Origin of the sequence: Cyanobium sp. ATX 6E8 (assembly GCF_024346335.1) — a bacterium.
In the GTDB taxonomy this organism is placed as follows: Bacteria; Cyanobacteriota; Cyanobacteriia; order PCC-6307; family Cyanobiaceae; genus Cyanobium_A.
The window spans coordinates 1-51012 of the sequence record NZ_JAGQCT010000017.1; the positions used below are offsets into that span (position 1 = coordinate 1).

A 51012-nucleotide genomic window follows, 5' to 3' on the forward strand; every position below is an offset into this window, starting at 1 on the left:
AGGCCGGCGTAGTCGAGCTGTTGGAAGGCTGCGGTGTAGTCGAACGCCTCCCCAAGCGGATTGGCGGCCGGGCTGTGCTGGTGCAGGATCCCGAGGTTGAGCTGCTGGGGCCACCAGTCGCGCGGCGCGGGGCCGCGGCCCGCCACCGCTGCTGCGCCGTGGTTGAAGGGGCACTTGCCGAGTTCGGTCATGGTGGCGCTGCTGGGATTTCATCCACTGTTCTGACCGTAGGCAGCACGATCTAGGCCGGATTGCGGTGGTCACAGTCCGTGACGGCTACCGTTGGGCTGCTGGGCCCTGAGCCCGCAACGGGCCCGGCCAGAACCCGAGCATGGCTATCTGCATCCAGGGGCCTGATCAAGCTGAGCGGGGTTTAGAGGCCGTCCATAGCCTTGGCTGATAAGCGCTCCCGGCTTGTTCGTTTCGGCGTCTGCCTAGTCGGCAATTGGAGAGAGCGGCGGAAACGAAAGCTCAGTGCTCAGCGGTCAGCTCTCCTGCCACCGCAGGTCTGCCAGCTGTCCAATAGGCGCGACAGCTCGTCTTTCATGGCGGCGAGCTCAGAGATCCGCAAGTTGATCGACTCCACCTTGGTCGCAATGCTGTCCTTTAAGACAGAGCAGTTGCACAGACCCGAGCGACGCACCTCCAGGATTCTCGACACCTCAGGGATCGCGACATCCATCGAGCGCAGGGCACGAATGATCGTGAGCTCAGCAAGATTCTCGTCATCAAACAAGCGGTAACCAGCGTCTGATCGTCCCTTGGGCTGGAGCAGTCCCTCGTCGCAGTAGAAGCGAATCGTCTTCACGGAAAGGCCTGTGCGCCTGGCCACCTCGCCGATGCGCAGGCCGGGAGTGGATGCCACTGACAGCGATCCTCGGCGGGCCATCGATCCCTCCACTGCATGGAAGCTTCCCAACGGTAGGCATCGGCAGGCTGCGAGAACCCTGAGCGCCAACCCTCCACCAGAGGCGCACTACTGGAGATGCCTGTTAGGGTTCTGTCCGGCAGGTTTTCTGCTCTCACCACCCTCCCGATGCCGCACCGTTTCAGTCCCTGGGGCGCCCCAGCGGTAGCCGCGCTGGGCGCCAACCTGTTGCTCTCGGCCGCCGGCCTTGCCGCGCCGGCCATCGGCACAGGCGGTGTGCCGGCCCTCTACCCAACCCAGGCAGAAGCGGAGAAGGCCGCCAAGCTGCACTTCAACTGCAAAGGGGCCCACAAGATGGGCAGCCAGTGGATGCCCTGTGCCAAGCACGGTGACGCTCCTGGCTCTGTGCACGCCCACTGAGGCCGTTCACTCCCATGGCCCAATGCGGTGACAAGCCCAAGCGGATTGCCTTCGGGGTGGCGCCCCTGGGCATCATCTCGATTGGCATCGTGCCGATGGGTGTGGTGAGCATCGGCGTGGTGCCAATGGGGGTCATCAGCCTCGGCGTGGTGGGGATGGGTGTCCTCAATGCCTGCGTGGTGGGGATGGGCGTGTTGGTGGTTGGCGTGAACGTGATGGGGGTCTGGTGGGCAGGTCTTGAGGGCATGGGGCCACGGCGCCTGGGGGCTCTTTCTGGTGCCCTGCATCAGCACCACCACGGTTCCGCCGGCCCGATGGCGCCGAACCTGATGGCCTACCCCACCCGCCAGGAGGCTTTGGAGCAAGCCCGCAAATTGGGCTGCAGCGGCGCCCATGCCATGGGATCCCGCTGGATGCCCTGCTCTGAGCACTCCCCATAGGGTCACGGTTTGGGCCCACCTGCTCGTGGCGGCGGTGGCCTCTGCGGTGCTGTCCAGCCATACAATGGAGAGATCGGTTCCAGCGGGTCACTCCCTGGAGGCAACGAGGAAAGTCCGGTGGGGTGCAGGTTTTGCCTGAGCCGAGTCCGGCACTGTCCCGCAGCTGTGATGGAGGCCACCAACGGCCGCCTCAGTCAGAACGCTCGCCGTGCACAACCTCTTCACCTCCGGCGCGGACCGGTTCTCTCAATGCCCCAGACCTTCTCAGCCAGAACTCTGGCCCTGATCGGTGGTGCGGCAGCACTGGCGCTGCTGCTCGATCAACCGGCTCAGGCCCATGGCATCGCCCACGGCGGCATCGCCGCCGGCTTCCTGCATCCGATCAGTGGAGTCGACCACCTGCTGCTGCTGATCGCCGTGGGGGCCGCAGCTTCCTGCATCTCGACCCAACTGCTGCTCTGGGCCCTGGCCGGTGCCGTCGGCGGCGGCGTCTTTGGGGCGATAGGAGGCACGTTGCCAGCACACGAGTTTCTCGCGGCGCTGGCAATCAGCGCGGTGGCGGTGCTGGTGCTGAGCTGCCTTCGTTCCAAGCAGGGTCCCCAGTTGGGTGCCTGTGCCGCCCTGGTGGCATCAGCGGTGGCGGTTCACGCCATGCTTCACGGGCTGGAGGCACCGGCTGACGGCTCTGCGGCGCTCTGGTGGTTGGGTGCCTTTGCCGGTTCAGTGCTGGTGAGCGGCGTCAGTTACCTAGTGCTGCGGCGTCTGCCCCTGGCCTGGACCCGGGGGGTGGCCCTGCTGCTCGCGCTCTGTGGTGGTGTGGCGGCGCTGGGGCCTGTTGGTCTGCTGATGCGCTGAGCCGCAACGGGGAAGGCTGCCCAGCTGGGGAACGAGGATCAGCCTCTGCTTGGTTCCTCTCCCCGGTCGTGCCCACCATGCCACTGCAGATCCGCCCCTATGAGGCGGCCGACTGGCCGGACGTGTGGGCTCTGCTGGAGCCGGTGTTCCGAGCTGGTGAAACGTTCCCCCATGACCCGGCCATCACGGAGGCAGAAGCACGGGTGGCCTGGGTGGAGCAGAGCCAGGCGGTGATGGTGGCTGTCGATCCGGCCGGGGCGGTGGTGGGCACCTACTACCTGAGGCCCAACTCTCTGGCCCTCGGCGCCCATGTCGCCAACGCGGGCTATGTGGTGGCTGAGCACTGCCGCCGCCAAGGGATCGGCAGCCGGCTCTGCCAGCACTCGCTGCAGGCGGCTCGGCGGCTGGGCTTTCGCTCGATGCAGTTCAACCTGGTGGTGAGCACCAACAACGCCGGCATCCACTGCTGGCAGAAGAATGGCTTCCAAGTGGTGGGCACCCTGCCGGGAGCATTCCGCCACCAGCGGTTGGGCTATGTGGATGCCCTGGTGATGGTGCAGGGGCTGCTGGAGGGGCCAACTCCATGAGGGTGGTGCCACTGCGCTTCAGTCCCGGCGACGACCTGCGCCTGGCGCTGGAAACCTGGATGGCTCAGCAGCAGGAGCAGGCTGGCTGCGTGATCAGCGCCGTTGGCAGCTTGTCGGTGCTCCAGCTGCGGCTGGCCGGCAAGCAGGAGAGCACCACGATCACGGGCGACCTGGAGATCCTCAGCCTCGCGGGCACGCTCTCGCCCGATGGGGTTCACCTCCATGTGGCTGTGGCCGACAGCCGCGGCACCGTGATCGGGGGCCATCTCTGCGCCGGCTCGCTGGTGCGCACCACCGCTGAGCTGATGGTTGGCCTGCTTGCGGAGTGGCGCTTCTGCCGGCAGCTGGATCCAGCTACCGGCTACGCCGAGCTGCAGATTCATCCCAGTGAACCCATCAGCGGCTCTTGATGCATAAGTTGTGCGAGCTAATGCAGCCCACCTGGAAAGACTTGCCCATTTTCTGGATCGTCGCGCAGTTGTTATTCGGACTACTGAGGCAAAAGTTGCTCGGCAACTAAAAGCTCAGCAGATCGATGAAGGTGATATCGAGCTCGCTTCCAAGCGGATCCCGCTAGTTCCTTTGAGTTCGATCACCAACGCGCTGCAATTGTTCAGACTGGCCGGCGTTATCGTTCTCAGGAAGATTGCTGAGCCTCATATCTATCGTGCAGGCCTCGCCCTGAAGCAGGGGCCAAGGCGGCCCCGCAGGTTTCAGGGGCGCAGGCTCCAGAAGCGATTGAAAGCAACCGTTGCCATCGTCCAGTCGCCAGGCCGCCACGCTCCGCCCGCTTAAATCGACGAGGCGCAGGCTGAGCGGCACATTCAGGGGCAGGCGGGGGTGGAGGCACGGGTAAAGAGCGCTCTGCCGGTAACGCAGCCCGATCGGCTGGGCTGGATCGGCAGGCCATCTCAGTGGTCTGTCGTTGAGATAAAGCTGAAACTGGCGGCGCATAGGGCCATTGGCACACAGCTCGAGGCGGCGCATCGAACTGTCCACGAAGCGGCTGGTGAACCCTCCCTCCACCGGGGTGTCGCAGAGCAAGGGCCAAGGCTCGAGTGCCTCACGAATGTCCAGGTCAGCGCCGCTGATGGGCTCGCTCCAATGCAGCAGCTGGGGGAATCGCCACCTCCAGATCTGGCGAAACACGCCGGATTCAAGCGGCAGACCAGCGGCGGCCAGATCAGCCAGCACGGCTTTGAGATCGGCCCAGAGCTGGCTGGGCAGCAGGGCCCGATCGTGAAGCTCCTCGCCCCAGGGGCGTAGCCCACGCGGCCGCTTCTGAGGATCCAGCAGGTGCACGGCCAATGCCCGCCAGAGCAGGGCCACGGCGCTGCTCCAGTGGTGGTTGGGCATCGATTCCAGCGCCCGGAATTCGATCAGGCCTTGGCAGCCTCCTGGCCAGGCTGGGTTCCAGAACTTATCCAGGCTGATCTCACTGCGATGGGTGTTGCCGCTGCGGTCGGCGTGCAGGTGACGCAGGGTTTCGCTGATCGCAACCCGCTGATCGCCGCTGCCCAGTTGCTCGAGGGTTGCACGGGCCAGCACCAGATCGAGCCAGTTGGCACTGCCTTCGTCGGGGCGTGGGGCCTGGGAGGCGGGCCCCACGCAGGGGCCGCTGAAGAGGTAAGCCAGGCATGGGTGATGCTGCCAGTAGCGCAGGATCCCCACCAGCCAGGCGGGGCGCGCAAAAAACGGGTGGCGCTCAGGTTCCAGCGATGGTCCGCCCCAGAGCAGGTGGTTGCCGCCGCCGGTGCCGACCTGACGTGCGTCGCGCCACTGCCAGGACCGCAGTCCCACAGCTGCACCGGCCTGCTCCAGGCACTCCAGCCAGTTGGCGTACTCGTGCCAGCAGCTGCACACCGGCAGGTTCACCTCAAGAACGCCGGGGTCAGCGGTGATCCCCAGCACCTGCCAGTGGCCAGCCGTGTCGAGCGGCAACACGCCGCTGAGCTCGGGTTCGCTCCAGAGTGCGCTGGCAGCAGCAATCGCTGTGAGCAGCTGCTCCAGCCGCAGGCGATCCAGGGGCGGCAGAAACAGTCCCCAGCCCTGGGGTGTGATCTCGAGGGTGAGCACCTGGCGGGGAACATCCTGAGGAAAGTGCTGCAGTGGCAGGCGCAGCCCAGCGGGTCCAGGCGCCGGGAGCAGGGTGCGCCGTTCTTTGGCCAGGGGCCAGAGCAGCGCCTGCCAGCGCTGATCGTCGTGACTGAGGGGGGCGGCCCAAACCTGGCGCTCTGGGTTCAGCGGATCGACCAGCGCAATCGGGTGCAACTCGCAGCCCAGGCCGGCCCCGATCGCAGCCAAGAGAGCGGGAGCGGCTGAAGCCTCCAGGGGCCGGCGTGGCTGTGAGTCCAGGCGTTGGGGCCAGCGCACCAGGGGGCCTCCACCACCCCCTCTGCCAGGAAAGTTGACGCCTCTCCATTCCGGTCACTTTTCCACCAGGGGGCTTGATGGAGCAGAGCAATGCGTCGCTACAGCGAGGCCGTCAAAGCTGATGTGAGAAGGCGGATGAGTCCGCCGCACCGCCAGAGCGTGGCCCAGATCTCAGCCGAGCTGGGCATTCACGTGGTCACCCTCTACAACTGGAGGAAGACCTGGCGGTTGCAGGGAGAGGTGGTGCCGGCATCCGAGAAGGAACCTGAGGGCTGGGGTGCCACCGACAAGTTCACGGTGGTGTTGGAAACCGCTGGGCTGAACGCCACCGAGCTCAGTGCCTACTGCCGCGAGCGGGGTCTGTACCCGGAACAAGTGGAACGCTGGCGGCAGGCATCCCAGGATGCCAATGAAAAGCCAGTGCTCACCTTGAAAGAGCAGAAGGAGCTGGAGAAGCTCCGTGCCCAGGACCAGCGGGAAATCAAGCGGCTCAAGCAGGAGCTCAGGCGGAAGGAGAAGGCTCTGGCGGAGGCGGCAGCACTGCTGATCGCCTCAAAAAAGATTCAGGCCTTCTGGGGAGAGGACGGGGACGATTGACCTCGCCCACCGACCGCCAGAAGGCTCTGCAGATCCTCGATGAAGGCATTGAAGGTGGTGCCCGTGCCAGCGAGCTTGTCGCCGACCGGCCAACTTCATTGTCGGCAGACAGCATCACCGTGACCCGCAACTTGTTGCGGCCGTGGATGTCGACCAGCTGGGCGCTGAAGGCAATGCCCGAGGCAAAGGCTGGTCTGGCTGCTTCGACCACAGCATCTAGATCAAGTGATGGAACGGCCTGCACCTGCTCCTGAAAGGAGGCCAGGGCGACAGTGAGAGCTCGCTCGGCACTGCCCTTTTCGTCGAGCAGTTCAAGAGCGTCGGTTGGCACGCCTGCGCGTGCGAGGGATTGGGTCATGACATCAGAGAGCCGGGCTTGTGCCCGCTGGCCTGAACTTAGCGGCTTGCTAACGCTAGGCGCAACTCCAGGCTCTGCTTGCAATCGTCTGGGTTGTCCCTGGCTGCGTCCGCCAGAGCGGCCGATCAGGCACCCAGCGCTTTCTGCTCCCAGGCGCCGATCCACTGCTCGGGAAGGAAATCCTCGCCATCAACCCAGAGCTGGGCCAGCTCAACCGAGCTGTAGTCGTCGATGGCCAGCACCTCTGAGAAACGCTTCTGGTGCTCCTTCGGTGCACCCTTGACCAGCTGCTCCAGGGCTTGGGTGACGTCGAGACCGCCTTCCTTGATCACGCGGCGCACGTGCTGGCGCCATTTCTGACAGATCTCCTCGGCGCGCTTCGAGGTCAGGGTCGGCGCTGGCGCTGCTTGAAAGGCCCTGGGCACCGGCACACAGCCGATGTAGCAGCTCCAGAAGTCCACGGCATCCCAGAGCTTGCCGTCATCGCCGTGTAGGGGCTCCGCATCCTTCAACTGGTCCTTCAACCGCTGCGACTTGACCGGTCCCCAGTCCTTCTCCTCCAGGCGACGGTTGAGCTCCTCGAGCTGGAAGAAGGCCTTCTGGCGCAGCTCACCGGCCTTGCCCTGCTCTATCACCGAGAGATTCCCGTAGGAGATCACCTCAAACTCGGCTTCTGTGCCCCATTCACAGGCGGTGTACTGGGTCCAGCCGTTACGGCGCCGCCAGTTGAGAAGCATCTTCCCGAAGGCTCTGCGGGACTCGTCCTGCCAGTCAAGGACGGCCTGGTACGTGCGCTTTACGGGCTTCTTTGCTTGTGCCATAGCCCAATCTTAAACGCTGCTTGGCACTGCTAGCCATAGCTTGTTACAGCTTGGCAGGCTGGTCTCGGTCATTTCCTGGCTCGGCCAAGAGCTGTTCGACCTGTTGAACGGTGAGAACCCGGCCCGCCTGGGCCTGGAAGCGGAGGACCAGCGTGTACGGGTGGATGCCGGGATAGCGACGGGCCAAGGCCTGCAGCTGCTTGCGGAGTTCGGGCCTGTTCATTGGACCGACCCGGCCATGGGATCCAGGTCCAGGACCGCTTGGGCCTCTGCAATCGAGCGGCAGACCCCGCCCAAGCCGCCCAGCTGCTGTACCAGCTGCAGAAAGGCCCGCTGCTCGGGACTGACGGTTCCGGAGCCCGTCTTGATCTCCAGGGCAACGAACTGGGCAATGCTCTGACCGACCAGCTCGGGCGTGATCTCCAGTGAGCGCAACCCGATCAGGTCGCTGCTGCCCTTGCACAGCCCAAAGCGCACGAAGCGCCCCTGCTGGTCGACCAGGGCACCGGTGTTGTTACGCCAGAGCCGCACCACCCCTCGTCCGCAAGTCAGGCGGATGCGTTGCTGGATCTCGTGTTCAGACGGGGAGGAGGCCATGCCTCCTGTTGCCGGGCTGGGTGGTGGCCTGCGGCAGGCATTGGCGATTTGGCGAATACCTGCCAGGTATTGGCTGTAGCGGCCCGGCAGCCAATACGACTCAAATCAGCCAGGCAACTGCAGCGCGACGACTTGGCAGCAGTACCAAAAAGCAGTACCGTTAGTACATGAAGCGCAAGCACCAGCGCACCCTTGAGTTGATCTTCGTCAGGCCTGTCAGCGGCAGTGTTCCCTGGCGCGACGTGCTTGCCCTGTTTCAGGAGCTCGGCGCAGAGATCAGCGAACGGGAAGGCAGCCGCGTTGCGGTTGTTCTGTTCGACGAGGTGCGGGTGTTCCACAGGCCCCACCCCTCGCCGAACACCGACAAGGGAGCTGTCGCTTCCATCCGCCGCTGGCTTGAACAACACGGAGTTACCCCATGAGCCTGATGACCCAGGGCGGTTTCCACGCCCGCATCGACTACGACGAAGACACTGATCTGTTTCGCGGCGAGATCCTTGGCCTCACTGGTGGGGCTGACTTCTATGGCTCCAGTCCCGAGGAGCTGCGCCGGGAGTTCCGCAAGTCGTTGGATGTCTTCCTGGAGATCTGCCGCGAGAAGGGGATCGAGCCGCGCCGGCAGTTCTCGGGCAAGTTCAACCTGCGCATCTCACCGCAGCTGCATGAGCAGTTGGCCCTACGCGCTCAGGCCAGCGATCAAAGCCTCAATGCCTTTGCGCAGAAGGCCCTAGAGCGCTCTCTGGCGGCCGCCGGCAACGGATAGGCCCGTCGACTCGCACTGTTCAGATCATTCGCCGTTGGGATCTGAGATTGGCTCTAGCCCTGACACCAGCAAGACGGACCTAGAAATGGGGTCTCGATCGTTGGTTGTGGCCATCCGTGAGGTGACGGCAGCAGAAGCCAAGGCCAAGCTCTCGAGCCTGCTTGACGTGGTGGAAGCCGGTCAGTCGGTGGTGATCACCCGCCGCGGCAAGGCCATTGCTGAGCTGGTGCCGCGCCGAGCGGTACGCGACCTCTTGCCCCAGCTCCAGGCCCTGAGGAATTCCCTGCCCGAGCAGGCCTCCAGCGCGGTGGAGACCATCCAGACCATGCGGCTCTAGGCACAAAGGCCAGGGCGGGTCAGGGCACGTCCCAGGGGTTAATCAACTCCAGGACGATCTCCGCGAAGTCGGCCGTGTCTCTGGTGGCCAGGGGAACTCCATGGGCCAGCGCCGTGGCCGCGATCACTGCATCCGCTGTGGCCATCGGCCGGGCCAGCCGTTCGCGTCGCCGCAGCAGTTCGCCATACCAGTGGGCGGCCTCGCTGGTGAAGGGCCAAATCCGGCCCGCGAACAGATCGGTCGCCAGCGCATCCCAGCTCTGCTGCAGTTGTTGCTTACGGCGGCCATCCGGCAGCCGGGCCAGGCCGTGCAGGATTTCAGCCTCGTTCATGGCTGTGATCGCCACCGACTCTGGATCGAGACCATCGGCCCAGGCCAGCACCCGTGGCTCTGGCTGCGGGCGCATCAGCTCCGAGATCACATTGGTGTCGAGCACGATCACGGCCAACCCTCCCCTTGCTGAAAGTGGTGTCCCCAGCGCGCAAGCTCCGCGTCGCTGTCGAATTCGGCTGGTGTCGGCAGGGAAGATCGCTCAGGCAGCTCCAGCTCCACGCCACCGAGCTGGGCAAAGTGCTCATGGATACGACTGCCAAGGCCCTTGCCACCAGCGACGGGCTGCCGGGCTTCGATGGCGGCGCGGAGGATCGTGTGCGCTTCCTCCTCCATGGAACGTCCATGGCGCGCGGCTTGAATGCGCAGCTGCGCTTTGGTGCGCTCGTCGAGGTTGCGGATCGTGAGCGTGGCCATGGGCGACTCCCGCTTGCACTGAAAGCACTGCTGTCAACGCTAAGGCCTCTGGCAGCTGCTCGCTTGCCCAGCGATTAAGTGCTGCGCTGCCGAGCGCCCCAGACGTGCCTGGCCCAGCCGCTCTTGCTAGCCGCGCCCCTGCTCCCGCTCCAGCAGCTCCTCGAAGGTCCGGCAGCCAGCTGCCGGGTGCGTGCGCCGGGGCCTCTGCTGCTGGTTGGGTTTGGGCCGGTGGCGGGCTTCGCCCGTGACTTCAACCAGTTCGCCCTCGAGCTGCTGGAGCCCACGGCGCTGCTCATCGCGTTCCTCGGTCAGGAACAAGTGGCCGCAGTCCGGGCAGACCTGCACAGCACTGGGGCAGCTGCAGAAGCAGACCGGGCAGTCCTTGATCGGAATCGAGACCCCCTCCCGCCGGCGCCGACCGGCCAGGTGCCACTCGCGCTCATCGGTCGGCAGGCCATGGCGATGGGCATTGCCTACGTGATCGAGGATCACGGCCTCCTGCTTCCCAGGTGCGGGCCGCAGGGCCCGGCCAACCATCTGCAAATAGAGGCTCAGGGAAGCGGTGGGGCGCATCAGGATCGCGCCGCCCACAGAAGGGATGTCGGTGCCCTTAAAATCATTTAACCACTCCTTTTTTTTATGACTTACCCCTTGATGATCACACTAGACGTGCCAAACATGAAATCCAGGATTGACTTCGGTCAGCATGGATTAAAAGCTTTGCTAATCCAATCCTAGCGGCAGGATTTTCAAATTAAGTTCCTCCTAGGGCAGCCGAGCGAGCCGAAGGCGCCATAGCTAGCGTTTGATTTCAGGAATACCGTCGTGAGGGTAGATCCCCGGATCCTGATGGCCAACAACACTTTTACAAGCGGATGTGGGATGAGGTGCTCCACAAGGGCTTCTGGGAGGGCGACATCTGGAACCTGGTACTCAGCGGTGAGATCAGAAGCCATCACCTCAACATCTCCACGGTGCGCGACGAGAGCCTCGAGCCCCAGTACTACGTAGGCATGCTGCAGGCCGTGCACTTCATGGCCCAGCACGACAGCCTCACCGGGTTGGCAAACCGCTCGATGCTGATGGAGCAGCTGGAGCGCCATGGCCGCGGTGTCGCGCTGCTCTAGCTCGATCTCGACGGCTTCAAGTCTGTAAACGACCAGTTCGGCCACAACGTGGGCGACCAAGTACTAAAGATCGTGGCGGATCTGTTTCGGAATGTGATCCGCGAGGGCGACCTGCTCTGCCGTCAGGGCGGCGATGAATTAGTGGTGCTCGTACCGGAAGCAGGCCAAGAGCAATCCTGTGCAGCTGAGTCGTGCCTCCCTTCATGCAGCCGCTGGCTCAGGCCTGCTCCAGGCGCTTGACGATCACGGCCATCAGGGCCAAGGAACCGGCCAGAGCAATCAACAAGGCGATGGTCATGGCTGACGCGTCTACTACTGCAACAATTATCGCCGCTGAAGGGTCAAAGCCATCCCTCTGCAGCCAATGGCGTTCAGCCCGAGGTGCGGAGAAGGCCAGCCTCTATCGCATTGCCGACATTCAAAGGCTCTGCCGCAACTCCTGAACCACCCAGCCCTAATAAATGCCCCTGAAGCTCTACGGCGGCGCCCGCAGCCGCGCCTCCATGCCCCGCTGGTATCTGGAGGAGAAGGGGATTGCCTACGACTGGATTCAGCTCGACATGGAGGCAGGCGAGCACAAGGGAGACAACTTTTGTGCCATTAACCCCTTCGCCAAGGTGCCAGCGCTGGTGGATGAAACCCTGCAAGCACCAGGCGGCCAACCGCTGCAGCTGTTTGAAAGCGGCGCAATTCTGCTGCACCTAGCCGATCACCACGCCAACGAATTCACTGGCACGGCAGCTGAGGTGGCGGCCCAGCGAGCCCTGGCAAACCAGTGGATCCTGTTTGCCAATGCCACCCTGGCGGTGGCGCTGTTTGTGCCTGCCAACCGGGAGCGGGAGTTCCCCCAGTTGCTGGGGGTGCTCGATGGGCTGCTGGCAGGCGGCCGCTCCCTACTGGCAGGGCCCTGGGGCGATCCAGCCTGGAGCGTTGCCGACTGCGCCGTAAATGCCTACATGGCCTATCTGCCGATCTTCTTCCCCCAGATCGATCTAACGCCCTACCCCAACGTGCAGGCCACGATCGCAGCCACCCAGGCCCGGCCGGCCTACCAACGCGCCATGGGCAGGGCTTAGATCAGGATCTTTGGGATTCCGCCAGAAGGGTCCCAGCCAAGCAGGCACCCTCCAGGTCGGCTCCCTGCAGCTGGGTATCGCGCAGGTCGCAACCACTTAGATCCGCCTGGCGCAGATTGCAGCTACGAAGATTGGCTCCATAGATGCAGCTGCCCTGCAAGTTGGCGCCCCGCAGATTGGCGCCCTCTAACAGGGCAAAACTGAGGTCAGCCTCCGCGAAATCAGCATGGCCAAGATCCGTGAGTTGGTCGAGTCCAGAGCGGAAATCGGCTTCAACCAACCGCGCTTGTTTCCAGCTGCTGCCAGCAGCCACAACGCCGCGTAGACAGCAGCGGTGCATCACGGCCCGATCAAAGTTCGATTCCTGAAGGCGGCAGCCAGAAAGGTCGGATTCGTGCCAGAAGGATCCCTGGGCTTGCATTGATGAGAGGTCTGCTCCCCACAGCAACGCCTGCTGAAAGCAGCAGTGTTGCACCTGCGCCCCCCGCAGGCGGGCATGGCCGAAACGTGCTTCCTTAAAACAACTGCCCTCCAGGTTGCAATCAGAGAGGTCGAGGTCGAGACCGTCGATACCACCGAGCCGCAGACCCTGAAAATTGCGCTCGCCAGCCTCCAAGGCCGCACGGAGATATTGGCGACTGGTCTGCTCTTCTGCCATCAGAGAAAGGCGGCAAGGGCATCTAGTTGGTGGCGGCGAAAAGCAAGCAATAGCTTTTCAGCCTGGGCAATCAGTTTGAAGACCCCCTTGTCAGCCACCTCGTAATAAACGAGGGCTCCCTCTGGTCGGCGCTGCACCACCCCGGCAATGGTGAGCAGCTTGAGATGTTTCGACACCAGCGCCTGGCTCAGGCCGGTGCTGTCCACAACGGCAGTCACGTTGAGGGGGCCTGCCCGCAGGGCGTGGAGCACGGCAAGCCGATTCGGCTCTGAAAACACCTTGAAGTAGTCGGCCAGGGCTTCCATCGGGTCCTCGGGGAGGGAGGTGGCAAAAAAGACCAATCAAATCTTAACTCATCCTTGTGCTAGCGGATCACCACAAACTCTAGCTACTGCGTAAATTGCGTAACATGATGCCGTTATGACGTTAAGCTGTTGTCCTGTTGTTGCTGCGTCCATGTCGCCTGAGTCCCTCGCGCCTCCCCATCCCTTGCCCCCCGCCGCCGCACCGGCTATGTGGCCGCTGCAGTGGCCCCAGCAGGAGGGACTGTTGGAGCGCCAGCACGACCGTCTCGAAGCACTGCTTGACGATCTGGTCGATCGCCACTGCCTAGCCGACAAGGAGCGCAGTGCTCTGGAGCTGCTCGCTGATCGCCGCGACTGCCTCCTGCTGGTGAGGGGGCTGCGCCTGCACTTGCGGCTAGAGGAGCGCTGGCTCGCTCAGCGCGGCTGCCTTTGCCCTGGCCACCGGGCTGCCCACTGCGAGGCCGTCGCTGCCGCTGCTGCCGGCTGGGAGGTTGCCGAAACCCTGCGAGCCGCGCGGCTGCCCTGGCTGATGGAACTCCAGCAGTGGTTTCACGGCCATCGCCACGGGCCCGATGCCCTGGCCTACGCCCGCGCTGCCGCCCTCACCCCCTCCCTCTGATGACCACCTCTGCTCCCCACCTGCGCGAAAACCTGCTCACCCCGCGCTTTTACACCACCGAAATCGACAAGGCCGCCAAGACCGATCTCGTGGGCCAGCGCGCTGCCTTCGAGGCGATGCTCAACGAGATGGAGGCCGATTACAACCGCGATCACTTCGATCGCAAGGCCCCCCTCGATCGGCTGCGGGCCCTGAATCCAGAGGAGAAAGTAGCCTACGAGAGCTATTTAGTGCGCAGCTGCGTGTCGGAATTCTCCGGCTTTCTGCTGTTCAAAGAGCTCTCGCGCCAGCTTCAAAAGGCAGGCCGCCCAGAGTTGAGCCGCCTCTTCAATTTGATGGCCCGTGATGAGGCTCGCCATGCCGGCTTTCTCAACCGGGCCCTGGTGGCCGAGGGTATTGAGATCGATTTGCCGGCTTTGAGCGTCAAGCGGCCGATCACCTGGTTTCCGCTGAGTTGGGTGCTCTATTCGGTGTTTCTCTCCGAAAAGATCGGCTACTGGCGCTACATCTTGATCGATCGGCACCTCAAAGCCCACCCAGAGAACGACTTCGCCCCCCTGTTTGATTTCTTTGAGCCCTGGTGTCAGGACGAGAACCGCCACGGCGACATCTTCAATATGCTTCTGCGCTGCTGGCCGGGGTTGCGGCAGGGACTGCGCGGCCGGTTACTGAGTCGCATCTTTCTGTGGAGTGTGTTTCTAACCCACAGCCTGACGGTGTGTGAGCGGGGCAACTTTTACAAGCTGCTGGGCATGGATCCCAGTGGCTTCGATGAAGAGGTGATGCGCAACACCAACCGCACAGCCCGGCGTGCTTTTCCGGTGGTGTTCGATCTGGATGGCCGTGCCTATTTCGAGCTGCGCGATCAGCTGGTGGAGGTGTTCCGGGCTATCAAATCCAGCGCGGAGGAGCCCGCTAGCCCGGCACGGTTGCTGAAGTCTCTCGGCCTGAAGGCCCGCTTTGCAGGCTTGCTCTTGCGCCAGCTCAGCCAGCCGATGGTGCCATCCTCTGGGGCAATCGCGTGAGGGCAGCGACTTCCCTGCCCGCCCTTAGGCAGGGGGTGAAGGTGGTGCCTGGACGCTTGCCGTTCAGCACCGGAACGGTGTTGTTCATGGTGGCGATCCATGCGCTGGCGTTGGTTGCTCTGTTGCCACGCTTCTGGAGCCCAACAGCACTGCTGGTCCTATTGGGGCTGTACTGGCTTACCGCCTGTGTGGGGGTGACCCTGGGTTACCACCGTCTGTTGGCCCACAGAGCTTTTCAGGTGCCCAGGTGGCTTGAGCTGGTTATCGCTACCTGCGGTGCCCTCAGCTGCCAGCACGGTCCGATCGACTGGGTGGGCTTGCATCGCCATCACCACCTGCACTCCGACGATCCAGCTGACCACCACAACAGTCATCTCGGCTTCTGGTGGAGCCACTTCGCCTGGATGCTGCACACCGTGCCAGCCAAGCAGTTCGTGCGCCAACTCACCCCCGACCTGCAACAGATTCCCTACCACCGCTGGTTAAACCGCAACTTTCTGCTGCTGCAGTTGCCCCTGGCGGCCGCTCTCTATGGGCTGGGTCAGGCGACCGGAGCCGGTGGTTGGGCCCTTGTGCTCTGGGGCATTCCCCTCCGCATGGTGCTTGTCTATCACGCAACTTGGCTGGTCAATTCAGCCACCCATCGGTGGGGCTACGTGAGCCACAGGAGCGGTGATAGCTCCCGCAATAACTGGTGGGTGGCCCTGCTCACCTTCGGTGAGGGCTGGCATAACAACCATCACGCCTACCCCAGTAGTGCCCGCATGGGCTTTCGCTGGTGGGAGCTCGATCTCACCTGGTGGCACATCCAGATGCTGGGCCGACTTGGCCTGGCCCGTCGAATTCGCCTGGCCGCTCCTCTTCACGCCTCCTCCTCATGACTTCCATGCCCTTTGCAGCCCTGCCCGACATCACCAACCCCGCCTACCGCGATGCTTACAGCCGCATCAACGGCATGGTGGTGGTGGGTGAAAATCTTGCCGGTCGTCACTTCCGACTGCTTGCCCGCGCCATTCCAGATGATCAGCAGGAACTGGAGCGACTTGCCGCCATGGAAGGGCGCCACGCCAGCGACTTCATGGGCTGCGGTCGCAACCTTGGAATCAAGCCCGATCTAGGCCTAGCCCGTCTCCTATTCGCCCCACTGCACGAGCTGTTCCTGAGGTGCAACCAGCAGGGCGACCTACCGGGCTGCCTGGTGATTCAGGGCTTGATTGTGGAGTGTTTTGCCCTTTCGGCTTACCACGCCTACCTGCCGGTGGCCGACGCCTACGCCCAGCCAATCACAGCCGCTGTGATCAGCGATGAAGGAGAGCATCTGGGCTACGCGGAGCGCTGGTTGCAAGGCCATTTTGGTGCAGCGCAGGCATCCGCCGGCACGGTCAGCCGCAAAGCCCTGCCGATCACTCTGGCCATCCTGCAGACCCTGGCTAAGGACCTGAAGGCGATCGGCATGGACCCGCACGAGGTGCTCGCAAATTTCAGCGAGCTATTTCTTCAAGCCCTGAAAGCCAGCGGCTTTGATCAAACAGCAGCCAGACGCATCGTTACCGGAGGCCTGGCTGCTGCTGCAACTAGATGATCCAGGCCAGGTCAGCGAGGGGCGCGGGGGAGGGGAGATCAATCGCTTCGCTCATCAGCCAGGCACTGCTGAGCAGCATGGGCCGTAAATCGCCACCCAACCGCAGCTGCAGCCAGACAGCGACGCTGGGATCCAGGATGACAATCCCCTCCGCTGGGACTGGTTGATCGATCCCGCTCCGCCGGCCAACCACACCCAGCATTGAGCTGAGATTCGGCGGGCAGTACCAGAGGCCCGCCTCGCCGATCCCCTGATGACGGCGTCGCTCGAGCATCAGTTCGCGCAGCTGGCCATCCCCGCTGAGCGCTGGGAACGGAGCCACTAGCAACTGCAGCTGGAGGAGATCCGTCAGCGGCGGGCCCGGCTGGGGCTCAAAGGGTATGGCCATGGGGAGCATTGCAACGTTTTGGAAATCACGGAACAGTGTAACAACGGTAGTGGCATATCATTGATTGAGTTTACTCCGCCCGTCCTGGGCAGGTCCGATGCTCTCCTCTCCTTCCCTGTCCACCACCTCGCAGCAGAGTCAAACCCTTGGTCCACGGTTGCGCAAACTGCATACCCATATCGGCAAGGCCCACCATCAGGCGGAGGGGATGGAGTTTTCCAGGGCTCTGCTGGAAGGCAGAGCCACGCCGCTGCAGCTGGCAGGCCTGCTGAGGGCGCTGCTGCCGGCCTACACCCTGCTTGAGCAGGAGGCCCCCGATTTGGCCACCGCCCTTGGCGCAACGAACATGCCCTGGTCAGATCTGGCCCGCAGGCACGCCTTAGAGCACGACCTGAAGCAGCTCGCCGCATTGCCAGCAACACCGGCATCAGCTGCAGCAGCCAGCTGGCTGGAGCAGATCAAGTTGCTGGCTCGCCAGGCACCCCACCGGCTGATGGCGCACGTTTATGTGCGCTACGGCGGGGATCTCTCCGGCGGACAGCAACTGGGGGGCCAGGCCAACGCCATCCTTAGCCGCCATGGCTTATCAGCACTGAAGTTTTGGTCATTTGAGCAAGAGATCCCTGCCCTAAAAAAAGCCCTGCATGACGGTTTTGAGCAGATGGATCTATCTGAAGCAGAGGAAGAAGAGTTGCTGGATGAAGCCGTAGCGGCCTTCAAGCTCACCCAGAAACTGCTAGCCGAGCTCGCCGAGATTTAAGGCAGCAACTCATCCCAACACCCACCCAACCCCTCACGCCCATGCCCGCCATCGCCCCTGCGCTCAGCCCGATCGAGCTGCTGCACAAGTACAACAAGCCCGTTCCCCGATATACCAGCTATCCCACCGCAGCAGCGTTTGAGATCGGAATTAGAGCAGGGGAGCTCAGCCGGCAACTTGCCCAACCAACCAGCGCCCCACTTTCGCTCTATGTGCATGTGCCCTTCTGCCGCCATGCCTGCTGGTATTGCGGCTGCAACCGGGTGACCACCCAACTCGGCTCCAAGGTGGTGGAGCCATACCTGGCCTCATTGGGGATCGAGCTTGAGCTCCTCAGGGCCGTCATGCCACAACGACGTCGGGTCGCCCAACTGCACTGGGGCGGTGGTACCCCCAACTACCTCAATCAGCAAGAATCCGCCCGGCTCTGGGGATTACTGGAGCAGCACTTCGAGCTCGATCACAACCTCGATGCATCCATTGAAGTCAATCCAGAATTCCTCAGTCGTGATGACGTGCTGCATCTGCGGGGCCTGGGATTCAATCGCATCAGCTTTGGCATTCAGGACGCCAATCCAGAAGTGCAGAAGGCTGTGAATCGAATCGTGCCAGCGGAGCAGTTGCTCCGGGTGATGGGCTGGCTACGGGAAGCGGATTTTAACAGCGTGAATGTGGATCTGATCTGCGGCCTGCCACTCCAGACACCGGAGCGCTTCCGCCAGACCCTGGCACTGGTGCTGCAGTTGCGCCCTGATCGGATCTCCCTGTTCTCCTTTGCCTACCTGCCGGAGCAGTTGCCACTGCAACGCAAAATTGCCGCCAGCGATCTACCCAACCAGCGCGACCGCTTGATGATGCTCGAAGACGCCAAGCAGCTGCTCTGCAGTTCTGGCTACGAGGCTGTTGGCATGGATCACTACGCCCTGAGCGGCGACAGCCTGGCAGAGGCCGCCCGAGCTGGGCTGCTGCATCGCAACTTTCAGGGGTACACAACCGGTGGGGAGCTGGAGCTACTGGGGGTGGGGCCCACCGCCATCAGCCAATTCCCGCACCTATTCACCCAGAACGAACGGGACCTCAAGGCCTACACCCGGGCCCTCGAAGAGGGTCGCCTGCCCGTGGAGCGCGGTCTAGTGGTGAAGGATGCGGAGACCCTGGAGCGGCGCGAATTGATCCGTCAGGTGATGTGCGAATTCGCGGCAACCATCGACCTTGATCGCTTCAGTAGAGAGTGGCAAGAATTGCAGGAGCTGGCCAAAGATGGGTTAGTGAGACTGGAAACCAGCGGTCGGCTTGGCTTGCTCACAGTCACCACCTCGGGCCGCTGGCTGATCCGCAGCATCGCCGCGGTCTTTGACCCGCAACAGCAACAGCGCGCTTCTGGATCCCGCCTGGTTTAAGCCGTCACCAACCAGCGGCCAGCCGCCGCCAGCACCAGGGCTAAAGCCAATCCGCCCCAACGGCTCCAGCCGGCTGGCTGAAAACGGGGGATCAGCATGGCCGTGCCCCCCACTCCCACCAGCACGGCCGCGCTCTGACAAAAAGCGATCACATGGGTGTCGGCACTCCAGTGGGGCAAATCCGGCCAGCCGAAACTCACCGGCAACAACAGCCCCGCCTCCTGGAGCCCCAGCGGCAGGTGCCGGGCCACCAGCAAAGCCCAGAGCAATGGCAGCAGGTAAAGGGTGCTGGTGGAGAGAGCCAGCAGGCGGCGCAATGCCAGCCAGCCAAGGGACGGCAACGCCAGCGCCAGCAGGCCGATAGCAAGGCGCGCCAGCAATGGACCGGCCTGCAAACTCTCGGGCGCCAGCGGCAACCAGCCCAACAGCCGCTGCCAATGATGCAGGGTGACGCCGCCCGCCAGCACCAGGATCAGGCCCGCTTCTCCAGCGGGCGGATCCATCTCCCGCTGGAGATCGGCAGCCGGTGGCCTTAGGCGCAGCTGGACCGAACGATGGGGGCAGGCAGCGGCGCAGGTGAAGCAGAGCACGCAGTTGCGGTTGTCGGTGAGGTGGGCTGGATGGGTGCCAAGTGGACAGCCGGCGGTAGCCAGTCCCTCCCCCACCGCAGGCCCTCCTTTGAAGCAGCCGTAGCTGCTGCAGCTGCCACTGCAGGTGCCCGATTGGGCCCGCAATTCAGTCATGGCGAGCTTGGCGAAAAGGCCATTCATACCGCCCACAGGGCAGAGAAAACGGCACCAGAAACGCTTCTCGTAGAGCAGGGAGCCCAGCACCGCGCCGGCGGTGATCCCCAGCAACAGGCAACTGCTGAGCCAGGCGGTGTTCTCCAGATTTGCCAGCTCCTCCCAGAGAAGGATCCCAGCGAAGCCGGCGGCCAGCACGGGCGCGCCCCACTGGTCCAATTCACCCCGCGGCCAGGGCCTGGGCTGCCAACCCAGCCGCCGCGCCAGCCCCTGGGTGATCTCTCCCCAAACCATGAAGGGACAAACCGCACACCAGAATCGACCCACCAGGGGGTACGACAGCAATATCAGGGGCCACCACCACGCCCAGAACAGGTTGAGAGCGCCGTTGTGGTCCCGAGACTGCGGCCCTAGCCACAGCCATAGGTTCACGGCCACAAATAACCAGCTCACCACCCCAAACTTGAGGCCAGCCCAAAGCGAGGGCTGACGCAACAGCTGACGCAGGGATGGGCGCCAACGCCAGAGATCAAATCTCAACCGTTGCGGACGATTGGCTGTCCAGAACACGTCCTCAGGCAGCAGCACCCCCTGGGGGCTCTTTTTGTCACTGCCCTGCAGCCGCACCTGTTCCATGGCCCGAGCGATCAAGCCATCCAGCTCGCGCAAGTTGTTGGGAAAGTCGTAGTTCTGGAGTCGCCTCACCACCGCATCACTGACCTGCGGCAGCACCTCCCAACCGGCGCTACGGGCCTGCTGGCGCAGCCCATAGCGCAACCATTCGCCCAGGTCCTGGCGCCGCACCCGCAAAGGCGGCACCCGAATCAGATCGCAGACCTGATCAAAAGCAGGCAGGGCAGCCTCGGCGGTGAAAAACACCCTGCCGCCGAAATGGCGCGGTCTGCTGCCCTCCCCCGCACAGCTCCACTGCCCTGTGCGAGCCAGCTCCAGCAAGCTCAGCTGCAGGGACGGCTGCACCTGGTCGAGCTTGTCGATCAGCAGCGCACCATCTCCGAGGCACTCCAGCAAAGACCCGTCGCCATCACTGCCTGACTGGCCAAACAGGTTGGCGCCATCCGCCCGCAGCGTGGCCCCATCGAGGCGCACCAGCCACTGCCGGCGCGCGGCAGAGCCGAAATGAATCAGGGCCGCGAGGTTGTCCTTCTCCAGCCCCGGCTCGCCGCTGATCAACACGGCGCGCCCGGCGGAGTCAGCAGCAGCCTGGCGAATCTGCTCGCGCAGGCGCTTGGCATAGCGACTGCTACCCACCACACCCCGGCGCACCCGCCCCAGCAGGTAAGGGGCCAGCGTCAACAGGTGATCGGATAAATCCTGTAGCACCAGCGTTACCGATGATGGCCCCTTACACGCTGCCACGTCCAATGCGCAAAGGACATGGCGTGAACGCAGACCGAAGCGCTGCTGCTGCAAGCGTCAGCTTTGAATGGCGGGACCAGCCGCTGCAGCTGCTTGGAGCCAAGGCGGCGTGGGACCCCCAGCGCCGGACCTTATTAGTGGCGGATTTGCATCTGGGCAAGGCGGAAACCTTCCAGGCCCATGGCATTCCCCTGCCCAGTGATGGCGACGGCGCGACCCTCAATGGGCTCCTGGAGTTGGCCCATCAGCTGGAGCCCCAGCAGGTGGTGGTGCTGGGAGACCTGATCCACAGCCGCCTGGGGCTCACCGGCGAACTTCGCGCCAAGCTGGCTGCCCTACCGGAGCTGCTCGGCTGCAAGCTGCGCCTGATCGGCGGCAACCATTAGCAGGGCAGCTGGATCGAGGGGCTGCCGCAGGAGCCTTCCCAAGCCCTGGGACCCTGGTGGCTGAGCCACATTCCAGAGCCCCGGGCGGGCATGCTCAACCTCTGCGGCCACCTGCATCCAGTGGCGGTGGTGGGCCGGGGTGCCGATCGGCTGCGGCTGCCCTGCTTCAGCTACTGCAAAACCAGTGAGCGCCTAGCCCTACCCGCCTACGGCCGCCTGACCGGAGGCCATCCCTGCTCCCCAGGGGAACGGATCTGGCTGGTGGCAGAGGGGGCCATCGTTGATTGGCCTCAGAGCTCAAGGCAGCTAGACCGGCCCTGATCGGCTGATACTTCTGATTTAGCCCGCAGCCGCCAACGCCCGCACCACATCGCCGCGGGTGAGCACACCCACCGGGCGGCGCTCGCCATCCAGGACGAACAGGCGTTGGGTGCTGCGCTCATGCAGCAGGCCCGCGGCTGCCGGCAGGGGCAGCTCGGCGCTGCAGCTATGGGGGTGTTGGCCCATCACCTCGCCCACGGTGCTGCCCAGCACCTGATGCACCTCCTTGTCCCAGTTGAGCGGGTTGCGCAGGTAAATCACCGCATCGAGCAGCATCACGTAGGGGCCGGGCTGGAAGCCGCTTTCGCGCACCATCAGGTCTTGCTCGCTGAGCTCGCCCACCAAGGCGCCAATGCCATCCACCACCGGCAAACCGCTGATGTGGTGCTCGCTCATCAGCTTCACAGCATCCTGCAGGGGGGAATCGCTCGTGACGCTCAGCACCGGGGTGCTCATCACGGCGGACAAGGGCTGTTGCACCACGGGCAGGGATTCGAGTCATTCCATTCTGCTGCGGCAGCGACCGCCTGGGGTAAGCCCGGTTCAGGAGCGCAACCTGCTCACCGTCTCCATCCTTGGTCCTCCGGAGCCTGGAGCGGTGGCCCTGATTCGTTGTTCCAACCGATCTTGGAGGCCCTCAGCGGTTGTTGAACGGCGAGGGCTCTGCATTGATCAGCGCAGGGCGACGATCAGAACCGAGCCAAGCAGGAAGACGATCCCCAGGATGGACATCACCTTGCGATCGTCTTTGCGAATCTCCAGGACCTCTGCATCAGAGGGGGTATAGGTCGTTGTATACGACTTGATGGCACGGATCATAACCAAAAGGATCAGTGGATAAGCCAACAGATAAATTTTATCCATCAGCACCAAATAACCTAAATCCGGGATAGTATCTGAGTAGCTCTTTTGAAGAAAAATAGCTGCTAATAGTGATCCAAGCGGCAGGGCCAAGCGGGCATCAAGTGACTGGGGATAGACAAGCAATGCCACGAGAGCAGACAAAACGACAACCACCAGAGGAAGCATCAACTTCCACAGGAAAAAGCTGGCAGGCCGCTTTACAACCATATCAAACTGAGCCACTGAATAGTTTGAGGCCAATTCGATATCACCAAAATTTGAGCCATAGGAATGCTCAAGCGTCTCCGCCTTCCACCCTCCAAGCTTCCAGCCAGGGATTTGCAGTTTTTCACTAACCCCTTAAGAATCCCGATCTATAATATAGCTCAGCTCATTAAGGGCACCTCGAAAAATCGCAAGACCGCTCGATAGCGACCGAATTTGAATTATACTAAGGCTCCAAGATTACATGCTTTCCATGGGCCAGCGAGGTTTCTGGGACGAACAACAAAGAGTTGCAAAGCTCCAAGAGAAGAAGCCTGTTCTGACACGTCTTACTGAATCGATTCCTTGGGAATCATTCCGCCCTTTGCTTGATAAGGGCTATAGCCAAGAGCGCAAAAGCAATGCTGGCCGCAAACGGATAGATCCACTGATTCTTTTCAAGATGCTGGTGCTCCAGCAGCTATTCAATTTAAGCGATGAAGAGGTCGAATTCCAAGTAAATGACCGTCGTTCCTTCGAGAAGTTTGTTGGCCTTGGAGTGATGAATGACATACCAGATGCAACTACAGTGGCTTTCTTCAGAGAGCGCCTACGCAAGGCTGGGCAGGCGGCCGCGGCGGTTGCTGCATCAATCCTGGGGGCCGCGGTTCGAAGGCCAGTGGCACCGACAGGCTGAGGGAGCAGACCATGTTCAGCCAGAGCACCTGCAGGGCCGTGACCGGCAGCTCAAGCCCGAAAACCGCCCCCAACAGGATGGTCATTGAGGCGCTGCCATTCACCGGCAGCACGAAGGCGAGAGCCTTGCGCAGGTTCAGGTACACCGCCCGGCCCTCTTTTACGGCGGCCTCAATCGAGGCGAAGTTGTCGTCGGTGAGCAGCATGTCGGCAGCTTCCCGGGCCACTTCCGTGCCCCCCTGGCCCATGGCGATGCCGATGTCGGCCTGTTTCAGGGCTGGGGCGTCGTTGACGCCGTCGCCGGTCATGGCCACTACCGCCCCATCAGCTTGCAGGGCTTTCACCAGCGACAGCTTCTGGGCCGGTGCCACCCGGGCGAAGACGTCGTTGTGGCGAGCGCAATCCACCAGGGCGTCGTCGGCCAGGGCAGCCAGGCTGCGGCCATCGATGGCTCTCACCGTCTCCCCCTGGCCCAGGCCGAGTTGCAGGGCAATCGAGCGGGCGGTTTCGAGGTGGTCGCCGGTGATCATCTTCACGGTGATGCCCGCGGCCTGGCAGGCGGCCACGGCTTCGATGGCTTCTGGACGCGGCGGGTCGAGCATCCCCTGCAGGCCGAGAAAATCCAACCCCTCCTCCAGCAGTCGTGGGTGTAGCTGGTGTTGGTTGGTGTCCGTGCTGCCGATGGCGAAGGCCAGCACCCGTTGGCCCCGCTTGGCCATGGCGGCCACCGCTGCGGTGATCGAGGTCCCGTCGAGGGGTTCGGGCTGGCCGGCGGCGCTGAGCTGGCGACTGCAGCGGGCGAGCACCGCCTCGACCGAGCCCTTCATCAGCAGCCGATGGCTGCCATGCAGCGTGGCCATGTATTGCTGTTCCGATTCGAATGGAATCGCATCCCGTCGGGGGTGGGCATCGAGGGCCTGCTGCCGATCCAGGCCCACCGTTTGAGCGGCCTGCAGCAGGGCGGTTTCGGTGGGATCCCCCACCAGGCCCTCGCGCTGGCTCGGCCGCGCGTCGTTGCAGAGCAGTCCTGCCAGCAGGGTTTCGCGCAGGGCCACATTGCCGGCCAGGGGATCGGTGCTGGCTAGTGAATCGGTTTCGTCACCCTCGTCTGGGCTTCCATTGCCCGGCCACAGCGCTTCGAGGGGTACCAGTGCGCCGCCGGCGTAGATCTCCTGCACCGTCATCCGGTTCTGGGTGAGGGTGCCGGTTTTGTCGGAGCAGATCACTGTGGTGCTGCCGAGAGCTTCCACCGCCGGCAGTTTGCGGATAATCGCGTTGCGGCGGGCCATGCGATTCACTCCGATGGCCAGGGTGATCGTCACGATCGCCGGTAGCTCTTCCGGAATCGCTCCCACCGCCAGGGCCACCGCCCCGTCAAACATTTCGGCCGCGTCGCGACCGCGCAGCAGCCCCACCAGGAAGGTGAGGCCAGCCAGCACCAGCACCAGCTTCAGCAGGGTGTGGCTGAACCGGCGGAACTTGCGCGTCAGCGGCGTGCTGAGGTTCACCTGCTGCTGCATCGAGCTGGAGATCTGCCCCACCTCGGTGGCTGCTCCGGTGGCCACCACCAGGCCCAGGCCCTGCCCGCTGGTGACGAAGCTGCCCGCATAGACCATGCCCAGGCGTTCAGCCAGCGCGGCGTCCCGCTCCACCGTCGTGGTGTCCTTGGCCGCAGGCCGCGATTCACCCGTGAGGCTGGATTCGTCAACCTTGAGGTTGCGCGTCTGGAGCAGGCGCAGGTCTGCCGGCACCTTGTTGCCCGCCTCCAGGCTCACCAGGTCGCCCGGCACCAGTTGTTCGGACGGCAGGCGCTGGCGCTGGCCGTCGCGGATCACCTCCACTTCGGTGCGCACCGAGCGGGCCAGGGCGGCAATCGCCGTTTCGGCTTTGCTTTCCTGCACGTAGCCGATCAAGGCGTTGATCAAGGTGACGCTCCAGATCACCAGCGCTTCGCCGGGTTCTTGCAGCAGCGCCTTGATCGCCCCCACCACCAGCAGCGTGTAGAGCAGGGGATCGTGAAATTGCCCCAGAAATCGCCGCCAGGCTGGGGTGCCGCCTCCCTCGCTGAAGGCGTTGGTTCCCCAGAGTTTCCGGCGTTGCTCCGCTTCCGCGTGACTCAGGCCCCGGTCCAGGGGGGAGGCCAGGGCGGCGGCGACCTGGTCTCCCCGGAGGCTGTGGGCATCAACGGGCAGGTGGAGCATGGGCGCGCCTGGGGGGCGTCAGCCTTCGGGGAACAGCAGGCTGGCGAGTTCGTCGGCATCCACGTCATAGACGCGGGCGAGGCTGGTTTCGATGGCGCTGGTCACTTCGCCCGGCAGGAAGCGCATGGCGTTGAGGGCGTCGTCGGCGATCTCGTCGGTGAGCAGCTTCTCGTCGCCGCCCAGCTTTTCGTCGTTGATCACCGCCATCACCCAGCTCTGGTAGGCGTACACGAGATCGCCGAACTCCAGATCGGGGTCGTTGAAGTCGAGGGCCATGGATGCGGTCGGCACATGCCTGTGCAGTCTGCCCGCCGCTGAGCAGGATGGCAGGCATGAAGGCCACCAACCTGCAGGCAACGCTGTTCGATTTCGCCATCGGTGAGCTGGTGCGGCAGCACCGCGAGAGCTTCCAGCCGCTCTGGAGCACGGAGAGCTGGGCCAAGCTGATGATCTGGCTGTCGCTCAACTGCGGTTGCAGCGGCGACCGCGAGGGTCTGGAGGCCTTTGCGGCCGCCCTGGGCCCGGTGGTGACCACTCGGATGCGGCGCCTGTTCTTTGCGCGGGAGCTGGAGGATCTGGATCTTCAGGTGATGGCCGACCCCGCTGAGCAGCAGGTGCTGGTGATGCCTTTAGGCCCGCCTGGGCCGTTGGATCCCGCCCGGGTGGTCCAGGTCCTGGAGCGGGTGGGTTTGCTGCCGCGGGTTGTGAGCGACCCGGAGCGCTGGCAGGCGTTGGATGCCGTGGTGGCCATTCCCTGGGAGGAGCGCCCGTGATGGATCTGATTGCCCGCTACCGCAACACCGGATTTGAGGCCCTTGCCGATGGCGTGATGGCCTTTTTCGAGCGTCGCCCCGATCTCCAGTGCCCCGGCGTCGCCTTTGGGCCAGAGGGTGAGGCTGGTGGCGGCGAGCCCGCAAAAATCTCCACCGACATCAGCCTGGTGGCGATCGACCGCTCCGATCCGGAGGCCTTCGCCCTGGCGGAGGTGATCCTGCGGGGGGTTTCGGCGGGTCTGGGCCGCTACCTGGAGGAGCGCCCCCTATTTCGCGACTGCTGCCCGGAGCAGGAGTTGTTTGTGAACCCGATCTTCAACCTGCAGCGCTACGCACCGGGGGAGGGCTTCAAGCGCTGGCACTGCGACTGGACGATCAGCGACGAGGCCACCGAACCGGTGCACCGGGTGCTGGCTTGGATCCTCTACTGCAACGACGTGCCCGAGGGCGGCACGGAGTTCCACTGGCAGGAGCACCACGAGGAGGCGGAGCGGGGCAAGCTCGTGATCTTTCCGGCGGGCCCCTCCCACATTCACCGCGGCCGCGTCAGCCACAGCCACACCAAAACGATCGCCACCGGCTGGATCAACGCCGGCAGCCGGGAGGACTACCTGCGTCGGCTGGCCAGGAGCTAGTGGTTGTCGACGTTGGGCCGGTGCTGCTCGGGCGGCCACACCATCGAATACTCCACCTGCTGGGGGAAGGGGATTTCGATGCCCTGCTGTTTGAAGGCACGCCATATCTCCAGGTTCACGGCGCTGGAGATCACGGGGGCCTCGATCGGGTTGGCGATCCAGAAGCGCAGCCCGTAGTTGATCGCAAAGTCGCCATAGCTGAGCAACAGGCCCTTCGGCGCCGGCTCCGCCAGCACAGTGTCCACCCCTAGGGCCGTGGCCTCCAGCAGGGCGATCACCTGATGGGGGTCGTGGTGGTAGGCGGCGCCCACATCCACCTGGCAGCGGCGCATGCGGTCGCTGGCGGTGTAGCTAGTGGTCGCCTCCGTGAAGAAGGTCTGGTTGGGAATCAGCAGTTCGGCGTTGTCGCGGTCGCGCCAGAGCAGGGTGGCCCGCAGACCCAGTTTGCGCACTTCGCAGTGGTCGTCATCGAGCAGAAGCACCTCTCCGGGGCGCACCGAGCCCTCAAACAGCAGCCACAGGCCGCTCACGAAGTTGGAGAACACCTCCTTGATGCCGAAGCCAAGGCCCACCGACAGGCCCACCGACAGGCCGCCGGCCACGGCGATCAGGGCGGTGGTGTTGAGGCCCAGGTGCATCCCCACGCCCACCAGCCCCAATCCCACAACGGTGTAACGCAGCATCAACTCCATGGCTTTACGGCTGCCATCGCTCAAGCCCACTGCTCGCTGCACCAGCCAGGCCACGCCCGCCGCCGGTGGCCCCGAGCCCACCAGCACCAGGTAGGTGATCAGCCCGGCATTGAACAGCTTGCCCGCATCGACGGGCGCCCCCAGCACGCTGCCCAGGGGGGCTACGGCCAGATCCCTGATGCTGTCGAGGCTGCTGATCAGCATCAGGGCCGCCAGCAGCAGATAGGCGGGCCGCAGCAGGCGGCTGTCAAGTTGCCGCGCCGTTTCCGTGCCGAGGCGGCGTTGCAGCAGGGGCTGCAGCAGGTTGAGGGCGTACCAGCCCAGCCAGAGCATGCCCAGCTGGCCGCTGAGTCCGTAGGGCAGCCCCAGCAGGGCCAGCAGCAGGCAGCTGGTCGCCAGCACCACAAGGGCCAGGGGGGTGTAGGCCCGCGGCCGCAGCTGGCGTAGCCAGTTTCGGCGGGCTGCAAACCGCCGCAACACCATTAGCCCGATCACCACAGCCAGTTGCAGCAGCACGGCGGGCCGCTCCAGATAGCCCAGCCAGCCCAGCACCTCCAGCAACAGCTCCCTCATGGCCGGTTCCGCAGGATCGCCACCAGGCTCTGGCCTGCCTTGCTGGGCGGCACCTCCCCAAACACCAACGTGGTGAGCAGGGTCTGGATCTTGTCTAACCGGGGATCGTTGCTGTGAATGAGTTCCCCCAGGGTGTTGGTCTGGCTGCCCTGTTCGGTCGAGGTCACCATGGCGCGAAGCGTCGCCGAGCTGCTCACCGGCACCCTCACGAAGCGGTTGGCTGGCAGCACCACCTGGGAGCCCAGGGTGAGATTCCTCTGGCTCAGGGGGTTCACGCTGAAGCGGCTGAAGGCCAGGGCCCGCTCGCGGCTGCTGCGGCTGGCGTTGGTGCCGAGGGCCAACACCCGCAGCTTGTTGATTGGACTCGCATTACCCCCCTCGCCCCCCGGCAGGGGCGCCACCCCGAGCCCATCCCCCAGGGTTTTGCGCAGCCGGGGTATGGCCGAGCTGCGACAGGGGAACCAGTCGAGCCGGCCCGCCTGGAATTCCGCCTCTGCCGAGGAGTGACTGGCGTAAAAGGTCACCCGCAGTTTGTTGTTGGCGTTTTGCAGCCAGGTGAGCCAGCGCTCGATCGCCTGCTGCTGGGCCCCGCTGGGTTGCCTACCGGCAGCGGCTGTATCGATGGCGTCGATCGCACCAAGGCTGCCGACTGTCCAGAAGAGGTTGTAGGCCTCCATCGAGAGGCCCACGGGATGGCCCTTGGCACTGGTGTCGAGCAGCTGCTGCAGGGTGGTTGGAGCGGCGTCAAGTCGCCTGCGGTTGAAGCAGGCCAGCTGGGTCTGCACCAGCAATGGCAGCCCGGCCAGTTCTCCGGAGGAGTTGCGCAGCCGATCGAGCACCTGGGGATCGAACGGGTTGAGATCCACTTCAGTTCGCGGGAAGGGCGCGATCACACCTGCATCCAACAGCTGCACGGCCATGTCCCCGTTGATCAGCAGCAGATCGGGGCCCAGCCCGGCCCGGTTGCGGCGTTGGATCGCCCAGGCCAGTTGCTGTTCGGGGTAGAGGCTGACCTGAAATCGGGTGTTGGGGTAAAGCTGCCTGTAGCCAGCTTCTAAATAACCCAGTCGCTGCCGGGTGTCGGCGAGCAGGTTGGCGTCGATCGTTTCATCGGGGTTCACCTCCACCCCGAGGTAAAGCACGTTGGGCAGCCCATCGCTTGCGCGGCAACCGAGCAGCAGTAGTGAGGCCAGCACAGCTAGGCAGCGCCATGCCACGCGTCGTGTCGCCTGTGAGGGGGCCGGGGGATGCGGCATGGCCTTGTTCTGCGGGCTCATCATCCCTGGCCTCGGCCCGTTTTGCGACCATGGCCCGAGTGCCCGTGCCTGCCGCCGTGACCGAGCTGTCTGCCCCAGCCCCAGAAGCGGCCCTGCCCAAGACCGTCGCAGCCGAAGGGCTGCCCAAGACCTACGACCCGGCCGGCACCGAGAGCCGTTGGCAGCAGGCCTGGGAGAGCAGCGGTGCCTTTCACCCGGATCCTGCGGCGGAGGGAGAACCCTTCTCTGTCGTGATTCCGCCGCCGAACGTGACCGGCAGCCTGCACATGGGCCACGCCTTCAACACGGCCCTGATCGACACGATCGTGCGCTTCCAGCGCCTGCGTGGCAAAAACGTGCTCTGCCTGCCCGGCACCGACCATGCCTCGATCGCCGTGCAGACGATCCTCGAGAAGCAGCTCAAGGCGGAGGGCAAACGCAAGGAAGACCTGGGCCGCGAGGCCTTCCTGGAGCAGGCCTGGGAGTGGAAGGCCCAGAGCGGCGGCACGATCGTGGGCCAGCTTCGGCGCCTGGGCTACTCGGTGGACTGGCGGCGGGAGCGCTTCACCCTCGATGCTGGTTGCAGCGCCGCGGTGATCGAGGCCTTCAACCGCCTGCATGAGCAGGGGCTGATCTACCGGGGCGAATACCTGGTGAATTGGTGCCCCGCCTCGGGATCGGCGGTGAGCGATCTGGAGGTGGAGATGAAGGAGGTGGACGGTCACCTCTGGCACTTCCGTTATCCGCTCAGCGAGGGCGGGGGCTGCCTTGAAGTGGCCACCACCCGGCCCGAAACCCTGCTGGGCGACACGGCCGTGGCGGTGAACCCCAAGGACCCGCGCTACGCCGCCCTGGTGGGCCAGACCCTCACCCTGCCGCTGGTGGGGCGTGAGATCCCGATCGTGGCCGACGACCACGTGGATGCGGAGTTCGGAACGGGGTGCGTGAAGGTGACCCCGGCTCACGACCCCAACGACTTCGCGATTGGCCAGCGCCATGCGTTGCCGCTGATCACGGTGATGGCCAAGGACGGCTCGATGAACGAAGCCGCCGGCCGCTTCGCCGGGCTGGATCGCTTTGAGGCTCGCCAGGCGGTGGTGGCGGCGATGGAGGCGGAGGGTTTCCTCGTGAAGGTGGAGCCCTACCGCCACAGCGTGCCCTTTTCCGATCGCGGCAAGGTGCCGGTGGAGCCGCTGCTCTCCACCCAGTGGTTTGTGCGCACCGAGCCCCTGGCCGCCCGCTGCCGGGAGGCGCTGGATGCTGCTGCCACCGGCCCCGAACCCCGCTTCGTGCCGGAGCGCTGGAGCATGGTGTACCGCGACTGGCTCACCGACATCCGCGACTGGTGCATCTCCCGTCAGCTGTGGTGGGGCCACCGCATCCCGGCCTGGTTTGTGGTGAGCGAAACCGGCGGCCTCATCACCGACAGCACCCCCTATGTGGTGGCGCGGGATGAGGTGGAAGCCATGGCGAAGGCCGAGGCGCAGTTTGGCGGCGGCACACATGCCCACCCGCTGGTGCTGGAGCAGGACCCCGACGCCCTCGACACCTGGTTTTCCAGCGGTCTCTGGCCCTTCTCCACCCTCGGCTGGCCCGATGCCGATGCCGCCGATCTGGAGCGCTGGTATCCCACCAGCGTGCTGGTGACGGGCTTCGACATCATCTTTTTCTGGGTGGCCCGGATGACGATGATGGCCGGCGCCTTTACGGGTCGGATGCCCTTTCGGGATGTGTACATCCACGGCCTGGTGCGGGATGAGCAGAACCGCAAGATGAGCAAATCGGCGGGCAACGGCATCGACCCGCTGCTGCTGATCGATCGCTACGGCGCCGATGCGCTGCGCTTCGCCCTGGTGCGGGAGGTGGCCGGTGCCGGCCAGGACATCCGCCTCGACTACGACCGCAAATCCGACACCTCCGCCACCGTGGAGGCCTCGCGCAACTTCGCCAACAAGCTCTGGAACGCCACCCGTTTCGCCCTGATGAACCTGGGCGGCGAGACGCCCGCTTCGCTGGGCGACCCGGATCCCGCCTCCCTGCAACTGGCCGACCGCTGGATCCTCTCGCGCCTGGCCCGCGTCAACCGTGAAACCGCCGAGCGCTACGAGGGCTACGGCCTGGGCGAGGCCGCCAAGGGGCTCTACGAGTTTGCCTGGAATGAGGTGTGCGACTGGTATCTGGAGCTGATCAAGCGTCGGTTGCAGGTGCCGGCGGATCTGGAAGGGGCTGCCCGCGAGGCGGCCCTGGCCGATCAGTGCACCGCCCGCCAGGTGTTGGCCAAGGTGTTGAACGCGCTGCTGGTGATGCTGCATCCGCTGATGCCGCACCTCAGCGAGGAGCTCTGGCATGGCCTCACCGGTGAGAGCGAGGCCACCTTCCTGGCCCTCCAACCCTGGCCGACGCTGGATGCCGCTTCGCTCAACGACCAGCTGGAGGCGAGCTTCGCCGAGCTGATCGAGGCGATTCGGGTGGTGCGCAACCTGCGGGCCGTGGCGGGCCTCAAGCCGGCCCAGCCGGCGCCGGTGCAGTTCGTCACCGGCCGCGGCGCGCTGGCCCAGCTGTTGCAGGAGGCCACCGCCGATATCACCACCCTCACCCGTGCCGAGAGCGTGGCGGTGCTCGATCCCGCCACCGCCGAGGCTGCCCGCGGGGGCGCTGCCGGTCAGCGGACCCTGGCCGGGGTGTGTGGCGAGCTCCAGGTGCTGCTGCCCATTGAGGGCCTGGTGGATCTCGATGCCCTGCGGGGCCGGCTGGAGAAGGATCTCGCCAAGGCCGAGAAGGAGATCGCCGGCCTGGCGGGCCGCCTGGCCAATCCCAACTTCGCCGGCAAGGCGCCGCCGGAGGTGGTGGTGGAGTGCAAGGCCAACCTGGCCGAAGCCCAGGCCCAGGCGGAACTGGCCCGCAAGCGCCTGGCGGAGCTGGGCTGAACGCTTAGGATGTATGCGTACATCCAGCTCAGCTTCCTTGGGTTCCGCCATGGCCACCACCCGGCTGTTCCGTAATGGTCACTCCCAGGCCGTGCGTATCCCTGCAGAGCTGGCCTATGGGCGCAGTGATCTGGAGCTGGAGATCGAGAGGGTGGGAGACGAGTTGAGGATCCGGCCAGCCGGGCGTCCCATTCGCGGCGCCTTGGCCGCTCTCTCCCGGTTTTCAGCCGATTTCATGGCCGATGGCCGCGGCGATCAGGAGCAGGCCGATCGGGAGGCCCTGTGACCATTCGGCCCCTCTATCTGCTCGACACCAACATTTGTATCTATCTGATGAAGGATCAGCCGCCACAGGTGTCTGATCGCTTCGCTGCCTGCCGGGTGGGGGAGGTGGTGATCTCAGCCATTACGGCAGCGGAGCTGGAGTTCGGCGTGGTGGCCTCCGGCGCGGAGGCGGATCGCAACCGCCAGGCCCTGGAACAGTTTCTGCTGGAGGTGCCGGTGCTGCCCTTCGATCGCCAGGCGGCCCGCGCCTACGGCCCTGTGCGCTGGGCGACGCGGCTACGCCGCCGCGATGCTCTCGACAAGCTGATCGCCGCCCATGCGCTTGCGCTGGAGGTGGTGCTGGTCACCAACAATCCCTCGGATTTCCAGGCCTACCCGGATCTGGCGATTGAAAACTGGGTGGACAGCTGATCAACCACATCCAGCAGCCACCAGAGCTACACGTGGGTATCGAGGAGCACCCTCACTGCAGGGCTGAGAAGACCTGAGCATCCAGCACCGAGTTCCCTCGTTCAGCTCGAACCAACCTGAGCCACGCAGGCCTATCAAGGGGGGTGATCCGCTGGCGGCACGCCGATGCGGCTGATTTGCACCTCTTCTCCCCCGGCTTCCACTTGCCGGATCAGCTCCAGACAGTGGGCGCGGAACTGGGTGACCGAAACGTCCATCAAATCAGCTTGATGGCCTTTTTGTGCCGTCACCAAGCGGTCGGCCTTGCACCAGCATGGGGGCGTGTTGCCTGACGCATCGCGCTGACCCCAGACCTCCTTCCGCCGGCGTGGCTGCCACAGCTGCTTGAGGCGTTGCGCTCCCCCTGGGGGGCGGCGGCCTTCGTGCCGCTTTATGCCCTCTGGGTCACCCTTCTGCTTCCCGGGGTGTGGGCCTCGATGCTGGCCGGAGCCCTGTACGGACCCTGGTGGGGCAGCCTGATTGTGTTTGTGGGGGCTTGCCTCGGGGCGGAGGCGGCCTTCCTGCTCGGCCGCACCTGGCTGCGTGGCTGGGCCCGGCAGCGGCTGAGCGCTGTGCCCAAGCTTTTGGCGATCGAGCAGGCGGTGAGTCGGGAGGGCTTGAAGCTGGTGCTGCTCACCCGGCTCTCGCCTGTATTTCCCTTTTCCCTGCTCAACCTCGCCTACGGCCTCAGCGACGTGAGCCTGCGCGACTACTCGATTGGTCTGATCGGCATCGTGCCCGGCACGATTCTGTTCTGCGGCCTGGGGGCCCTGGCCGGCGATGTGGCCCGCTTTGGCGAGGTGCTCTCCGGCCAGGCTGATCCCGGCACCTGGGCCCTGCGGATTGTGGGGCTGCTGGCCACCGTGGTGGTGGTGTGGCTGGTGGGCCGGGCGGCTCAACGGGCGCTTCAGGAGCCCGGAGATTCGGGCTGATCTGCGCTCTCTGCCTGGTCCGGATCGGGCAGGTTCCAGTCGCGCAGGGCGGCGATCAGCACAAACCAGGCCAGCCTTAGCTTTGCCGGCAGCCCGGAGCGGTTCGCCAGCTCGGCATATTGGGCCCGGCCGCAGGGCGCCTTGATCCAGCGATGGATCGACGGCCGTTCAGCGCCAGGCTCTGGGGTGGGCAGGGTCATGGCCGAAGCAGCGCCGGGGATCTGAGTCTGGCCACCCTGCCTAGGTTGCGAGGGTTGCTGCGCCGCTGCAAGCCAAACCATGCTGGATGCCTCGCCTCATGCGCAGACCGCCGCTGCCGTGCTGCAGCAGCTCGGCAGTGACCCCGCTGAGGGCCTTGCTGCCGCCGAGGTGGCGCGGCGCTGTGAGCGCTATGGCCGCAACGAACTGGCCGAGCCGCCGACCCAGCCGGGATGGCTGAAGCTGCTGCTTCAGTTTCACCAGCCCCTGCTCTACATCCTGTTGGTGGCGGGTCTGATCAAGGCTCTGCTGGGCTCCTGGACCAACGCCCTGGTGATCTGGGCCGTCACGCTGATCAACGCCGTGATCGGCTACATCCAGGAGGCTCGGGCTGAGGGGGCGATTGCGGCCCTGGCCCGCTCGGTGAGCACGGAGACCACCGTGTTGCGCGACGGCCAGACCCTGCGCATCCCCTCCCGTGATCTGGTGCCGGGCGATGTGGTGCAGTTGGCCGCGGGCGACAAGGTGCCGGCGGACCTGCGGTTGGTGGAGGTGCGGGATCTGCAGGTCGATGAGTCGGGGCTCACGGGGGAATCGCTGCCGGTGCTGAAGGACCTGGCCCCCCTCCTATCCGATACGCCCCTGGCCGACCGTCGCTGCATGGTCCACGCCGGCAGCTTCGTGACCTCCGGTCAGGGGTTTGGGGTGGTGGTGGCCACCGGTGATGCCACCGAGATGGGGGCCATCTCCCAGTCGTTGCAGCAGCGCAGCAGCTTGAGCACGCCGCTCACGCGCCGTTTTGCCCGCTTCAGTCGGGTGCTCCTTTATTTCATCCTGGCGGTGGCGGCTCTCACCCTGGCGATCGGCCTGGGCCGCGGCCAGCCCTTTGCCGAGGTGTTTGAGGCGGCGGTGGCTCTGGCGGTGAGTGCGATCCCCGAGGGCCTGCCGGCGGTGGTCACGATCACCCTGGCGATCGGCGTGAACCGGATGGCGGCCCGCCACGCCATCATCCGCAAGCTGCCGGCGGTGGAGGCCCTGGGCAGTGCCACGGTGATCTGCTCCGACAAGACCGGCACCCTCACCGAAAACCAGATGACGGTGCAGGTGGTGGAGGCCGGCGGCGTCAGCTATCGCGTCACCGGAGGCGGCTACAGCCCCCATGGCGACCTGCTCGATGCCAGTGGTGCGGTGGTGGATCCCCTGCCCGACCCCCTGGATCAGCTGCTGCGCTGCGGCGTGCTCTGCAATGACGCCCGCCTGATGCAGGAGCACGGCAACTGGAGTTGCCAGGGGGATCCCACCGAGGGGGCCCTGTTGGCGGCGGCGGAGAAGGCTGGCCTCACCCGGGCAGGGCTAGAGGGTCACTGGCCGCGGCTGGACGTGCTTCCGTTCGCCTCCGACCACCAGTACATGGCCACCCTCCATGACGGGGACGACAGCGAGCGGCTGCTGCAGGTGAAGGGCTCGCTCGAGGCCCTGCTGCCCCGCTGTGCCGGCATGCTCGCCGCCGATGGTGCGGTTGTGCCCGTCACGGTCGCGGCGATCCAGGAGCGGGTGGATGCACTGGCCGGCAAGGGACTTCGCCTGATCGCCTTTGCAGCCAAGCGCCTGCCCCACCACCGTCACGACCTCAGCCACGAGGATGTGGAGAGCGGTCTGGTGTTCCTCGGCCTGCAGGGCATGCTCGACCCGCCGCGGCCGGAGGCAATCGCGGCGGTGGCGGCCTGCCAGCGGGCCGGCATCTCGGTGCGGATGATCACCGGCGACCACGCCGCCACTGCGGCTGCCATTGCCGCCCGCATGGGCTTGGGCGGTTCGGAACCGGCCAGCCAAGCCAGCGAGGCCGAACCTCTGCGGGCCTACACCGGCCGTGACCTGGCGGCGATGGATTCGGCCCAGCTGGCCGCCGCCGCCGCCGCTGGCCAGGTGTTTGCCCGGGTGGCCCCGGCTCAGAAGCTGGAGCTGGTGAAGGCGCTGCAGGCCCAGGGGGAGGTGGTGGCCATGACCGGAGATGGCGTCAACGACGCCCCGGCGCTCAAGCAGGCCGACATCGGCATCGCCATGGGTCAGGGCGGCACGGAGGTGGCCCGGGAGGCGTCCGACATGCTGCTCACCGACGACAACTTCGCCTCGATTGAGGCGGCGGTGGAGGAGGGGCGCACGGTGTATCGCAACCTGCGCAAGGCGATGGCCTTCCTGCTGCCGGTGAACGGCGGTGAGTCGATGACGATCCTGATCAGCGCCCTGCTGGCCCGCGATTTGCCGATCCTGGCCCTGCAGGTGCTGTGGCTCAACATGATCAACTCGATCACGATGACCGTGCCCCTGGCCTTTGAGCCCAAGGCGCCCGACACGATGATCCGGCCGCCGCGGGATCCCCATGAACCGCTGATCACGCCCCGGCTGCTGCGGCGCATCCTGGTGGTGTCCGCCTTCAACTGGGTGCTGATCTTCGGGGTGTTCGAGTGGGTGCGGATCGGCGGTGGCAGCCTGCAGCTGGCCCGCACGGCGGCGATTCAGGCGCTGGTGGCCGCCCGGATCATCTACCTGCTCAGCATCAGCCAGCTGGGCCGCAGCCTGGCCGCGCGGCTGCTGGGCCAGGCCGGGTCGGTGGCCCGGGGCCCCCAGCTGCTGCTGGGGATCGGCCTGGCCGTGCTGCTGCAGGTGGTGTTCAGCCAGTGGCGGCCGATGAACAGCCTGTTCCAGACGGCGCCGATCGGGCTCACCGAGCTGGGGGCGTGTGGCTTGGCGATGGTGGCGATGCTGCCGGTGGCCTGGCTGGCCAACCGGCTCGATCCCAGCGCCTAATCGAGGGGGTCAGGCAGCCAGCAGCGCCTTGAGCCCCGCCTCATCCAGCACCGCCACCCCGAGGCTCTCGGCCTTGCTGAGCTTGCTGCCGGCTTCGGCGCCGGCCACCACGTAGCTGGTTTTCTTGCTCACCGAGCTGCTCACCTTGCCGCCGGCGGCCTCGATCAGGGCCTGGGCCTGGCTGCGGCTCATCGACGGCAGGGTGCCGGTGAGCACAAAGGTCTGGCCCTGCAGCGCCGCGCCGCCGCTGTCGTGGGCCCGCGCGGCGGCCTCCGCCAGTTCGGGTTCGGTGGCCGCCAGGGAGAAGCCCAGTGCCTCCAGCTGCTCCAGCAGCCGCTGGTTGGCGGCGGTGGCGAACCACTGCTGCAGGCTCTCGGCGATCTGTTCACCGATGCCGAACACGGCGGTGATCGCCTCAGGCGTGTTGGCAGCGGCGGTGGTGAGATCAGCAGCACTGGGGAAGGTCTGGGCCAGGGCCTTGGCGTTCACCTCGCCCACGTGGTGGATGCCGAGGCCGTAGAGCTGGCGGTGCCAGGGCTGTTGTTTTGAGGTGGCCAGGGCGGCCACCAGGTTCTCGGCGCTTTTCCCCCCCATGCGCTCGAGGCTGGCTAGCAGCGCTGCATCGAGGCGGTAGAGGTCGGCGATCGAGTGCACCAGGCCCCGATCCACCAGCTGTTCGATCAGCTTGCTGCCGGCGCCATCCACATCCAGGGCCGCCTTGCTCACCCAGTGGCGCAGGGCGCCGCGCAGGATCGCCGGGCAGCTGCTGTTCACGCAGCGGGTGGCCGCTTCCCCCTCCTCGCGCACCAGCTCTGCGCCGCATTCGGGGCAGACGTGAGGCAGCTCCAGCAGGGTCGCGCCGGCGGGCCGCAGCTCCGGCAGCACCCGCACCACCTCGGGGATGATCTCGCCGGCCTTGCGCACCACGATCGTGTCGCCGGCGTGCAAATCCAGCTCTGCCAGCCGATCGGCGTTGTGCAACGTGGCCCGGCTCACCGTGGTGCCGGCCAGGGGCACCGGCTCGAATTCGGCCACGGGCGTCACCACCCCGGTGCGGCCCACCTGGCAGCCCAGCCGTAGCAAACGGCTCGGGGCCTCCTCGGCGGCGTATTTCAGGGCGATCGCCCAGCGCGGAGCCTTCTGGGTGAAGCCCGCGTCGGCCTGCAGGCGCAGGTCGTTGAGCTTCACCACCACGCCGTCGGTGGCGTAGGGCAGGGCCTTGCGGCCCTCATCCCATTGGGCGAAAAACCCCTCCACCGCCGCTAGATCCGGCAGCAGCGCCGCGTTGGGGTTCACCTTGAAGCCGGCGGCCTGGAGCCATTGCAGCGCCTCCCACTGGCTGGTGGGTCGCGGCGGATCGCCCCCGTTCGCGCCGTCCGCTCCGGGCTGCCAGTCGTCGGGTAGGTGCAGGGTGTAAGCGAAGAAATCCAGCCGCCGGGCGGCCACCACCCGCGGATCGAGCTGGCGCAGGGTGCCGGCGCAGGCGTTGCGGGGGTTGGCGAACAGGGCTTCGCCGCGTTGGCCCCGCTCGGCGTTGATCGCCGCGAAGGTGCCATCGGGAATCAGGGCCTCGCCGCGCACCTCCACCCAGGCCGGCGGGTGCTCCAGCTGCAGCCGCAGCGGCACGCTCTGGATCGTGCGCACGTTGGCGGTGATCTCCTCGCCCCGCTCGCCATCGCCGCGGGTGGCGGCCCGCACCAGCAGGCCCTGCGCGTAGCTCAGCGCCAGGGCGTTGCCGTCGATCTTCAGCTCGCCCACCATCGCCAGTTGGGGCAGGGGCATTCCAGGCTCGGGCGTGCGGTCGAGCACCTTGAGCAGGCGGCCATACCAGGCCTCCAGCTCCTCGAGCGAAAAGGCGTTGTCGAGGCTGAGCAGGCCGATGCGGTGCTCCACGCTGCTGAAGCCCTCGGCCGGGGCACCGCCCACCCGCTGGGTGGGGCTGTCGGGGCTGACCAGCTCCGGCTGAGCGGCCTCGAGCTCCTGCAGCTCCCGGTAGAGCCGGTCGTAGACGGGATCCTCCAGGTCGGGGGCATCCAGCACGTAGTAGGCGTGGGCGGCACGCTGGAGCAGCTGGCGCAGCTCCTCCGCGCGGGCCTGATCTGACGTCACAGCGAGGGGCTCAGGCGGCGGCCAGCTTGGTGATGCGATCGACGCGCCACTGCTCCTCCACCTTCACGAAGGTGAAATCCAGCGGCAATTCGTCGTTGCCGTCGCTCTTGAGCTTCACGGTGAGGATCAGCTGGCCGTCATCGAGCCGGGGCCGGCCGGATTTGAGGTTGCGGTATTTGTTGAGCTGCAGCCCCGCCAGGAAGCGGATGAACTGCTGCCGGTTCACATGGGAGCGGTAGTTCTTGGTGGTGAGCAGGTAGGCGCCATCCACCTGGCCGCTGGCCACCTGGGTGAAGAACTGCTTGATCAGGGGGTTGATGCCGCGGGCGCTGAGCACCAGCTTCACCGCCGTGACCGTCCAGTAGAGGAGCAGGGTCCCGGCCCCAGCCAGCAGGGCCTTGGTGCCGATGTCGCGGGTGAGACCCCAGTCCATCTCGAAATAAATTGCGTTGACTGGGCCAGAGTCTGACTGACTGCCAAGCCGGCATGCCCCTCGAGCCCCTGCTGCCGCTGTTTCACCGTCTGGATCGGGAGCACTTTGACGGCTCATTGGCGCCCGCTGGCCAGCGGCTGGTGGAGCTGCGCTGGAGCGACGGCCGCATGCGCCGCACGGCAGGGATGTATCGCTTCGGTCGGCACGCCGATGGACGGCGCCTCTGCGAGATCGTGCTGTCGCGGCCCCTGCTCGACCCCCTGCCCCGCGCGGCCACCCTCAGCACCCTCTGCCACGAAATGATTCACGTTTGGGTGGATCGGGTGGTGGGCGCCCAGGAGGTGCACGGCCCCCAGTTCAGGGCCCGGATGGCCGCCATCAATGCGGCCCAGAGCGAGTTTCAGGTGAGCATCCGCCACCGCTATCCCCTGCCTGCCAGCACCACGCCGCCCCGCTGGTTGGCCTGCTGTCCTATCTGCGGCGTGCAAGCGCCCTACCGACGCCGGGTGAAGGGCCTGGCCTGCCGCTTGTGCTGCGAGCGGCTCCATGGCGGGCGCTGGCATGCCAGCTGCCTCTTGCACTTTGAGCAAGCGGCCTAGGTTCACGCCAGCTCGGCATCGCCATGGGCGTGTTCCTCTGGACCCTGGAATTTGGCGGGCTCACCATCGCCCTGGTTGGCCTGGGTCGCGAGCGCTGGTTGGCGGGCCGGCACCGCTAGCTCTAGCGCTAGCTGGATCCCTAACCTGGATCCATGCCTGAGTTTCGGTCTGATCCGGTTGAGCAGCGTTTTGACCGGCTGGTGAGTGCGGGCCGGCAGCTGGTGGATGGGGTGTCCGGCGCCCGGCCTGGCTCCCGCTCAGGTGCGCGCACGGCGCCCCGCGGCGATGGGCGCCGTGCGCGGCTGGATGGTTTGGGGGATGGCTTGGGTCGTTGGGTGGAAAACAAGCTCGATTGGATCCTCGAAGACGACGACGACTGGCGTGAGCCCTGGCAGGAGACGAGGCCGGAACCCAAGTTCGAACCCCGACCCGAACCCCGACCCGAATCCAGGTCGCAAGCCAGTGCCGCTGGGCCCTCGCGTCGCCGCCCCCTCGATGCCATTTCCCGTCGCACCACGGCTGCCCAGCCAGCTGATCCCTCCGAGTGGCCCGACGACGACACCTTCACGCTGCCCCGTTGGCAGCGGCAGGCCTCCAGCAGCCGATCGGCTTCCAGTGCCTCGCCCTCTGACGGCCGCCCTGCTGCAGGAGATGGTGCAACCCCTGGCCGGGCCCTGCCCCGCTCCACCCGGCGCCGGGCCTAGCCAGGATTCCTCACTAGCCTTGCCTCAGTGGCAAACGGTGCGATGGGCAGCCTTGTGGTGGTGGGGTTTCCCAAGGCTGAGGAGGCCGAGCAGGTGCGGCGGGAGCTGGTGGACATCCAGCGCGAGCAGCTGATCGCCCTCGAGGATGCTGTGGTGGTGGAGCACAACAGCGAAGGCCAGGTGCACCTGCGTCAGGCGATCAACCTCACCGCAGCCGGCGCCCTCGGCGGCGGCTTCTGGGGCACCCTGGTGGGCCTGCTGTTTCTCAACCCGTTGCTCGGTGCAGCTGTGGGTGCGGGCGTGGGCGCGGCCTCCGGCTCCCTCTCGGACATCGGCATCAACGATGGCTTCATGCGGGAGTTGGGCGAGACCCTGCCCCGCGGTAGTGCGGCCCTGTGCCTGTTGGTGCGCGAAGCGACGCCGGATCGGGTGATCGAGCGCCTGCGCGCCCATGCCCCTCACGCCAAGCTGCTGCGCACCAACCTCAGCCACACCGACGAGGATCAGCTCCGCGAACTGCTGGAGCGGGCCCGCCTGCAGGCCGAGGCCCTGCGCTTGGGTTGAGCGTGTCGGCTGGGGGTGCGGGCTACCACCTGAAAGCTGCAGCCCCGTTGCTGCAGTTCCAGGTTCACCGGCCGCACCAGCTCCTGGGGTAGGTCGCTCGCCATTTCTTCGGCGGAGGTGCTGATCGCAGGTGAGCCCTGTATGAGGGCCACCAGTAGGTCGGCCCACTGGCCTACCAAATGATGTTCGGCCATGGGACGTAGACCCTGCTGCTGCAGCAGTGGGCTGCAGCCCTGCGCATTCCAAACGGCGCTGGGGTTGGGGGACTGGGGATGGTGTTGGTAGGCCAGGCCTTGGCGCAGGGCGCTGGGGCTGGGGGCGCCGTTGCCCTGACGCAGGCCGGCCTCGCTGAGTAGCCGGCCGCAGTGCACGGCGGAAATGCCATAGATCCGGCCGAGGTCGGTCAGGCTCAACCAGTGGGCCTGCGCCGGATTGGCAGCAGCCGGGGTGGAGGTGGTCGGCGTGGGGGTGGTCATGGCCCGGTCTCCCGGCGCAAGTGGCCCCATGCTGGGTAGAGCATGACCTGCGTCAATCCGTTAAGCCCTTATTGCTGCAAGCCGTTACCGAGTTTGCAAACTGTTATGGCGTTCTGGTGCGGTTTGCAACGGGCCCCAGCCAGTGTTCCAGCTCCGGCGAGAACACCTCCCGGATCACGGTGAGTTCTTTCCCACCGCGGAAGAAGCGGTAGTGGCGGCTCCAGAACGGCCCCGCCTGACCAAAGCGCTCCTCCAGCCAGGGAGCATCCACCTGGGCCAGCCCATCCACCTCGCGAAACAGTTCGGCCCGATGGCTGGTGAGGCTGCGCCAGATCGGCTGCTCCCGCTCCTGCAGGTAGGCATCGGCCTGCTGTTGGTTCCACCAGCTCTCGGCCCAGGCCAGGGTTCGGCTACCGCAGCGCAACCACACCTGACGCCGCAGCAGCGGCCCGTCCAGCTCGGCGATCTCTGGAGGTGGCGGGGAGCTGGTGGGTAGCCGGGCGCCATCCGGATCAGGGGCCACAGGTTCCGGTGCCATGGCGATCAACTCGATCTCCACCGGCTCGCCCGTGAGCGACTCCAGGTGTCGGGTGGGGCTGCCATCCCCCAACAAGAGCAGCCGCCACGGTCCGCTCAGGCGTTGATCACCTGTGGCCGTGCTGCCATCGCTGAGGTTCAGCTGCCAGCGGGGATGGGGGGAAGGCAGAAGCCCCGCGTTGCCGCGACTGGTTTCCATCGGCTGATTCTGGCGGCGGGAGCCGGTCCGCTGTGCTGGCCCGGGTAGCGTTGTTACCCCTGGGTGCTGGCGGTGCTGGCGGATGTTGTCGTCACCAACCTGCACCGGCGCTTCACGGGCGTCTCAGCCACCGTGCAGGCGCTGGTGCCATGGCAGCGGCAGCAGCAGGAGCTGGTGGTGTGGGACTGGGGTCAGCTGGGCTTGGGGGGTGAGATCGGGTTCTGGTCGTTGCTGCGCTGGGGCTGGAGCCGGCCCCATCGGGGTCGCTGGCGCATTTGGCACGCTCGCCGTGACATTGAAATTCTGATCGGCCTGCTGCTCCGTTCGCTGCTGCGGCAGCCCTGGCGAGTGGTGTTCACCTCGGCGGCACCGAAGCGCCCGGGTTGGTGGCTGCGCCAGCTGATCCGGCGTTGCGATGCGGTGATCGCCACCTCTCCGCGCTCGGCTGCGTTTCTGGAGCGTTGCGATGCGGTGATCTTTCACGGCGTGGACTGCAAGCAGTTCCATCCCGCCGCCGATCGGCAGGCCTTGTTGGCGGAAGTGGGCTTGGCGGATCAGCAGGTGATCGGCAGTTTCGGCCGCATCAGGCCCAGCAAGGGAACTGATCTGTTTGTTGATGCTTTGTTGACGTTGTTGCCCCATTTCCCCGATTGGACTGCCGTGATTACGGGGCTTTGTCAGCAGCATGATCTGCCCTATCTGGAGGCGATGCAGCAACGGATTGTGGCTGCCGGCCTACACCAGCGCATTCATTTTGTGGGGGATCTTGGATCCGCCGATATTCGTCGCTGGTATCAACGGGCTTCGATCTGCGTGGCAGCCTCCCGCCGCGAAGGTTTTGGACTCACACCGCTTGAGGCGATGGCTAGTGGTTGCGTTCCTATCACATCTCAGGCTGGAGCCTGGCCCTGGATCATTCGGCCTGAGTTTGGTGTTATGACTGACTTTGGTGAACGAGAGAGCATGATTTCGGCCCTTCAATCTTTAATGGGGAATCCAACGCGTGTTGCCGCAATGGCCGCACATGCGAGATGCGTGGCCAGGCATGAGTACTCGGTCGATCGAGAGGCTGAACTCGTCAATGCCCTTTATGCAAAAATGGCCAGTGACGGAGCCATCCGATGATCACCAGTGTCGATGCAAGCGTCATTATTTCCACTTATAATTCGCCGCAATGGCTAGAGCTTGTGCTGCATGGATATTTTATTCAGGAGTTTCGCGGTAAATTTGAAATATTGATTGCCGACGATGGCTCTACTTCGGAGACCGCAAGTGTTATTGAAAATCTGTCTGCCATAAGTCCTTGGCCAATCCGACATATTTGGCAGTCAGATGATGGATTTCAGAAATGTAGGATTCTTAATAAGGCTATTGCGGCGTCAAAGGGCAAGCTGCTTTTATTCACTGATGGCGACTGTGTTCCACAGTCTAATATGTTGCAGATTCATGCCAGTCGTTGCAGGAAGGGCTCTTTTCTGACCGGTGGATACCTGAAGCTATCTCAGAGTCTTTCCCGTGGCGTCACTGTCAGTGATGTTCAAGCTGGGCATCTTTTTAGCGCGGCTTGGCTGGTCCGAAAGGGATTTCGGCCTTTGCCCAAGCTTTTTAAATTAGTCCTGCCGAGTCCATTGGATCGTTTAGCCAATCTGCTGACGCCGACAAAGCGCACATGGAATGGGCATAATTCTTCCTGCTTCCGAGAGGATGCTATTGCAGTCAATGGATTCAATGAGCTGATTCAGTATGGTGGACAAGATGTTGAATTTGGTTGTCGCCTTAACCATGCTGGGATTAGGGGCAGACATTTGAGATTCTCAACAATTCCAGTTCATCTCTATCATGGCCATGGATATGTCAAGCCGGGAATGCGTGAGCGCAGTGCTGCACAGAGATTGGAGACAAACCAACAGAGACTCGTTCGTGTAGAGGTCGGGCTTGATCAGTGGTTAAGGAGTGATGGCTCCGTTAGGCTGACTCCTGAAGATCACTTTCGCGACTTGGCAGGTAATAAGCCGTGAGAAGACCACAGCCCATATACAGGAAAGTGGCGGAGAAAAATGAGCTGTAAAAATCATTTTGAGTGATGAGTGGAAATAGCATGACGATCAATGAGGCGGAATAAGGATTTGCTTCTTCGCAGTTGAATTCGGAGCTCTTGCAGGAGGTATGCCACCGCACAAGTAGATGGACTGTGAAGAATAAGCCTGCAAGTCCAATGATGCCTGTCTGGGCCAAGATGCCTAAGTAGATATTGTGCGGACCCGGTGGAGCACTAAAACGCTGCTTGTCTTTTCGATCAGCAAACTTCGGATAAGCATCTTTAAAAGTAAAGGCACCGGTTCCAGTGAGTGGATTGGAGCGCCCCATCTTGATGGCAGCGTCGTAGATAAAGCCTCGGTCGCTGCTGATTAGGTTGAAGCGATCGAGCAGGGTTGTTTCTGTCTTTTCGGCTTGACGTGCCTCATCTTGGACTACTGGTGCTGCTATATTAACAGCGCTGATAATATGCTGGGTTCTTGTTTTAAGTTCTGGCGAGAAAGGATACACACAAAGAATAATTGCTGCAACTGCTGCAAATAGACGAATCGCCAGTTTTCTAGGCAACTGACCTAGCAGAAGGCAGGCGCCTATGAGATAGCTTAAAATATTGTTGCGTTGCCCACTTAGTATGGTGGCGATTCCCGCTCCGAGTAGAAGTCCAAAGCCGCCAACACTCCGTTCCCGAATTGGTCGCCAGAGTGCCATTGGCATGAGCATTGTGAGTAAGCGTCCAAACCGTGAACTCGTTAGAAATGATAGGTAGGGCGAGAGTGTTTCAATGCTACCATGTAAGCCAATGCTGATAGCACTGTAGAGACAGGCACTCAGGATCCAGGCTGCAACAATGATGGTTATGCCTCTCTGTTGCATCAGCCTTGCTTTTGTATTCTCTAGCCCAGTTATCATGCCAAGGCCTACAAAAGCTGAGACGAAGATCGCTCCGATCCCTTCCAAGGTTGAGCTTTTATTGATGGATAATCCAAGCGACGCAATTGCTGGGATTGCAGAACAGGCCAGCAGTTGAAGGAGTCTTGTTAAAGCTGGCCGATTTAAGTCTGGTTGTTTTTGAAGTAGGCGATATATGCCCAGAACCATCAGTGCAAAAATGCCGATCCGGTATTCTCCCGGAAACGGTTGCCATGCAAATAGCAGAATTGATGCGGCGCTACTGAGCGTCATCAAGATGACGTCATTCTTCGTGTGATTGCTCATGGCCTATGTCTGCGATTGCTTTCTAGACAGGCTATCCAGACTGAAATGATTGATAACAAGTTGAAGCTGTCTATCATTTCCGCCTCTGCTGACGTTGTTGCGGCTTAGTCGAGATGTTTTTATAAAGCGTTTGATTTCCTTGACGCTGTGCTCACCGAGGCACTGACGTTGGCTTCCGTGGATGAGCGACATGGCCCAAAACCATATGTCGTCAGCTGTTGGGCAAAGTGATCCAAATAGTTCACTATTGCAAGCTACGTCCCATGGTAGTGAGTCGGGTGGATAGAGAACTCCTCCAACACCAGTGAGAAAGCAAGTACTGGAAGCCGTTGCGATACTTGCAGGAGTCCAAGTGGTGTAAGGCAGGGGAGTGCCGTCGATGTCTTTTTGTATCTCATAGCCGCGACATCCTGCGATCTGATAAGGGTCGGCTTGGTGGCTCTCCAAGAGGTTTGCAAGCATATGCTCTTGGTAAATGATATCATCGTCAATGGTTACAATGGGCGCCTCTGGATATCTGGCCTTGACTGGTATTAGTTTTCCATAGCTTCTTAGATCTTTGTTAGTCCATATAATTTCTAGCCCATGCTTTTTTTGCTTCTCCAATTCCCTCGGCAGATCACTGTTAATTCCGAACTCAGAGCTATCAAGGACGAGCGTAATCCTCTCGGGTCTTATCCGCTGCCTTATAACTGACTCAACTGCAATCCATGCCGTTTTAATGCGAGCGGGAAAGCTGGTGAGGGATACGATTAGTCCGGATGCTACTTCGCCAGCTGGTGACGACTCTTGGTTTCTTTTCCAATGATGAATTAGCTTTGCCTGGGACAGTCTGTTTGCGATCCTGCTGGCATTCATGGTCGTTTGGGTTCAATCTGCTTGATAAGTTCGAAATCTTCGGCATAGATCTTACGGATTGAATTTGATAATATCTCATCCAATAATTGTTGGCTTGTTAGGTTTATCGCTTTGTTTCGCAAAAGCTCTTGGAGTTGGCTGGCGGGTGTATCTGCAAGGCAGATGCTATTTGGGTCTTGCGCGCTGATCGATGAGCGGCTTGGATTGGCTGGCGTAGAGAAGTATTGGTTGCCAATGTCTGTTCCAAGAAGTTTGCTCATGGATGCGTATAGGTTGTCTATGCAGATCACGGCGTTGTAGTCAATGGGCATCAAGTGACTTGTTTGTGTGTAGAGGTGGCAGTCAATCTCGTCTCCATCGCATACGCGCTTAGCATAGCCCTCTACCAAGGAGCGAAAGGTCGCTTCGCCAGGATCTTTGCCCGTTAGCATTTGATAATTAGCGAAGATGTCGTCGCAATCTTTCTGGTGAACAAATTTATTGCGATACAGCGATGTTAGTCGCGCGACCGGATCCCTGTAAACCATGACTCTTATATTCGCTTGCTGGGCTTTGCGGATGGTCAGCCTGTGAAAGCCGTTGAGAAGTTTTATGCCGGGGTTGCGTTTGTTCCATATCAGTCGCCGCCACGGAGATTTGTCCAGAAACAAGTTTTTGAAGGCCGTGCATGCGTTCTTGCGAATATAGCAATAGGAAAGAAATTCTTTGCCGATGTTGATGCCGTAATGGGCCCTGCCCGTTTGTTGTTGCCCTGTGCGGTCCAGTGAGGTCCATTCCGGATTGTTGTTAAAAGCCACTGCTGATGCTCACCCTGCGCTGTTCCCCGCCCTTTTCGATCACAGCGCTGTCGCCACTGGCGGAGCGCAGGCGCCAGCCGCTGCTGCCGATACTTTCGCCCACGGCGGCGCTGGTGGAGCTGCTGCCGAGCTGGAAGATGGCTGATCCGCTCTGGCCGGGTACCTGCACCACTCCCACCAGTTGGGGTGCACCGCTCGCACCGCTGCCGCTGGAGCTGCCCCTGCTGGCGGAGGCGCCCGTGGCGGCCGGAGCCGGACTTTTGATGCGGCTGTTGACCGGTACCTGGAGCACCTCGGCCGCAGGGGCGCTCCTCGCCGGCAGGGTGGCCAGTTCTTCCATCCAGGGTTCGCCGCCTCCCGGCGGCGGTGGTGGCAGGTCGCCATCCTGGGCGGACTGCTTGGGGCCTGCTGCTTGGGCAGCTTCGTCAGTTGCAGCCAGGCTGCCGGGCCCCATGGCGCGCAGCCGCTCGATCAGCAGCATGTTGCGCTCCTGGCGGATCGCTTGCTGGCTTTGGTTCCAGAACCCCACCACAACCAGGGCCATGCCGGCTACCACCATCACCGTGACACTGGCTCCGGCCAGCAACAAGCTTGGCTTGCGGCCCAGCTGGTCGATCCAGCCTCGGGGTCGAGGGTTTGTTTGCGGGGCTGGGGCTGGCTTCGGTGTGGTCGTCAGATCCCGCAGATCAAGGGGGACGCTGGGGCTGTCGCAGACCTCCACCTCAATGGGTTGTTCGGGCTCAAACACCCGGTTGAGCATCTGCTCGGCCTTGAGCTCCCAGTAGGCCCGGGAGGTGGGGATGCCGCGTACCGGACTCACCTGCTGCCGCTGCTCACGTGGTGGCGTTCAACGTACCGAGGCTTTCGAAGCTTGACGAGTCTTGGCGCTTGCGGATCTCCAGCCACAGCATCAGGGCGGTGATGTCGGCCGGGCTGACGCCCGGCACCCGTGAGGCCTGGCCCAGGCTGCTCGGCTGAACGGCCGTGAGCTTCTCGCGCGCTTCCTTGGAGAGGGTGCCGATGGCGGCGTAATCGACGCCGGCGGGAATCGGCCGGTGCGCCTGCTTCTTCACCTGGTCGATCTGCTGCTGCTGGCGGGCCAGGTAGCCGCTGTATTTGATGTCGATCTCGGCGCCTTCGCGCACATCGGCTGGCAGCGCGGCAGCGGCCAGGCCGTGGCGCACCAGATCGCTGCTGTGGAAGCCGGGGCGGCGGAGCAGCTCTGCCAGGGTGATCGAGCCCTTGATGGTGGCGCCGGTTTCGGCCACCACGGCGGCGGCGGCTGGATCGCTGGCCTTGAGGCGCACGGTGTCGAGGCGGCGTTGCTCGGCGGTGATCGCCTCCTGCTTGGCGGTGTAGATCCCCCAGCGGCGCTCATCGATCAGCCCCAGCTCGCGGCCCAGGGGGGTGAGGCGTCGGTCGGCATTGTCGCCCCGCAGCACCAGCCGGTATTCACTGCGGCTGGTGAGCACCCGGTAGGGCTCGCGCAGATCTTGGGTGATCAGGTCGTCGATCATGGTGCCGATGTAGCTGCCTTCGCGGGGGAAGTGAACGGCAGGCTCGCCGCGCACCTGCCGGGCGGCATTGAGGCCCGCCACCAGCCCCTGGGCGGCGGCCTCCTCATAGCCGGTGGTGCCGTTGAGCTGGCCGGCGGCATAGAGCCCCGCCACCCGCTTGGTTTCCAGGCTGGCTTTGAGCTGGGTGGCGGGCAGGTAGTCGTAGTCGACGGCGTAGGCGGGCCGCAGCATCACGCACTGCTCCAGGCCCGGCAGGGTGCGCAGCAGCTCCAGCTGCAGCCGCTCCGGCAGGCCGGTGGAGAAGCCCTGCACGTAGATCTCGGGGGTGTCGCGGCCTTCGGGCTCCAGGAAAATCTGGTGACTCTCCTTGTCGGCAAAGCGCACGATCTTGTCTTCGATCGACGGGCAGTAGCGGGGGCCCTTGCTGTCGATCACACCGCCGTAGATCGGCGTGAGGTGAAGGTTGTCGCGGATCAGCTGGTGGGTGGCGGCGGTGGTGCGGGTGATGTGGCAGCTCATCGGCTCGCCGCTCACCCAGGCCGCCGGATCAAACGAGAAGAAGCGATCGTGGGCATCGCTGGGCTGCTCTTCGAGCTGGTCGAGGGCGATGCTGCGCCGGTCCACCCGAGCGGGGGTGCCGGTCTTGAGGCGGCCCATCTGGAAGCCCAAGGCTTCGAGGGCCTCGGTGAGCCCCTCGGCGGGCTGTTCGCCGGCCCGGCCTGCCGGCATAGACTGATGCCCCACCCAGATCTGGCCCCCCAGGAAGGTGCCGGTGGTGAGGATCACGGCCGGCGCGGCATAGACGCTGCCGAAGTAGGTGCGCACGCCGGTGATCCGGGCGCCCCCGTCCGCGTCCTCCACCTCCAGCCCCGTCACCATCGCCTCGCGCAGGGCCAGATTGGGGGTGTGCTGCAGCAGCTGCAGCATCTGGCGGGCGTACTGGCGCTTGTCGGTTTGGGCGCGCAGGGCCCACACGGCCGGGCCGCGGCTGGCGTTGAGCACCCGCTTCTGCAGGGCCGTGGCATCGGCGAGTCGGCCGATCACACCGCCGAGGGCATCCACCTCATGCACCAGCTGGCTCTTGGCCGGCCCTCCGACCGCCGGGTTGCAGGGCTGCCAGGCGATGCGGTCGAGATTGAGCGAAAACAGGGCCGTGTTGAGCCCCAGCCGCGCCGCGGTGAGGGCTGCTTCACAGCCGGCGTGGCCGCCGCCCACCACGATCACATCGAAGTGTTCGGTGCACGATTCGGTGGCGGGGGCGGAGACGGCCATCACCCAATTCTCTATGGCCCGGGGGCGTGTTGGTGAGTGAGCCGCCAGGACTCCCTTTAAAGTCCCCTAACTCAATGCTCCGTCGATGCGAAGGGTTCCCTTCCTCTCGTTGCCGGACCGCATTGTGTCAACCAGCGGTTCCCAGGCGTTCGCCGAGACGGTGAGCCTGATGTTGCGGCTGCAGGACTGTGATTCGCTGCACCCTACGGAGCCGTTCGCCAGTCGTACGGGTGTGGTGCAACTGGGCCAGGTGTCCGTGCTGGCCACCAGTGGCTCACCGATTGAGGCTGTGGCTGTGACGTGGACCCCAAAAACTGAACCAGTCCTTATGAGAGCTTCCCTACCGGCCAGACTTGGCCAGGAGAAGCCCCATGAAACGCAAACGCCACAACCCCGAGCAGATCATCCGCAAGCTGCGCACCGCTGAGCAGCTCCTCAACCAGTGCCAGACCGTCGCCGATGTCTGCAGGGCCCTTGAGGTCTCGGCACCCACCTACCACCGCTGGCAGCAGCTTTATGGGGGCATGAAGGCCACGGAGGCCAAACGCCTCAAGGAACTCGAGCTGGAGAACACCCGCCTCAAGCGCTTGCTGGCCGATGCCGAGCTCGATAAGGCGATGCTCAAGGAGCTTGCCGAGGGAAACTTCTAAGCCCGGAACGTCGTCGCAGAGCTGTTGTGGTTCTGCAGGATC

Annotated in this window: 62 protein-coding genes, 2 pseudogenes and 1 riboswitch; of the genes and pseudogenes, 36 read left to right on the forward strand and 28 right to left on the reverse strand. The window is 64.1% G+C overall.

Translation table 11 applies throughout. From position 1 onward, the window contains the following. Together KBY70_RS12000 and KBY70_RS12005 are read right to left on the reverse strand one after the other, a co-directional pair. Positions 1-191 (reverse strand): hypothetical protein (locus tag KBY70_RS12000; RefSeq protein WP_254988654.1); only part of this gene is annotated, 191 nt, incomplete at its 3' end. 287 nt (positions 192-478) lie between these two features. Continuing rightward, a complete protein-coding gene (locus tag KBY70_RS12005; RefSeq protein ID WP_233128369.1) occupies positions 479-865 on the reverse strand; it encodes a MerR family transcriptional regulator in 387 nt (128 codons plus the stop codon). 171 nt (positions 866-1036) lie between these two features. Here KBY70_RS12005 and KBY70_RS12010 point away from each other — a divergent pair, with 171 nt between their 5' ends. The 5 genes from KBY70_RS12010 (at position 1037) to KBY70_RS12030 (ending at position 3580) form a co-directional block, all read left to right on the forward strand. Then, positions 1037-1288 (forward strand): DUF3721 domain-containing protein, encoded by a 252-nt coding sequence (locus KBY70_RS12010; protein WP_094558864.1) that lies wholly within the window; start codon positions 1037-1039, stop codon positions 1286-1288. A gap of 14 nt (positions 1289-1302) precedes the next feature. Further along, positions 1303-1728: a hypothetical protein gene (locus KBY70_RS12015; RefSeq protein ID WP_094558863.1), complete on the forward strand. Its 426-nt coding sequence runs from the start codon at positions 1303-1305 to the stop codon at positions 1726-1728. Between the two features lie 57 nt (positions 1729-1785). Further along, positions 1786-1954, forward strand: a riboswitch (cobalamin riboswitch). Positions 1955-1977: 23 nt separating this feature from the next. Further along, on the forward strand, positions 1978-2583 hold the full coding sequence (locus KBY70_RS12020) for a HupE/UreJ family protein (RefSeq protein WP_094558862.1): 606 nt from the start codon (positions 1978-1980) through the stop codon (positions 2581-2583). Positions 2584-2660: 77 nt separating this feature from the next. Then, positions 2661-3170 (forward strand): GNAT family N-acetyltransferase, encoded by a 510-nt coding sequence (locus KBY70_RS12025; protein WP_094558861.1) that lies wholly within the window; start codon positions 2661-2663, stop codon positions 3168-3170. Then, positions 3167-3580, forward strand: a complete 414-nt coding sequence (locus KBY70_RS12030; RefSeq protein ID WP_094558860.1) for a PPC domain-containing DNA-binding protein — start codon at positions 3167-3169, stop codon at positions 3578-3580. The genes KBY70_RS12025 and KBY70_RS12030 overlap by 4 nt, the downstream gene beginning before the upstream one ends. A 163-nt stretch (positions 3581-3743) precedes the next feature. On the opposite strand, the gene KBY70_RS12035 is transcribed toward KBY70_RS12030, so the two are convergent. Next, on the reverse strand, positions 3744-5474 hold the full coding sequence (locus tag KBY70_RS12035; RefSeq protein WP_254988655.1) for a transglutaminase family protein: 1731 nt from the start codon (positions 5472-5474) through the stop codon (positions 3744-3746). Positions 5475-5678: 204 nt separating this feature from the next. Between KBY70_RS12035 and KBY70_RS12040 the strand changes: the two genes are divergently transcribed. Both KBY70_RS12040 and KBY70_RS12045 read left to right on the forward strand, forming a co-directional pair. After that, positions 5679-6140 carry a helix-turn-helix domain-containing protein gene (locus tag KBY70_RS12040; protein ID WP_254988656.1) on the forward strand — a complete coding sequence of 154 codons (462 nt, stop codon included), beginning with the start codon at positions 5679-5681 and terminating at the stop codon, positions 6138-6140. After that, positions 6137-6394: a hypothetical protein gene (locus KBY70_RS12045; protein ID WP_254988657.1), complete on the forward strand. Its 258-nt coding sequence runs from the start codon at positions 6137-6139 to the stop codon at positions 6392-6394. Before KBY70_RS12040 ends, KBY70_RS12045 begins: the two co-directional genes overlap by 4 nt. Positions 6395-6623: 229 nt before the next feature. Here KBY70_RS12045 and KBY70_RS12050 read toward each other — a convergent pair whose 3' ends face one another. After that, positions 6624-7235, reverse strand: a complete 612-nt coding sequence (locus KBY70_RS12050) for an XRE family transcriptional regulator (protein ID WP_254988658.1) — start codon at positions 7233-7235, stop codon at positions 6624-6626. Between the two features lie 303 nt (positions 7236-7538). Next, positions 7539-7916, reverse strand: coding sequence for a VRR-NUC domain-containing protein (locus KBY70_RS12055; RefSeq protein ID WP_094561460.1), 378 nt, complete (start codon positions 7914-7916; stop codon positions 7539-7541). A gap of 167 nt (positions 7917-8083) precedes the next feature. Here KBY70_RS12055 and KBY70_RS12060 point away from each other — a divergent pair, with 167 nt between their 5' ends. From KBY70_RS12060 to KBY70_RS12070, 3 genes are all read left to right on the forward strand, one after another. Beyond that, positions 8084-8338, forward strand: a complete 255-nt coding sequence (locus KBY70_RS12060) for a type II toxin-antitoxin system HicA family toxin (protein ID WP_094561461.1) — start codon at positions 8084-8086, stop codon at positions 8336-8338. Beyond that, positions 8335-8679 (forward strand): type II toxin-antitoxin system HicB family antitoxin, encoded by a 345-nt coding sequence (locus KBY70_RS12065; protein WP_094561462.1) that lies wholly within the window; start codon positions 8335-8337, stop codon positions 8677-8679. Before KBY70_RS12060 ends, KBY70_RS12065 begins: the two co-directional genes overlap by 4 nt. Before the next feature lie 106 nt (positions 8680-8785). Next, positions 8786-9016: a type II toxin-antitoxin system Phd/YefM family antitoxin gene (locus tag KBY70_RS12070; protein WP_233128760.1), complete on the forward strand. Its 231-nt coding sequence runs from the start codon at positions 8786-8788 to the stop codon at positions 9014-9016. A gap of 19 nt (positions 9017-9035) precedes the next feature. On the opposite strand, the gene KBY70_RS12075 is transcribed toward KBY70_RS12070, so the two are convergent. The 3 genes from KBY70_RS12075 to KBY70_RS12085 all read right to left on the reverse strand — a co-directional run bounded on the left by KBY70_RS12075 (position 9036) and on the right by KBY70_RS12085 (position 10336). Then, the gene (locus tag KBY70_RS12075; protein ID WP_094561497.1) at positions 9036-9458 is read right to left on the reverse strand and encodes a type II toxin-antitoxin system VapC family toxin; all 423 of its coding nucleotides are present in this window, start codon (positions 9456-9458) and stop codon (positions 9036-9038) included. Next, the gene (locus tag KBY70_RS12080) at positions 9455-9763 is read right to left on the reverse strand and encodes a FitA-like ribbon-helix-helix domain-containing protein (protein ID WP_254988659.1); all 309 of its coding nucleotides are present in this window, start codon (positions 9761-9763) and stop codon (positions 9455-9457) included. Before KBY70_RS12080 ends, KBY70_RS12075 begins: the two co-directional genes overlap by 4 nt. A 126-nt stretch (positions 9764-9889) precedes the next feature. Further along, complete coding sequence (locus KBY70_RS12085) at positions 9890-10336, reverse strand: hypothetical protein (RefSeq protein ID WP_143592914.1); 447 nt, start codon at positions 10334-10336, stop codon at positions 9890-9892. Positions 10337-10638: 302 nt separating this feature from the next. On the opposite strand from KBY70_RS12085, the gene KBY70_RS12090 reads away from it, so the two are divergent. The 4 genes and pseudogenes from KBY70_RS12090 (at position 10639) to KBY70_RS12100 (ending at position 11966) form a co-directional block, all read left to right on the forward strand. Beyond that, entirely contained in the window at positions 10639-10890 is a 252-nt protein-coding gene (locus tag KBY70_RS12090; RefSeq protein WP_094561466.1) for a hypothetical protein, read from the forward strand. A 12-nt stretch (positions 10891-10902) separates the two neighbouring features. Next, positions 10903-11130 (forward strand): annotated as a pseudogene (locus tag KBY70_RS14580) (GGDEF domain-containing protein); the annotation flags it as partial. Beyond that, a complete protein-coding gene (locus KBY70_RS12095; RefSeq protein WP_254988660.1) occupies positions 11127-11333 on the forward strand; it encodes a hypothetical protein in 207 nt (68 codons plus the stop codon). The pseudogene KBY70_RS14580 and the gene KBY70_RS12095, both read left to right, overlap by 4 nt. Before the next feature lie 18 nt (positions 11334-11351). Beyond that, positions 11352-11966, forward strand: coding sequence for a glutathione S-transferase family protein (locus tag KBY70_RS12100; RefSeq protein WP_254988661.1), 615 nt, complete (start codon positions 11352-11354; stop codon positions 11964-11966). Position 11967: 1 nt separating this feature from the next. Here the strand turns inward: KBY70_RS12100 and KBY70_RS12105 are convergent, their stop codons facing one another. Together KBY70_RS12105 and KBY70_RS12110 are read right to left on the reverse strand one after the other, a co-directional pair. Then, a complete protein-coding gene (locus tag KBY70_RS12105; protein ID WP_094561469.1) occupies positions 11968-12624 on the reverse strand; it encodes a pentapeptide repeat-containing protein in 657 nt (218 codons plus the stop codon). Further along, complete coding sequence (locus KBY70_RS12110; protein ID WP_369802061.1) at positions 12624-12965, reverse strand: ArsR/SmtB family transcription factor; 342 nt, start codon at positions 12963-12965, stop codon at positions 12624-12626. The genes KBY70_RS12105 and KBY70_RS12110 overlap by 1 nt, the downstream gene beginning before the upstream one ends. 115 nt (positions 12966-13080) lie before the next feature. On the opposite strand from KBY70_RS12110, the gene KBY70_RS12115 reads away from it, so the two are divergent. From KBY70_RS12115 to KBY70_RS12130, 4 genes are all read left to right on the forward strand, one after another. Next, a complete protein-coding gene (locus tag KBY70_RS12115; protein ID WP_143592915.1) occupies positions 13081-13548 on the forward strand; it encodes a hypothetical protein in 468 nt (155 codons plus the stop codon). Beyond that, a complete protein-coding gene (acsF, locus tag KBY70_RS12120; RefSeq protein ID WP_094561471.1) occupies positions 13548-14573 on the forward strand; it encodes a magnesium-protoporphyrin IX monomethyl ester (oxidative) cyclase in 1026 nt (341 codons plus the stop codon). The genes KBY70_RS12115 and acsF overlap by 1 nt, the downstream gene beginning before the upstream one ends. Positions 14574-14659: 86 nt before the next feature. Next, positions 14660-15454, forward strand: a complete 795-nt coding sequence (locus tag KBY70_RS12125) for an acyl-CoA desaturase (protein WP_094561499.1) — start codon at positions 14660-14662, stop codon at positions 15452-15454. Between the two features lie 5 nt (positions 15455-15459). Further along, entirely contained in the window at positions 15460-16155 is a 696-nt protein-coding gene (locus KBY70_RS12130) for a long-chain fatty aldehyde decarbonylase (RefSeq protein WP_254988662.1), read from the forward strand. On the opposite strand, the gene KBY70_RS12135 is transcribed toward KBY70_RS12130, so the two are convergent. Continuing rightward, a complete protein-coding gene (locus KBY70_RS12135) occupies positions 16148-16543 on the reverse strand; it encodes a hypothetical protein (protein ID WP_094561473.1) in 396 nt (131 codons plus the stop codon). The two genes, KBY70_RS12130 and KBY70_RS12135, sit on opposite strands and share 8 nt — an antisense overlap. A gap of 157 nt (positions 16544-16700) precedes the next feature. On the opposite strand from KBY70_RS12135, the gene KBY70_RS12140 reads away from it, so the two are divergent. Together KBY70_RS12140 and hemN are read left to right on the forward strand one after the other, a co-directional pair. After that, positions 16701-17303, forward strand: a complete 603-nt coding sequence (locus KBY70_RS12140; RefSeq protein WP_233128753.1) for a biliverdin-producing heme oxygenase — start codon at positions 16701-16703, stop codon at positions 17301-17303. A 41-nt stretch (positions 17304-17344) separates the two neighbouring features. After that, entirely contained in the window at positions 17345-18703 is a 1359-nt protein-coding gene (gene hemN, locus KBY70_RS12145; RefSeq protein ID WP_254988663.1) for an oxygen-independent coproporphyrinogen III oxidase, read from the forward strand. Here the strand turns inward: hemN and KBY70_RS12150 are convergent. Then, positions 18700-20763, reverse strand: coding sequence for a 4Fe-4S binding protein (locus KBY70_RS12150; RefSeq protein WP_254988685.1), 2064 nt, complete (start codon positions 20761-20763; stop codon positions 18700-18702). The two genes, hemN and KBY70_RS12150, sit on opposite strands and share 4 nt — an antisense overlap. A 197-nt stretch (positions 20764-20960) precedes the next feature. Here KBY70_RS12150 and KBY70_RS14585 point away from each other — a divergent pair, with 197 nt between their 5' ends. Then, the gene (locus tag KBY70_RS14585) at positions 20961-21209 is read left to right on the forward strand and encodes a hypothetical protein (protein WP_409996060.1); all 249 of its coding nucleotides are present in this window, start codon (positions 20961-20963) and stop codon (positions 21207-21209) included. Positions 21210-21299: 90 nt separating this feature from the next. Then, on the forward strand, positions 21300-21530 hold the full coding sequence (locus tag KBY70_RS14590) for a hypothetical protein (protein WP_409996061.1): 231 nt from the start codon (positions 21300-21302) through the stop codon (positions 21528-21530). Positions 21531-21548: 18 nt separating this feature from the next. Here the strand turns inward: KBY70_RS14590 and KBY70_RS12160 are convergent, their stop codons facing one another. Together KBY70_RS12160 and KBY70_RS12165 are read right to left on the reverse strand one after the other, a co-directional pair. Continuing rightward, on the reverse strand, positions 21549-21986 hold the full coding sequence (locus KBY70_RS12160; RefSeq protein ID WP_094561500.1) for a CBS domain-containing protein: 438 nt from the start codon (positions 21984-21986) through the stop codon (positions 21549-21551). 216 nt (positions 21987-22202) lie between these two features. Continuing rightward, positions 22203-22616, reverse strand: a complete 414-nt coding sequence (locus KBY70_RS12165; protein WP_094561478.1) for a hypothetical protein — start codon at positions 22614-22616, stop codon at positions 22203-22205. A gap of 424 nt (positions 22617-23040) precedes the next feature. Here KBY70_RS12165 and KBY70_RS14595 point away from each other — a divergent pair, with 424 nt between their 5' ends. Next, entirely contained in the window at positions 23041-23274 is a 234-nt protein-coding gene (locus KBY70_RS14595) for a transposase (protein ID WP_409996063.1), read from the forward strand. On the opposite strand, the gene KBY70_RS12175 is transcribed toward KBY70_RS14595, so the two are convergent. Then, the gene (locus KBY70_RS12175) at positions 23177-25474 is read right to left on the reverse strand and encodes a cation-translocating P-type ATPase (RefSeq protein ID WP_254988664.1); all 2298 of its coding nucleotides are present in this window, start codon (positions 25472-25474) and stop codon (positions 23177-23179) included. The two genes, KBY70_RS14595 and KBY70_RS12175, sit on opposite strands and share 98 nt — an antisense overlap. Before the next feature lie 18 nt (positions 25475-25492). Continuing rightward, positions 25493-25750: a hypothetical protein gene (locus KBY70_RS12180; RefSeq protein ID WP_094561479.1), complete on the reverse strand. Its 258-nt coding sequence runs from the start codon at positions 25748-25750 to the stop codon at positions 25493-25495. Positions 25751-25797: 47 nt separating this feature from the next. On the opposite strand from KBY70_RS12180, the gene KBY70_RS12185 reads away from it, so the two are divergent. Together KBY70_RS12185 and KBY70_RS12190 are read left to right on the forward strand one after the other, a co-directional pair. After that, positions 25798-26247: a protein phosphatase gene (locus KBY70_RS12185; protein WP_409996062.1), complete on the forward strand. Its 450-nt coding sequence runs from the start codon at positions 25798-25800 to the stop codon at positions 26245-26247. Then, positions 26247-26882, forward strand: a complete 636-nt coding sequence (locus KBY70_RS12190) for a 2OG-Fe(II) oxygenase (protein WP_254988666.1) — start codon at positions 26247-26249, stop codon at positions 26880-26882. The genes KBY70_RS12185 and KBY70_RS12190 overlap by 1 nt, the downstream gene beginning before the upstream one ends. On the opposite strand, the gene KBY70_RS12195 is transcribed toward KBY70_RS12190, so the two are convergent. Further along, positions 26879-28147: a mechanosensitive ion channel family protein gene (locus KBY70_RS12195; protein ID WP_254988667.1), complete on the reverse strand. Its 1269-nt coding sequence runs from the start codon at positions 28145-28147 to the stop codon at positions 26879-26881. The two genes, KBY70_RS12190 and KBY70_RS12195, sit on opposite strands and share 4 nt — an antisense overlap. Next, the gene (locus KBY70_RS12200; protein WP_254988668.1) at positions 28144-29343 is read right to left on the reverse strand and encodes an extracellular solute-binding protein; all 1200 of its coding nucleotides are present in this window, start codon (positions 29341-29343) and stop codon (positions 28144-28146) included. The genes KBY70_RS12195 and KBY70_RS12200 overlap by 4 nt, the downstream gene beginning before the upstream one ends. 110 nt (positions 29344-29453) lie before the next feature. On the opposite strand from KBY70_RS12200, the gene KBY70_RS12205 reads away from it, so the two are divergent. From KBY70_RS12205 to KBY70_RS12215, 3 genes are read left to right on the forward strand one after another with little or no spacing between them, the layout of a single operon-like run. After that, positions 29454-32330, forward strand: coding sequence for a valine--tRNA ligase (locus tag KBY70_RS12205; RefSeq protein ID WP_254988669.1), 2877 nt, complete (start codon positions 29454-29456; stop codon positions 32328-32330). A gap of 49 nt (positions 32331-32379) precedes the next feature. Beyond that, positions 32380-32616 carry a type II toxin-antitoxin system VapB family antitoxin gene (gene vapB, locus KBY70_RS12210; protein ID WP_094561484.1) on the forward strand — a complete coding sequence of 79 codons (237 nt, stop codon included), beginning with the start codon at positions 32380-32382 and terminating at the stop codon, positions 32614-32616. Then, positions 32613-33026, forward strand: a complete 414-nt coding sequence (locus tag KBY70_RS12215; protein ID WP_254988670.1) for a type II toxin-antitoxin system VapC family toxin — start codon at positions 32613-32615, stop codon at positions 33024-33026. Before vapB ends, KBY70_RS12215 begins: the two co-directional genes overlap by 4 nt. A gap of 134 nt (positions 33027-33160) precedes the next feature. Here the strand turns inward: KBY70_RS12215 and KBY70_RS12220 are convergent, their stop codons facing one another. After that, on the reverse strand, positions 33161-33283 hold the full coding sequence (locus KBY70_RS12220; RefSeq protein WP_143592916.1) for a type II toxin-antitoxin system Phd/YefM family antitoxin: 123 nt from the start codon (positions 33281-33283) through the stop codon (positions 33161-33163). Positions 33284-33367: 84 nt separating this feature from the next. On the opposite strand from KBY70_RS12220, the gene KBY70_RS12225 reads away from it, so the two are divergent. Next, entirely contained in the window at positions 33368-33997 is a 630-nt protein-coding gene (locus KBY70_RS12225; RefSeq protein ID WP_094561485.1) for a TVP38/TMEM64 family protein, read from the forward strand. On the opposite strand, the gene KBY70_RS12230 is transcribed toward KBY70_RS12225, so the two are convergent. Further along, a complete protein-coding gene (locus KBY70_RS12230) occupies positions 33973-34197 on the reverse strand; it encodes a hypothetical protein (RefSeq protein WP_094561486.1) in 225 nt (74 codons plus the stop codon). The genes KBY70_RS12225 and KBY70_RS12230 overlap by 25 nt on opposite strands. A 79-nt stretch (positions 34198-34276) precedes the next feature. Between KBY70_RS12230 and KBY70_RS12235 the strand changes: the two genes are divergently transcribed. After that, on the forward strand, positions 34277-37003 hold the full coding sequence (locus KBY70_RS12235) for a cation-translocating P-type ATPase (protein ID WP_254988671.1): 2727 nt from the start codon (positions 34277-34279) through the stop codon (positions 37001-37003). 9 nt (positions 37004-37012) lie between these two features. On the opposite strand, the gene ligA is transcribed toward KBY70_RS12235, so the two are convergent. Together ligA and KBY70_RS12245 are read right to left on the reverse strand one after the other, a co-directional pair. Continuing rightward, a complete protein-coding gene (gene ligA, locus KBY70_RS12240) occupies positions 37013-39112 on the reverse strand; it encodes an NAD-dependent DNA ligase LigA (RefSeq protein WP_254988672.1) in 2100 nt (699 codons plus the stop codon). A 10-nt stretch (positions 39113-39122) separates the two neighbouring features. Beyond that, on the reverse strand, positions 39123-39545 hold the full coding sequence (locus KBY70_RS12245; RefSeq protein ID WP_254988673.1) for a hypothetical protein: 423 nt from the start codon (positions 39543-39545) through the stop codon (positions 39123-39125). A 53-nt stretch (positions 39546-39598) separates the two neighbouring features. On the opposite strand from KBY70_RS12245, the gene KBY70_RS12250 reads away from it, so the two are divergent. The 3 genes from KBY70_RS12250 (at position 39599) to KBY70_RS12260 (ending at position 41412) form a co-directional block, all read left to right on the forward strand. Beyond that, the gene (locus tag KBY70_RS12250) at positions 39599-40144 is read left to right on the forward strand and encodes a SprT family zinc-dependent metalloprotease (protein ID WP_254988674.1); all 546 of its coding nucleotides are present in this window, start codon (positions 39599-39601) and stop codon (positions 40142-40144) included. A 152-nt stretch (positions 40145-40296) separates the two neighbouring features. After that, entirely contained in the window at positions 40297-40848 is a 552-nt protein-coding gene (locus tag KBY70_RS12255; RefSeq protein WP_254988675.1) for a hypothetical protein, read from the forward strand. Between the two features lie 42 nt (positions 40849-40890). Further along, positions 40891-41412 (forward strand): DUF1269 domain-containing protein, encoded by a 522-nt coding sequence (locus tag KBY70_RS12260; protein WP_254988676.1) that lies wholly within the window; start codon positions 40891-40893, stop codon positions 41410-41412. Here the strand turns inward: KBY70_RS12260 and KBY70_RS12265 are convergent. Beyond that, positions 41352-41888, reverse strand: a complete 537-nt coding sequence (locus tag KBY70_RS12265) for a hypothetical protein (RefSeq protein ID WP_254988677.1) — start codon at positions 41886-41888, stop codon at positions 41352-41354. The genes KBY70_RS12260 and KBY70_RS12265 overlap by 61 nt on opposite strands. Positions 41889-41991: 103 nt before the next feature. Continuing rightward, on the reverse strand, positions 41992-42624 hold the full coding sequence (locus KBY70_RS12270; protein WP_254988678.1) for a chorismate lyase: 633 nt from the start codon (positions 42622-42624) through the stop codon (positions 41992-41994). A gap of 348 nt (positions 42625-42972) precedes the next feature. Here KBY70_RS12270 and KBY70_RS12275 point away from each other — a divergent pair, with 348 nt between their 5' ends. Together KBY70_RS12275 and KBY70_RS12280 are read left to right on the forward strand one after the other, a co-directional pair. Then, a complete protein-coding gene (locus KBY70_RS12275; protein ID WP_254988679.1) occupies positions 42973-43749 on the forward strand; it encodes a glycosyltransferase family 4 protein in 777 nt (258 codons plus the stop codon). Then, the gene (locus tag KBY70_RS12280; RefSeq protein ID WP_254988680.1) at positions 43746-44642 is read left to right on the forward strand and encodes a glycosyltransferase; all 897 of its coding nucleotides are present in this window, start codon (positions 43746-43748) and stop codon (positions 44640-44642) included. The genes KBY70_RS12275 and KBY70_RS12280 overlap by 4 nt, the downstream gene beginning before the upstream one ends. Here KBY70_RS12280 and KBY70_RS12285 read toward each other — a convergent pair. The 4 genes from KBY70_RS12285 to mnmG form a co-directional block, all read right to left on the reverse strand. Beyond that, positions 44590-45876, reverse strand: a complete 1287-nt coding sequence (locus tag KBY70_RS12285) for an O-antigen ligase family protein (RefSeq protein WP_254988681.1) — start codon at positions 45874-45876, stop codon at positions 44590-44592. The genes KBY70_RS12280 and KBY70_RS12285 overlap by 53 nt on opposite strands. A gap of 854 nt (positions 45877-46730) precedes the next feature. Then, positions 46731-47531, reverse strand: a complete 801-nt coding sequence (locus KBY70_RS12290) for a sulfotransferase family 2 domain-containing protein (protein ID WP_254988682.1) — start codon at positions 47529-47531, stop codon at positions 46731-46733. Beyond that, the gene (locus KBY70_RS12295; RefSeq protein WP_254988683.1) at positions 47521-48351 is read right to left on the reverse strand and encodes a hypothetical protein; all 831 of its coding nucleotides are present in this window, start codon (positions 48349-48351) and stop codon (positions 47521-47523) included. The genes KBY70_RS12290 and KBY70_RS12295 overlap by 11 nt, the downstream gene beginning before the upstream one ends. A 13-nt stretch (positions 48352-48364) precedes the next feature. Beyond that, positions 48365-50320: a tRNA uridine-5-carboxymethylaminomethyl(34) synthesis enzyme MnmG gene (gene mnmG / locus KBY70_RS12300; RefSeq protein WP_254988684.1), complete on the reverse strand. Its 1956-nt coding sequence runs from the start codon at positions 50318-50320 to the stop codon at positions 48365-48367. A 371-nt stretch (positions 50321-50691) separates the two neighbouring features. On the opposite strand from mnmG, the pseudogene KBY70_RS12305 reads away from it, so the two are divergent. After that, a pseudogene (locus tag KBY70_RS12305) lies at positions 50692-51012 on the forward strand (transposase); the annotation flags it as partial.

Coding starts and splice junctions, on each gene's coding strand:
- KBY70_RS12255 (WP_254988675.1), top strand. CDS start 40,297: ATGCCTGAGTTTCGGTCTGATCCGGTTGAGCAGCGTTTTGACCGGCTG.
- KBY70_RS12130 (WP_254988662.1), top strand. CDS start 15,460: ATGCCCTTTGCAGCCCTGCCCGACATCACCAACCCCGCCTACCGCGAT.
- KBY70_RS12105 (WP_094561469.1), bottom strand. CDS start 12,624: ATGGCAGAAGAGCAGACCAGTCGCCAATATCTCCGTGCGGCCTTGGAG.
- KBY70_RS12080 (WP_254988659.1), bottom strand. CDS start 9,763: ATGGCCACGCTCACGATCCGCAACCTCGACGAGCGCACCAAAGCGCAG.
- KBY70_RS12015 (WP_094558863.1), top strand. CDS start 1,303: ATGGCCCAATGCGGTGACAAGCCCAAGCGGATTGCCTTCGGGGTGGCG.
- KBY70_RS12270 (WP_254988678.1), bottom strand. CDS start 42,624: ATGGAAACCAGTCGCGGCAACGCGGGGCTTCTGCCTTCCCCCCATCCC.
- KBY70_RS12160 (WP_094561500.1), bottom strand. CDS start 21,986: ATGAGCACCCCGGTGCTGAGCGTCACGAGCGATTCCCCCCTGCAGGAT.
- KBY70_RS12175 (WP_254988664.1), bottom strand. CDS start 25,474: ATGCTCCACCTGCCCGTTGATGCCCACAGCCTCCGGGGAGACCAGGTC.
- vapB (WP_094561484.1), top strand. CDS start 32,380: ATGGCCACCACCCGGCTGTTCCGTAATGGTCACTCCCAGGCCGTGCGT.
- KBY70_RS12040 (WP_254988656.1), top strand. CDS start 5,679: ATGAGTCCGCCGCACCGCCAGAGCGTGGCCCAGATCTCAGCCGAGCTG.
- KBY70_RS12265 (WP_254988677.1), bottom strand. CDS start 41,888: ATGACCACCCCCACGCCGACCACCTCCACCCCGGCTGCTGCCAATCCG.
- KBY70_RS12185 (WP_409996062.1), top strand. CDS start 25,798: ATGGCAGGCATGAAGGCCACCAACCTGCAGGCAACGCTGTTCGATTTC.
- KBY70_RS12090 (WP_094561466.1), top strand. CDS start 10,639: ATGTGGGATGAGGTGCTCCACAAGGGCTTCTGGGAGGGCGACATCTGG.
- KBY70_RS12135 (WP_094561473.1), bottom strand. CDS start 16,543: ATGGCCATACCCTTTGAGCCCCAGCCGGGCCCGCCGCTGACGGATCTC.
- KBY70_RS12250 (WP_254988674.1), top strand. CDS start 39,599: ATGCCCCTCGAGCCCCTGCTGCCGCTGTTTCACCGTCTGGATCGGGAG.
- acsF (WP_094561471.1), top strand. CDS start 13,548: ATGACCACCTCTGCTCCCCACCTGCGCGAAAACCTGCTCACCCCGCGC.
- KBY70_RS12280 (WP_254988680.1), top strand. CDS start 43,746: ATGATCACCAGTGTCGATGCAAGCGTCATTATTTCCACTTATAATTCG.
- KBY70_RS12065 (WP_094561462.1), top strand. CDS start 8,335: ATGAGCCTGATGACCCAGGGCGGTTTCCACGCCCGCATCGACTACGAC.
- KBY70_RS12115 (WP_143592915.1), top strand. CDS start 13,081: ATGTCGCCTGAGTCCCTCGCGCCTCCCCATCCCTTGCCCCCCGCCGCC.
- KBY70_RS12055 (WP_094561460.1), bottom strand. CDS start 7,916: ATGGCCTCCTCCCCGTCTGAACACGAGATCCAGCAACGCATCCGCCTG.
- KBY70_RS12010 (WP_094558864.1), top strand. CDS start 1,037: ATGCCGCACCGTTTCAGTCCCTGGGGCGCCCCAGCGGTAGCCGCGCTG.
- KBY70_RS14595 (WP_409996063.1), top strand. CDS start 23,041: ATGCTGGTGCTCCAGCAGCTATTCAATTTAAGCGATGAAGAGGTCGAA.
- KBY70_RS12190 (WP_254988666.1), top strand. CDS start 26,247: ATGGATCTGATTGCCCGCTACCGCAACACCGGATTTGAGGCCCTTGCC.
- KBY70_RS12230 (WP_094561486.1), bottom strand. CDS start 34,197: ATGACCCTGCCCACCCCAGAGCCTGGCGCTGAACGGCCGTCGATCCAT.
- KBY70_RS12100 (WP_254988661.1), top strand. CDS start 11,352: ATGCCCCTGAAGCTCTACGGCGGCGCCCGCAGCCGCGCCTCCATGCCC.
- KBY70_RS12285 (WP_254988681.1), bottom strand. CDS start 45,876: ATGAGCAATCACACGAAGAATGACGTCATCTTGATGACGCTCAGTAGC.
- KBY70_RS12205 (WP_254988669.1), top strand. CDS start 29,454: ATGGCCCGAGTGCCCGTGCCTGCCGCCGTGACCGAGCTGTCTGCCCCA.
- KBY70_RS12245 (WP_254988673.1), bottom strand. CDS start 39,545: ATGGACTGGGGTCTCACCCGCGACATCGGCACCAAGGCCCTGCTGGCT.
- KBY70_RS12260 (WP_254988676.1), top strand. CDS start 40,891: ATGGGCAGCCTTGTGGTGGTGGGGTTTCCCAAGGCTGAGGAGGCCGAG.
- KBY70_RS14590 (WP_409996061.1), top strand. CDS start 21,300: ATGCTCAACCTCTGCGGCCACCTGCATCCAGTGGCGGTGGTGGGCCGG.
- hemN (WP_254988663.1), top strand. CDS start 17,345: ATGCCCGCCATCGCCCCTGCGCTCAGCCCGATCGAGCTGCTGCACAAG.
- KBY70_RS12025 (WP_094558861.1), top strand. CDS start 2,661: ATGCCACTGCAGATCCGCCCCTATGAGGCGGCCGACTGGCCGGACGTG.
- mnmG (WP_254988684.1), bottom strand. CDS start 50,320: ATGGCCGTCTCCGCCCCCGCCACCGAATCGTGCACCGAACACTTCGAT.
- KBY70_RS12085 (WP_143592914.1), bottom strand. CDS start 10,336: ATGCGCCCCACCGCTTCCCTGAGCCTCTATTTGCAGATGGTTGGCCGG.
- KBY70_RS12060 (WP_094561461.1), top strand. CDS start 8,084: ATGAAGCGCAAGCACCAGCGCACCCTTGAGTTGATCTTCGTCAGGCCT.
- KBY70_RS12220 (WP_143592916.1), bottom strand. CDS start 33,283: ATGGACGTTTCGGTCACCCAGTTCCGCGCCCACTGTCTGGAGCTGATC.
- KBY70_RS12030 (WP_094558860.1), top strand. CDS start 3,167: ATGAGGGTGGTGCCACTGCGCTTCAGTCCCGGCGACGACCTGCGCCTG.
- KBY70_RS12125 (WP_094561499.1), top strand. CDS start 14,660: ATGGTGGCGATCCATGCGCTGGCGTTGGTTGCTCTGTTGCCACGCTTC.
- KBY70_RS12195 (WP_254988667.1), bottom strand. CDS start 28,147: ATGAGGGAGCTGTTGCTGGAGGTGCTGGGCTGGCTGGGCTATCTGGAG.
- KBY70_RS12020 (WP_094558862.1), top strand. CDS start 1,978: ATGCCCCAGACCTTCTCAGCCAGAACTCTGGCCCTGATCGGTGGTGCG.
- KBY70_RS12235 (WP_254988671.1), top strand. CDS start 34,277: ATGCTGGATGCCTCGCCTCATGCGCAGACCGCCGCTGCCGTGCTGCAG.
- KBY70_RS12050 (WP_254988658.1), bottom strand. CDS start 7,235: ATGCTTCTCAACTGGCGGCGCCGTAACGGCTGGACCCAGTACACCGCC.
- KBY70_RS12180 (WP_094561479.1), bottom strand. CDS start 25,750: ATGGCCCTCGACTTCAACGACCCCGATCTGGAGTTCGGCGATCTCGTG.